This window comes from Variovorax sp. OK212 (genome assembly GCF_900112425.1).
In the GTDB taxonomy this organism is placed as follows: domain Bacteria; phylum Pseudomonadota; class Gammaproteobacteria; order Burkholderiales; family Burkholderiaceae_C; genus Variovorax.
This window is the reverse complement of the sequence record NZ_FOLP01000015.1, coordinates 111,521-169,191: the sequence shown is the minus strand read 5'-3', so window position 1 is coordinate 169,191 and position 57,671 is coordinate 111,521. Positions and strand designations below refer to the sequence as shown.

Annotated in this window: 36 protein-coding genes (2 of these 36 running past the window's edge); 8 read left to right on the top strand and 28 right to left on the bottom strand. The window is 70.9% G+C overall.

Going from position 1 to position 57,671, the window contains the following annotated elements; all coding sequences use genetic code 11:
* Together BM004_RS30655 and BM004_RS30650 are read right to left on the bottom strand one after the other, a co-directional pair.
* Window positions 1-52, bottom strand: partial view of a phosphatase PAP2 family protein gene (locus tag BM004_RS30655; RefSeq protein ID WP_093219010.1) — the beginning only. It extends 566 nt beyond the left edge of the window; the window shows 52 of its 618 coding nt (coding positions 1-52); its start codon is at window positions 50-52; its stop codon lies off the left edge, out of view.
* Window positions 39-746, bottom strand: coding sequence for a phosphatase PAP2 family protein (locus BM004_RS30650; RefSeq protein ID WP_093218992.1), 708 nt, complete (start codon window positions 744-746; stop codon window positions 39-41). The genes BM004_RS30655 and BM004_RS30650 overlap by 14 nt, the downstream gene beginning before the upstream one ends.
* A gap of 142 nt (window positions 747-888) precedes the next feature.
* Here BM004_RS30650 and BM004_RS30645 point away from each other — a divergent pair, with 142 nt between their 5' ends.
* On the top strand, window positions 889-1,563 hold the full coding sequence (locus tag BM004_RS30645) for a response regulator transcription factor (protein WP_093136030.1): 675 nt from the start codon (window positions 889-891) through the stop codon (window positions 1,561-1,563).
* Window positions 1,560-2,915 carry a sensor histidine kinase gene (locus BM004_RS30640; protein WP_093136027.1) on the top strand — a complete coding sequence of 452 codons (1,356 nt, stop codon included), beginning with the start codon at window positions 1,560-1,562 and terminating at the stop codon, window positions 2,913-2,915. The genes BM004_RS30645 and BM004_RS30640 overlap by 4 nt, the downstream gene beginning before the upstream one ends.
* A gap of 3 nt (window positions 2,916-2,918) precedes the next feature.
* On the opposite strand, the gene BM004_RS30635 is transcribed toward BM004_RS30640, so the two are convergent.
* Genes BM004_RS30635 through BM004_RS30620 form a run of 4 tightly spaced genes read right to left on the bottom strand, consistent with a single transcriptional unit; the run spans window position 2,919 to window position 5,764 of the window.
* Window positions 2,919-3,638, bottom strand: a complete 720-nt coding sequence (locus BM004_RS30635; RefSeq protein WP_093218990.1) for a M949_RS01915 family surface polysaccharide biosynthesis protein — start codon at window positions 3,636-3,638, stop codon at window positions 2,919-2,921.
* 10 nt (window positions 3,639-3,648) lie between these two features.
* Window positions 3,649-4,071 (bottom strand): acyl-CoA thioesterase, encoded by a 423-nt coding sequence (locus tag BM004_RS30630; RefSeq protein WP_093218989.1) that lies wholly within the window; start codon window positions 4,069-4,071, stop codon window positions 3,649-3,651.
* On the bottom strand, window positions 4,068-4,961 hold the full coding sequence (locus tag BM004_RS30625; protein ID WP_093218987.1) for a DMT family transporter: 894 nt from the start codon (window positions 4,959-4,961) through the stop codon (window positions 4,068-4,070). The genes BM004_RS30630 and BM004_RS30625 overlap by 4 nt, the downstream gene beginning before the upstream one ends.
* A gap of 20 nt (window positions 4,962-4,981) precedes the next feature.
* A complete protein-coding gene (locus tag BM004_RS30620) occupies window positions 4,982-5,764 on the bottom strand; it encodes an SDR family oxidoreductase (protein WP_093218986.1) in 783 nt (260 codons plus the stop codon).
* 168 nt (window positions 5,765-5,932) lie between these two features.
* Between BM004_RS30620 and BM004_RS30615 the strand changes: the two genes are divergently transcribed.
* The gene (locus tag BM004_RS30615) at window positions 5,933-7,630 is read left to right on the top strand and encodes an electron transfer flavoprotein-ubiquinone oxidoreductase (protein ID WP_093218984.1); all 1,698 of its coding nucleotides are present in this window, start codon (window positions 5,933-5,935) and stop codon (window positions 7,628-7,630) included.
* A gap of 84 nt (window positions 7,631-7,714) precedes the next feature.
* Here BM004_RS30615 and BM004_RS30610 read toward each other — a convergent pair whose 3' ends face one another.
* Window positions 7,715-8,800 carry a hypothetical protein gene (locus BM004_RS30610; RefSeq protein WP_093218983.1) on the bottom strand — a complete coding sequence of 362 codons (1,086 nt, stop codon included), beginning with the start codon at window positions 8,798-8,800 and terminating at the stop codon, window positions 7,715-7,717.
* Between the two features lie 59 nt (window positions 8,801-8,859).
* On the opposite strand from BM004_RS30610, the gene denD reads away from it, so the two are divergent.
* The 4 genes from denD to BM004_RS30590 all read left to right on the top strand — a co-directional run bounded on the left by denD (window position 8,860) and on the right by BM004_RS30590 (window position 12,764).
* Window positions 8,860-9,876, top strand: coding sequence for a D-erythronate dehydrogenase (gene denD / locus BM004_RS30605; protein ID WP_093218981.1), 1,017 nt, complete (start codon window positions 8,860-8,862; stop codon window positions 9,874-9,876).
* A gap of 51 nt (window positions 9,877-9,927) precedes the next feature.
* A complete protein-coding gene (locus BM004_RS30600; protein WP_093136004.1) occupies window positions 9,928-10,896 on the top strand; it encodes a TRAP transporter substrate-binding protein in 969 nt (322 codons plus the stop codon).
* A 99-nt stretch (window positions 10,897-10,995) separates the two neighbouring features.
* A complete protein-coding gene (locus BM004_RS30595; protein WP_093218980.1) occupies window positions 10,996-11,490 on the top strand; it encodes a TRAP transporter small permease in 495 nt (164 codons plus the stop codon).
* Window positions 11,487-12,764: a TRAP transporter large permease gene (locus BM004_RS30590; RefSeq protein WP_093218978.1), complete on the top strand. Its 1,278-nt coding sequence runs from the start codon at window positions 11,487-11,489 to the stop codon at window positions 12,762-12,764. The genes BM004_RS30595 and BM004_RS30590 overlap by 4 nt, the downstream gene beginning before the upstream one ends.
* 27 nt (window positions 12,765-12,791) lie before the next feature.
* Here BM004_RS30590 and BM004_RS30585 read toward each other — a convergent pair whose 3' ends face one another.
* The 3 genes from BM004_RS30585 to BM004_RS30575 are packed head-to-tail and all read right to left on the bottom strand — an operon-like array spanning window position 12,792 to window position 14,344.
* A complete protein-coding gene (locus tag BM004_RS30585; protein ID WP_093218977.1) occupies window positions 12,792-13,439 on the bottom strand; it encodes a prepilin-type N-terminal cleavage/methylation domain-containing protein in 648 nt (215 codons plus the stop codon).
* Window positions 13,440-13,847 carry a type II secretion system minor pseudopilin GspI gene (gene gspI / locus BM004_RS30580; protein ID WP_093218975.1) on the bottom strand — a complete coding sequence of 136 codons (408 nt, stop codon included), beginning with the start codon at window positions 13,845-13,847 and terminating at the stop codon, window positions 13,440-13,442.
* 2 nt (window positions 13,848-13,849) lie between these two features.
* Window positions 13,850-14,344 carry a prepilin-type N-terminal cleavage/methylation domain-containing protein gene (locus BM004_RS30575; RefSeq protein WP_093218973.1) on the bottom strand — a complete coding sequence of 165 codons (495 nt, stop codon included), beginning with the start codon at window positions 14,342-14,344 and terminating at the stop codon, window positions 13,850-13,852.
* Window positions 14,345-14,464: 120 nt separating this feature from the next.
* On the opposite strand from BM004_RS30575, the gene BM004_RS30570 reads away from it, so the two are divergent.
* Window positions 14,465-14,899, top strand: a complete 435-nt coding sequence (locus BM004_RS30570; RefSeq protein WP_093218972.1) for a type II secretion system protein N — start codon at window positions 14,465-14,467, stop codon at window positions 14,897-14,899.
* A 1-nt stretch (window position 14,900) separates the two neighbouring features.
* On the opposite strand, the gene BM004_RS30565 is transcribed toward BM004_RS30570, so the two are convergent.
* The 18 genes from BM004_RS30565 to BM004_RS30480 form a co-directional block, all read right to left on the bottom strand.
* Window positions 14,901-15,563, bottom strand: coding sequence for a transposase (locus BM004_RS30565; protein ID WP_177206652.1), 663 nt, complete (start codon window positions 15,561-15,563; stop codon window positions 14,901-14,903).
* A gap of 79 nt (window positions 15,564-15,642) precedes the next feature.
* Entirely contained in the window at window positions 15,643-16,332 is a 690-nt protein-coding gene (locus BM004_RS30560; protein ID WP_177206651.1) for an RNA polymerase sigma factor, read from the bottom strand.
* A 123-nt stretch (window positions 16,333-16,455) separates the two neighbouring features.
* Window positions 16,456-29,373 (bottom strand): filamentous haemagglutinin family protein, encoded by a 12,918-nt coding sequence (locus BM004_RS30555; RefSeq protein ID WP_093218967.1) that lies wholly within the window; start codon window positions 29,371-29,373, stop codon window positions 16,456-16,458.
* Window positions 29,364-29,729, bottom strand: a complete 366-nt coding sequence (locus BM004_RS30550; protein ID WP_093219009.1) for a FecR/PupR family sigma factor regulator — start codon at window positions 29,727-29,729, stop codon at window positions 29,364-29,366. Before BM004_RS30550 ends, BM004_RS30555 begins: the two co-directional genes overlap by 10 nt.
* A gap of 59 nt (window positions 29,730-29,788) precedes the next feature.
* Complete coding sequence (locus tag BM004_RS30545; protein WP_177206650.1) at window positions 29,789-30,796, bottom strand: FecR family protein; 1,008 nt, start codon at window positions 30,794-30,796, stop codon at window positions 29,789-29,791.
* Between the two features lie 8 nt (window positions 30,797-30,804).
* Window positions 30,805-31,365 (bottom strand): RNA polymerase sigma factor, encoded by a 561-nt coding sequence (locus BM004_RS30540; RefSeq protein WP_093135982.1) that lies wholly within the window; start codon window positions 31,363-31,365, stop codon window positions 30,805-30,807.
* Window positions 31,362-32,177 carry an STN domain-containing protein gene (locus tag BM004_RS30535; protein ID WP_143072565.1) on the bottom strand — a complete coding sequence of 272 codons (816 nt, stop codon included), beginning with the start codon at window positions 32,175-32,177 and terminating at the stop codon, window positions 31,362-31,364. The genes BM004_RS30540 and BM004_RS30535 overlap by 4 nt, the downstream gene beginning before the upstream one ends.
* A 219-nt stretch (window positions 32,178-32,396) precedes the next feature.
* Window positions 32,397-33,701: a substrate-binding domain-containing protein gene (locus tag BM004_RS30530; protein ID WP_093135978.1), complete on the bottom strand. Its 1,305-nt coding sequence runs from the start codon at window positions 33,699-33,701 to the stop codon at window positions 32,397-32,399.
* Window positions 33,702-33,884: 183 nt separating this feature from the next.
* On the bottom strand, window positions 33,885-35,090 hold the full coding sequence (gene gspF, locus BM004_RS30525) for a type II secretion system inner membrane protein GspF (RefSeq protein ID WP_093218963.1): 1,206 nt from the start codon (window positions 35,088-35,090) through the stop codon (window positions 33,885-33,887).
* 21 nt (window positions 35,091-35,111) lie between these two features.
* Window positions 35,112-36,575: a type II secretion system ATPase GspE gene (gspE, locus tag BM004_RS30520; RefSeq protein WP_177206649.1), complete on the bottom strand. Its 1,464-nt coding sequence runs from the start codon at window positions 36,573-36,575 to the stop codon at window positions 35,112-35,114.
* Window positions 36,572-39,163: a type II secretion system secretin GspD gene (gene gspD / locus BM004_RS30515; RefSeq protein ID WP_093218961.1), complete on the bottom strand. Its 2,592-nt coding sequence runs from the start codon at window positions 39,161-39,163 to the stop codon at window positions 36,572-36,574. The genes gspE and gspD overlap by 4 nt, the downstream gene beginning before the upstream one ends.
* Before the next feature lie 23 nt (window positions 39,164-39,186).
* On the bottom strand, window positions 39,187-39,783 hold the full coding sequence (gene gspM, locus BM004_RS30510) for a type II secretion system protein GspM (RefSeq protein ID WP_177206648.1): 597 nt from the start codon (window positions 39,781-39,783) through the stop codon (window positions 39,187-39,189).
* The gene (gene gspL, locus BM004_RS30505) at window positions 39,780-40,973 is read right to left on the bottom strand and encodes a type II secretion system protein GspL (protein ID WP_093218958.1); all 1,194 of its coding nucleotides are present in this window, start codon (window positions 40,971-40,973) and stop codon (window positions 39,780-39,782) included. Before gspL ends, gspM begins: the two co-directional genes overlap by 4 nt.
* Entirely contained in the window at window positions 40,970-42,052 is a 1,083-nt protein-coding gene (gspK, locus tag BM004_RS30500) for a type II secretion system minor pseudopilin GspK (RefSeq protein WP_143072564.1), read from the bottom strand. Before gspK ends, gspL begins: the two co-directional genes overlap by 4 nt.
* A gap of 30 nt (window positions 42,053-42,082) precedes the next feature.
* Complete coding sequence (gspG, locus tag BM004_RS30495; protein WP_093135966.1) at window positions 42,083-42,532, bottom strand: type II secretion system major pseudopilin GspG; 450 nt, start codon at window positions 42,530-42,532, stop codon at window positions 42,083-42,085.
* A gap of 171 nt (window positions 42,533-42,703) precedes the next feature.
* Complete coding sequence (locus BM004_RS30490; protein ID WP_093218954.1) at window positions 42,704-56,356, bottom strand: filamentous haemagglutinin family protein; 13,653 nt, start codon at window positions 56,354-56,356, stop codon at window positions 42,704-42,706.
* Window positions 56,357-56,561: 205 nt separating this feature from the next.
* A complete protein-coding gene (locus BM004_RS30485) occupies window positions 56,562-57,563 on the bottom strand; it encodes a FecR family protein (RefSeq protein ID WP_218152752.1) in 1,002 nt (333 codons plus the stop codon).
* A gap of 7 nt (window positions 57,564-57,570) precedes the next feature.
* Window positions 57,571-57,671 carry the final stretch of an RNA polymerase sigma factor gene (locus BM004_RS30480; protein WP_093218951.1) on the bottom strand. Its footprint extends 448 nt past the window's final position, so only the last 101 of its 549 coding nucleotides appear in the window; its start codon lies beyond the right edge, outside the window; its stop codon occupies window positions 57,571-57,573.

Here is a 57,671-nt window from a genome sequence, read left to right as displayed (position 1 = left end):
CCGTGGGGCCCGCGTTGACCAGCCGGAACAGGGCGAAATCAAGATCCTGCATGCGCGGCAACGGCGGGCTTCACGGCCGCACGCGGGTGGAAGCGCGTCACCACCAGGTCGATGCCGAAACCCACCACCCAGCAGACCCAGGCGGTCCAGAAGGTGTGGCTCATGTAGTGCGCGCCCCGCAGCTGCTGCGACACGCCCAGCGCGAGCCCCGCGGCCACCGCCACGCCCAGCCAGATGGCGGCCACGCGGGGCGACACCCGGCGCAGCACGAAATACCCGCCCATGTAGGCGAAGGCGGCCGAGGCATGGCCGGCCGGGAAGCAGCCGCCGGGGCCGCCGTCGTCGACGCCCCAGGACCAGTGCGACACGTAGCGCGCCGCGCCGCCGAATTCCTGCAGGTCCCAGGGGCAGCTGGTGTGGCTGGCATGCTTGAGCACGCTGACGGCGACCACCGCGGCCAGCACCGTCAGCGCCAGCTGGACGCGCCCGCCCGCGGACAGGCCGCGCAAAAAGCCCACCGGCCAGCGGATGGCGATGAACAGCGCCGTCACCAGCACCCAGCTGAGGTCGCGCGCGCCTTCATGCATGACGTGGACCATGAAAGGGTTCGAACGCAGGGGAAACCCTAGATAAGAGCCCGCCATGCGCGCCAGCGCGAGGTCCCCGCCCGTCGCGTCCCATGCCATCAATGCAGCCAGTGCAAGCAGGGTCAGCACCCCCAGGCGAAAATTCGGGAAACGTGTCATGAACGGAGGCAGGACTGAAAAACAGCCGCGAGCCTACGTTTGCGGAATGAACCCAGCCTGAAGCAACCTGAACCGAATCTGACTTTTCGGGGTGTTGCAATTCCGTCGCGCTAGACTTCTTTTTTTGTTCCAAGGACATGGCGTGCGCATCTTGCTTGTCGAAGATGACAACTCTCTGGCAGATGCCGTCTGCAGCTACCTGATGGCCAAGGCCTTCGTGGTGGACGTGGCGCCCAGCCTGGCCGACGCGCGCGGCGCGCTGCTCGCGGTGCAGTACGCGGCGGTGCTGCTCGACCTGCACCTGGGCGACGGCGACGGCCTGTCGCTGCTGCCGCAGGTGCGCGCCCTGCCCGAGCGCCCCATCGTCATCGTGCTGACCGCGCGCGACCAGGTCACCGACCGCATCCGAGGCCTCGATGCGGGCGCCGACGACTACCTCATCAAGCCCTACGACCCGGCCGAGCTGCTGGCGCGGCTGCGCGCGGTGGAGCGCCGGCGCAGCGCCAACAACTCGCCCGTGCTGAAGCTCGGCACGCTCGAGATCGACCTGGCCCACGACATGGTGCGCAAGGACGGCTCGCCGATCACGCTGACGCAGAAGGAATGGGCGCTGCTGCGCGTGATGGCCACGCGCCCCGAGCGCATCCACACGCGCGAGAACCTGGCGGACGCCCTCTACGGCTTCGGCGACGAGGCCGACAGCAACACGCTGGAGGTGTTCATCAGCCGGCTGCGGCGCAAGCTGGGCCGCAGCCACATCCAGACCCTGCGCGGGCTGGGCTACCGGCTGTCGTTCTCGGCGGACGACGACGAATGACCACGCGCCGCTTCGTGGCCGGGCGCGACTCGCTCGCCGGCCGGCTGACGCGCACGCTGATCGTGTGGGTCGGCGGGGTGTGGCTGCTGTGCGTGTTCGCCGTGGTCTGGTACGTGGACCGCGAGATCAACCACAACTTCGACAACGAACTGGTCGAGGTCTCGCACCGCATGTTCGCCATGGCCGTGCAGGAACTCGAGAAGCTGCAGCACCCCGGCGAAGACCCCCCGCGCCAGCCGCTGATCGCGCCCAAGCAGCTCTTCTCCGAAGACGCGGTGATCTACCAGATCATGGACCTGCACGAGCACGTGCTGCTGCGCTCGGCCGAGGCCCCCGCCGACACCTTCGACGTGCCGCTGGCCGCCGGCTTCGCGAACAACCCGAGCTGGCGCATCTACACCGTGCGCCACCCGACGCTGGGCCTGTTCTTCCAGGTGGCGGACCCGCTGGACGAGCGCCGCCACGCCCTCAACCGCACGCTCTTCGGCCTGATCATTCCGCTGGGCGCGGTGCTGCCGCTGCTCGCGCTGGTGCTGCGCAACGTGGCGCGCACCGAGCTGCGCGTGCTGCAGCAGATGGCCGGCGAGATCGAGAAGCGCAGCGGCGCCGACCTGCGGCCCATTGCCCTGGAGGCCGGCCTGCCGCACGAGCTGCGCTCGGTGGGCGACCACGTCAACCGGCTGCTGGAGCGGCTGTCGCAGTCGCTCGACGTCGAGCGCGCACTGGCCGCGAATGCCGCGCACGAGCTGCGCACGCCGCTGGCCGCGGCGCGGCTGCGGCTGCAGACCGCGCTGGAGCACGACCTGCGGCGCAACGACGTGCAGGCCGCGCTCGACGCGCTGCAGATGCTGAGCCACCGCGCCGAGAAGCTGCTGCAGCTGTCGCGCGCGGAGTCGGGCGCGTCGCTCACGCGCGCGCAGGTCGACCTGGTGCAACTCGCGGGCACGGTGGCGCAGGAGTTCTGGCAGGACGCGCAGATCAACGAGCGGCTCACGCTCAAGGTGCCCGACGTCGACGCGCCGGTCGCGCTCGGCGACGTCGACGCGCTGGCCATCGCGCTGCGCAACCTGGTGGAGAACGCCCTGCGCTACGGCGGCGGGCGCGTGGTGCTCGAGGTGATGTCGCCCTGCACGCTGGCCGTGCGCGACTTCGGCGCCGGCGTGAACCCCGAGCAGCTGCAGACACTGCAGCAGCGCCACGTGCGCCACAGCTCCGACCGCGCCGGCTACGGGCTGGGCCTGTCGATCGTGGGCACCATCGTCGAGAAGCACAACGCCAGGCTGCAGCTGTCGTCGCCGCCGCAGGGCGCGGCGCGCGGCTTCGAGGCGCGCATCGTGCTGCAGCCCGCCTGAGCCTCAGCGCCGGGCGGATTCCTTCTTCGGCACGAAGTCGTCGGAGTTGTCGAAGCCGAATTGCCCGGCCTGGGTCATCGCGATCATCTTCTTCACGAGATGGCGCTGCACCGCCTTCGGCAAGGCGAAGTAGTTGCTGTTGCCGGTGGTCCTGCGCTCGCCGTCGAGATGGCCGGTGATGGCGTGGACCGTCGCCTTGCTGCCCTTGTGGAAGGTGAGGATCTTGATGCGTCCCAGGTAGTCGTCGTTGTCGATGTGCCCGGCGTCTTCCTGGTTGAAGAAGCGGTACACGAGCACGGGGTCGACCAGCCCGTCACCGTCGATGTCCGCGAGCTCGATGAGCTTCGAGCGGAAGTTGACGCCCGCCTCGTCCTTGGCGGCAAAGTCGCGAATCGACCATTGCTTCGCCAGCGCATTGCCGCCCTCGACCTTGTAGAGCGCGGCCTGGATGGTGGACGACAGCAGTTCCTCGGCGAACGGCGCGTCCTGCTTCTCGCCGAGCAGCAGCGCGTAGCTGCCCGAGGTGTCGGTGTAGCAGTAGCGCTTGAACACGGGGAGTTCGAAGCCCGCGGTCTTCACCGCCTCGGCGCTCAGGTACGGCACGTTGGCAGGGCATTCGGTGGCGGCGGGCTTGAGGGGAGCCTGGGTCGGTGCCTTGGTCTGCGCATGGGCCGATGCGGCAAGCAAGGCGAAGGAAACCAGCGCGAGGAGCTTCGGTTTCATCGCGTGTGCCTCACTCGCTCACCAGCGTGCGCAGCCAGTCGGGCAGGGCCAGTGCCTTCTGCTTCGGAAAGTCGACCCAGATGGTGGTGGCGCCGCCGGCGGCGCAGATGACGTCGGGCTCTTCGGCGAGGGCCATGGTGCCCCAGGTCTCGAAGGTGGTGCGGCCGGGGTCGCTCACGTACATCTTCAGCAGCACCTTGCCCGGGTACTCGATCTGCCGGTAGAAATTGCAGAAGGCGTTGACGATCACCATGCCCTCGCCGCCCGGCTCGGGCTCGAAGCCGATGGAATGCATCCAGTCGATGCGCGCCGTCTCCAGGTAGCGAAAGTAGGTGCCGTTGTTCAGGTGGCCCATGGCGTCCATGTCGCCCCAGCGGATGGGAATGGACATTTCGTACACGAGCTTCTTCTTTTCGGGAATTTCGATTCTCATCGGTGCGCCTTGATGGATGCGAGGATGCCCAGCACGAACAGCGCCGCCGCCACCCACTCGGTGGCCTGCGGCCAGCGGCCGTCCCAGACGAAGGAATAGAGCAGCGCGAACAGCGTCTCGCTGACGATCAGCTGGCCGCACAGGCTGGCGGACAGGCGCTGGCTCGCGATGTTCCAGAGGATGGTGGCGAGCCACGACGAGCCGAAGCCGCCGGCCAGCGCGATCCACACGAACAGCATGCCGTCGGGGCGCGACTGCAGCGTGGCCACGTCGCTGCCCGCAACCAGCCACAGCAGCAAGGCGCCCAGGCCGGTCGCCACGCCGAGCCAGTTGGCCCAGTCGGCCGCGTGGAGTTCGGTGTGGCGCTGCAGCCAGGCGGCGTTGAGCAGGCCGTACACGGTCCAGCTCACCATGGCGGCCACGGCCAGCGCGATGCCCCAGCCGAAGCGTGCGCCGCTGCCACCCGCATCGGCCGCGTGCTGCGCGGACCAGGCCCCGTAGACCATGAGCGCGATGCCCGCGCCGGTGAGCAGCAGCCCCGGCAGCAGCGCACGCATCTGCAGGCCCACGGGGCGGCCCAGCAGCATCATCCAGACGGGAATCGTGCCGATGATCAGGCTCGGCACCTCGGTGCCGGCCGCCTGGATGCCGAAGGCCAGCAGCAGGTAGTAGCCGCTGAAGCCCAGCACGCTGAGCCCCAGCGCCGCCAGCGCCTGTTGCCGGCTGGGCCAGCGCACGGCGGCCGGCCGCGCGAACACCGCGAGCCCCGAGACGGCACCGAACACCAGGAAGCGCGCGGCGGTGATGTCCACCATGCCGAAGTGGCCCACCATGCGCGGCGCCACGAAAACCAGCCCCCACAGCGCCCCCGCGCCCAGGCCGGCGGCAATGCCCGCCCAGGCCCTCGGACTCAGAGCGCGAACCCGTCGTCGGCCGCGATGACGGCGCCGTTCACGAAGTGGCTCTGGCCGCTGGCCAGCAGCACGATCAGGCCGTCCAGGTCTTCGGGCTTGCCCACGCGCTTGCGCGGCAGCATGCTGACCAGCTTGGCGCCGCCTTCGGTGCTCCAGTGTTCTTCATTCAGTTCTGTGGTGATGTAGCCCGGGCACAGCGCGTTCACGTTGATGCCGAAGCGGCCCCACTCCAGCGCCATGGCCTTGGTCATCTGCACCACGGCCGCCTTGCTCATGCAATAGGTGCCGATCTGCGGCATGACCTTCAGTGCCGCCGACGAGGCGATGTTGATGATGCGCCCGCCGATGTAGGTGCCCGGCGCCGTGCCCTTGGCGCGCGCCAGCATGCGCTTGGCCACCTCTTGCGCCACGAAGAAGGAGCCTTTGACGTTGGTGTCGAAGATGTAGTCGTAGTCGTCGGGCGTCACGTCCTCCAGGCGCTGCGTGGTGCTCACGCCCGAATTGTTGACCAGCACGTCGATGGGCCCGACCTCGGTCTCGGCGCGCGCCACGGCGGCCTTGATGCTGCCGACATCGGTCACGTCGAGCTCGACCACGTGGGCGTCGCCGCCCTCGCCTTCGATGCGCGCGCGCAGCTCCTTGAGCTTCTCCACGCGGCGGCTGGCCAGCACCACGGCGGCGCCGGCGCGCGCCAGCGTCTTGGCGAATTGGGCGCCGAGCCCGCTGGAGGCGCCGGTGACGAAGGCCACGCGGCCGGAGAGATCGATGCTGTAGGCCATGAACTTGAATCCCGTGGAGTCGCGAAGGTGACGCGAAGGGTGACGCGAAGGTGGTGCGCAAGCCGCGCCCATGGATGACAGGGGCTGGCCCTGGACGCCGCATAAAATGCCCCGCAATCCGGGATGCAATGCCCCGCGCCTCGAAAAATCATTATCGACCCAACCCACATGACGCACGACGAAATCCTCGCCCAGTTCGGCCCTCGGGAAGCCATGGAATACGACGTGGTCGTGGTCGGCGGCGGCCCGGCCGGCCTCTCGACCGCGATCAGGCTCAAGCAGCTCGCTGCGCAGCAGGAGAAGGAAATCTCCGTCGTCGTGCTCGAAAAGGGCTCCGAGCCCGGCGCGCACATCCTCTCGGGCGCCATCATGGACCCGCGCGCCCTGAACGAGCTGCTGCCCGACTGGAAGGAACTCGGCGCCCCGCTGAACCAGCCCGTCACCGACGACGCCATGGTGTTCCTGGGCGAGAAGTCGGGCCTGCGCACCCCCAACGCCTTCCTGCCGGCCTGCTTCCAGAACCACGGCAACTACATCATCAGCCTGGGCGCCTTCACCAAGTGGCTGGCCCAGCAGGCCGAGAACCTCGGCGTGGAAATCTTCCCCGGCTTCCCCGCCGCCGAGGTGCTCTACAACGAAGACGGCTCGCTGCGCGGCGTGGCCACCGGCAACATGGGCGTCGGCAAGGACGGCGAGCCCACCGAGAACTTCCAGCTCGGCATGGAGCTTCTGGGCAAGTACACGGTGTTCGCCGAAGGCGCGCGCGGCCACCTGGGCCGCCAGCTCATCGCGAAGTACAAGCTCGACGCCGGCAAGGACCCGCAGACCTACGGCCTCGGCGTGAAGGAAGTGTGGGAAATCGACCCCCAGCGCCACCAGCCCGGCTTCGTGCTGCACACGGCCGGCTGGCCCATGAACAGCGATACCTACGGCGGCGCCTTCCTGTACCACATGGAGGACAACAAGGTCACCATGGGCTTCATCACGGGCCTGGACTACAGCAACCCGTACCTGAGCCCGTTCGAGGAAATGCAGCGCTGGAAGCTGCACCCCAACATCCGCTGGTACCTCGAAGGCGACGAGGCCAAGGGCATCAAGCCCGCCAAGCGCATCGGCTACGGCGCGCGCGCCATCACGGCGGGCGGCCTGATGTCGCTGCCCAAGACGGTGTTCCCGGGCGGCGCGCTGGTCGGCTGCGAAGCCGGCTACCTCAACGTGAGCCGCATCAAGGGCAGCCACGCCGCCATCAAGACCGGCATGCTGTGCGCCGAGGCCGCTTTCGACGCGGTGCAGGCCGGCCGCCAGCACGACGAACTCACGGCCTACCCGGCCGCGTTCGAGAAGAGCTGGCTGCATGCAGAGCTGAACAAGGCGCGCAACTTCAAGGCCTGGTTCAAGAAGGGCCTGGGCATCGCGACGTTCATGAACGGCGTGGAGCAGTGGCTGCTCAAGGGCCACATCCCATGGACGCTGCGCCGCAACAAGCCCGACCACCTGTACCTGAAGCCGGCGTCGGAGTGCAAGCCCATCGTGTATCCGAAGCCCGACGGCAAGCTCACCTTCGACCGCCTGTCCAGCGTGTTCATCAGCAACACCAACCATGAAGAGCAGCAACCGGCCCACCTGACGCTGAAAGACGCAACGGTGCCGGTGAACGTGAACCTGGCCAAGTTCGCGGGCCCCGAGAGCCGCTACTGCCCGGCCGGCGTGTACGAGTTCGTGGGCACCGACGACGGCAAGCAGCGCCTGCAGATCAACGCGCAGAACTGCGTGCACTGCAAGACCTGCGACATCAAGGACCCGACGCAGAACATCGTGTGGGTCACGCCGGAAGGCGGCGGCGGACCGAACTACGTCGGCATGTAAGGCGCCTGCGCGCCATTTGAAAAAGCCCTCTTCGGAGGGCTTTTTGCTTTCTTGATCTCTTGGCTCAGCGCCCGGCGGCGCGTCTCAGGCCAGGTACGCAGCGACCTCGTCGGGCGCGAGGAAGCGCACCAGCGCCACGTGCGGGTCCTGCTCGGAATGCAGCACGTGGTTGAAGCCGTTCCAGCTGCGGTTCGGCTTGTCCTGCGTTTCCAGCGCGACGAGCACCAGCCGCCCCTGCCTGCGGACGTTCTCGCGCAGCGTGCCTTCGCCCCAGCACCAGGCCATGGTGTCGACCAGCTCGCCCTTCGAGAAGGCCGGCGCCTGCAGCCACAGGTAGGCGGCGGCGTCGCTGTCTTCAGCTTCGCGGCGCGTGCGCGGCGGTTGCCGGATGCCGAGCTGCTGCGCGTGCGTTTCCATCAGGTCCTGCAGCAGCGAGAACGCATGGAAGTTGTTGTTGACGCCGTGGGCGCGAACGATCATCCCCGCCCGCGAGGTCGGCAGCAGCACCACCAGCTCGTCTTCGTAGGACAGCAAGGCCGCGCCGTGCAGGAAGTGCAAGCCCTCGAACGGCAGCGAATCGTTGGCATGCATGGATTCGAGATGCGCCACCAGTTCGCCGTCGGCCAGCAGCGCGCGGTGGTTGCGCACGTCGCGCACCGTCATGGCCATCATCGGCAGCACCAGCAGATCGACCGCCGTTCGAAGCGCGTCGACCTCGAAGCGCGCCGGCGGTGCCAGCGCCTCGCGTGCGGCATTGGCGGCCTGCCAGGCCGCGAGTTCTTCTTCGTCCTGCTGTTCGGCTTCTTCGCCTTCCTCCACCTCCTCCACCTCCTCGATCTCCATCGGCTCCGTCGCGCAGTACGGCGCCAGCGCCGCGAGCAAGCGCCCCATCAGCTGCCGCGCCGCATCGAACATCAGGTGCGGGTCGGCCCCGTTCTCCACCAGCGCGCCGCAGAACAAAGCCAGCAATGCGGCCCGGTGCGGATGCAGGTCGGGCAGCAGCGCGGCGCTCGCGCGCAGCACATCGTCGCTGCCCGGCCCCTGCGCCACGTCGGCGTAGAACGCCAGGACCGCCGGGCGCTGGAAGAAGGCCTGCTGCGAGTCCAGGTCGGCTTCTTGCCGCACGGGGAGCCGCAAGGCGGCGAGGAAATCCGGGGGAAGTTCTTTCATGCGCAAATTGTGCTGCACGGGTGGGCGCTATCCTCGCCGGACAAGGAGACAAGACACCCATGCACATCGTCATCACCGGCGGCGCCGGCTTCCTGGGCGCACGCCTCGCCCGCACCTTGCTCGCGCAAGGCCAGCTGTCGCTCGCGGGCGCGGCGCCGCGGCCCATTTCACGCATCACGCTGGTCGACCGCGCGGCCCCGCCGGCCGACCTGGCGGCCGACGCGCGCATCGCCGCCGTCACCGGCGACCTCAACGACCAACTGGCCGCGCCGCACGCGGCCTTCTGGCGCGAAGCCGACGCCATCTTCCATCTGGCCGCCGCCGTCAGCGGCGAATGCGAGGCCGACTTCGACCTCGGCATGCGCAGCAATTTCGCGGCCACGCACGCGCTGCTCGAACGGGTGCGCGCACTGGGCACGAAGCCGGTGCTGGTGTTCGCCAGCTCGCTGGCGGTGTTCGGCGACTCGCCCGAGCAGCCGCTGCCCGAAGTGATCGTGGACCAGACGCTGCCCACGCCGCAGACCAGCTACGGCATCCAGAAATTCATCGGCGAGCAGCTGGTGGCCGACTTCACGCGCAAGGGCTTCGTGCGCGGGCGCAGCGTGCGGCTCATGACGGTGAGCGTGCGCCCGGGCAAGCCCAACGGCGCGGCCTCGGGTTTCTTCAGCGGCATGGTCCGCGAGCCGCTGGCCGGCCTGCCGGCCGCCTGCCCGGTGCCCGACAGCACGCCTGTCGCCATTGCGTCACCCGCGCGCACGATCGAGGGGATCGTTCGCGCCGCCGAGGCCACCGACGCCGAATGGGGCCCGCGCACCGCGCTCAACCTGCCCTCGCTGGCCACCACCGTGGGCGACATGGCCGCGGCGCTGGAGCGCGTGGCCGGCAAGGCGGCCACCGCCCTGCTCGACCGCGCGCCCGATGCGGCCATCATGCGCATCGTGAAGACCTGGCCCGGCCGCTTCGAGACGGCGCGCGCCAAGGCGCTGGGGCTCACGGCCGATCCGAGCTTCGAGGCCGTAATTCGTGATTACGTCCGTGAAAATCCCGACGCGGTGAAGCTCCCGGGTGTTGCATAGTCGGTTCAAGCGCGCCTGACGCGTTCCTGACATCAACTCCCCGGAGACACCATGAAATTCGGCCCCATCGCCGCCGCTTGCCTTTCGCTCGCCCTGAGTTCGGTCGCCTTCGCGCAGACGACCATGAAGATCAGCATCTCCACGGCACAGAACTCCCACCAGGGCGTGGCGATCGACACCTTCGCCAAGGAAGTCGAGAAGCGCACCGGCGGCCGCTACAAGGTGCAGACCTTCTACAACGGCGCGCTCGGCGGCGAGCGCGAGTCGATCGAGGCGGTGCAGCTGGGCACGCAGGAGCTCGCGTTCTCCTCGACCGGCCCGGTGCCCAACTTCGTGCCCGAGACCAAGATCCTCGACGTGCCCTTCCTGTTCCGCGACAAGGCCCATGCGCGCGCCGTGCTCGACGGCCCGATCGGCCAGGAGATGCTGACCAAGTTCGACGCCAAGGGCTTCAAGGCGCTGGCGTGGGCCGAGAACGGTTTCCGCCACATGACCAACAGCAAGCGCGACGTGAAGGTCCCCGAGGACCTCAAGGGCCTGAAGATGCGCACGATGGAAAACCCGGTGCACATCGCGGCCTACAAGGGCTTCGGCATCATCACCACGCCCATGGCCTTCCCCGAGGTGTTCACCGCGCTGCAGCAAGGCACGGTCGACGGCCAGGAGAACCCGCTGCCGGTCATCATCTCGGCCAAGTTCGACCAGGTGCAAAAGCACCTGTCGCTCACCGGCCACGTCTACTCGCCCTGCATCTTCCTGATGAACAAGGCGAGCTTCGACAAGCTCAGCGCCGCCGACAAGACGGCCTTCCTCGAAGCCGCCAAGGAAGGCACCAAGGCCAACCGCGCGCGTGTCGACGAGGACGACGCCAAAGGCGTGGCCGACCTGCGCGCCAAGGGCGTGACGGTGATCGACAACGTCGACAAGGCCAAGTTCGTCGCTGCGCTCGCCCCGGTCAATGCCCAGTTCGAGAAGGAATTCGGCAAGGCCAACCTCGACAAGATCCGCGACTACAAGTGAGCACCGGCGCGCCATCGGCGCAGCCCTGAAGATCGCGCCCGCCAGGCATGAGGCCCGGCGGGCGTTCCTGTTTTTGAATTTCCGTCAGAGCACTTTCAGATGAAAAGCAAGTTCCTCGGCCTGGAGAGGTGGACCACCCTGGTGTCCATGATCCTGGCCTGTGTGATGCTGGTGATCGCATCCTCCCTCGGCATGTTCCAGATCATCACCCGCTTCGTGCTGGAGCAGCCCGCCGAGTGGAGCGAAATCCTGATCCGCGTGAGCCTGATCTGGATGGTGTTCCTCGGCATCCCCATGGCCTTTCGCCAGGGCGCGATGGTCAGCGTGGACGTGCTGTACCGCTGGAGCTCGCCGCGCATGCGCCGCGTGCTCGACGCGGTGGTGAGCGTGGCCGCGCTCGCGCTGATGCTGGTCGTGCTGCGGTGGGGCTGGGACTACGCGATTCGCGGCAGCGTGCAGAGCATGGCCGGCCTGGAGAGCTTCTCGATGATCTGGGCCTACATGGCCCTGCCCGTGGGCGCGGTGTTCTCGCTCTTCGGCATCGTGGGCAACTACCTCGATCCCAAGCGCCTGGAGCTGGAGACCGCGCAATGACCACCACCATGATCGCAACGATGGTGCTGTGCTTCGCACTGTCGGTTTCCGTGGCCGTGTCGATCGGCCTGGCATCCATCCTGGGCATCCAGGTCACCAATGCCAACATGCTCATCTCCGCCAAGGAGATGTTCAACTCGATCAACAAGTTTCCGCTGGCCGCCATTCCGTTCTTCATCCTGGCCGGCAACCTGATGGAAACCGGCGGCATCTCGCGCCGGCTGGTGGAGTTCGCCAAGAGCATCGTGGGCGGCGTGCAGGGCGGCCTGCCGATGACCTGCGTGCTCACCTGCATGATCTTCGCGGCGGTGTCGGGCTCGTCGGTGGCCACCACCTTCGCCATCGGCGCCATCCTGATCCCGGCGCTCATCAAGCACGGCTACCCCACCTCGTACGCGGCGGCGCTGCAGGCCACCAGCGCGGAGCTGGGCGTGATCATTCCGCCGTCGATCCCGATGATTCTCTACGGCGTGAGCGCCGAGGTGTCCATCGGCGAGCTGTTCATCGCGGGCTTCGGCCCCGGCATCCTGATCAGCCTGGCGCTGATGCTGTTCGTGTGGGTCTACTGCAAGTGGAAGGGCTGGGGCAAGACCGACGGCGAAGGCCGCATGCCCTTCGGCCGCGCGCTGCGGCAGGCCGGCTGGGCGCTGCTGATGCCGGTGATCATCCTGGGCGGCATCTACGGCGGCATCTTCACGCCGACCGAAGCCTCCGCGGTGGCCGTGTTCTATGCGCTGGTGGTGGGCATGGTGATCTACCGCGAGATCAAGCCGCAGGACCTGTTCGCGATCCTGCGCAAGTCGGTGCTGTCGTCGGCGGTGATCATGTTCGTCATCGCCAACGCGGGACTGTTCGCGTTCCTGATCACGCGCGCGGGCGTGCCCGACGCCATCGGCCACTGGCTGCAGGAGGTGCTGAAGTCGCCGGCGATGTTCCTGCTGGGCGTGAACGCGGCGCTGTTCGTGATCGGCATGTTCATCGAGACCAGCGCGGCCATCATCGTGCTCGCGCCGATCCTGGCGCCGGTGGCGGTGCACTTCGGCATCGACCCGGTGCACTTCGGGCTGATCATGGTCGTGAACCTGGCGCTGGGCATGATCACGCCGCCCTTCGGCGTGAACCTGTTCGCGGCCTGCACGGTGGCGCGCATCTCGCTGGACCGCATCGTGAAGCACCTGGTGCCTTTCGTGCTGGTGATCCTGGCGTGCCTGATGGTGATCACCTACGTGCCGTGGGTGTCGCTGGCGCTGCGGGACCTGGTGTACGCCAAGTAGCCGGCCCCGGGGACCGAGGAGCGCGGCTCACTCGAGCACGAAGACCCGCCTGAAGCGCTGCGGGGCGCTGTCCGCGATGCCACGGACCGAGAGCGACAACTCGAGCCCCGTGGCCTGGCCCTGCGCAGGCGCCACCGCCGGAAGATGGCGCCAGCCCTGCCCCTGGCCTTCGCCTGGTTCCCAGGCCCGCAACTCGAACGCGGTCACGTCCTCCAGCACCACGACGCCCGCGCCGGCCGGCGGCACCGGCAACGGAAAGCTCGCCGAGGCCGCGCCGGCCGCGCGGTACAGCGCGCCGCCGCGGTGCCACCATTGCACGCGCTGCCATTGGCCCGGCGCGGCCGGCGCCGCGCGAACGATCTCCAGGAACAGCGGCAGTTCGGTCTGGCGGCGGACCTGCAGCGCGGGCGGCAGCAGTTCGGCCGGCCGCGCGGGCATCTCGGTGGGGGCCCGCCGAGCCACGATCTCGGTGGTGGCCCGCAAGGCCACGTCGCGCTCCAGTTGATCGAGCGCGCGCATCAGCCGCGCGATGCGGTCGGTGCGCTCCTCCAGCATGTGGTTGGCGCGGCTCACGCCGTCCAGGCCGCGCCACGCCATGAGGCTCAGCACCGCCATGAGCCCGATCGCGATCATCACCTCGATCAGCGTGAAGCCCGACGATGTTCGCCGCCGCATCTAGCGGCCCTCCTGCACGCGCGTGTGCAGCGACGCCAGGCGCCGCTCGCTCCCCTTGCCCCCCTCGCCCGCCTCGGCCCCCTCGGCCCCATACACGTCGACCGTGACCGTGCGCAGCCCCTGCGCGGCCACGCCGATCTCGGTGCGGCAGACCAGCGGCATGCCGCCTTGCGGGCAGGCGCTGCGCACCACGCCGGGCGTGGCCGGGGGCGGGCCGATCCGCAGTTCCGCAAGCCGGTTCTCGGCCGAGAGCATGGCCAGCGACTGCTGCTGCAGCAGGCCGAGGTTGGTGATGGTCAGGCTCGACGCGCGCACGATCGCCGCCAGCGCGATGCTCACGATGGCGAGCGCCATCAGCACCTCGATCAGCGTGAACCCCCGGGCACCGCGCAAGGAAGGCCGGCGCATGGCTAGCGAAGCTCGTAGCCGCCCGCGGCGTCGCGCAGCACGCTCACGGTGGCGCCGCCGCGCCTCAGCGTGAGCCGCCATTCCGCGCCGATCGGCTCGGAGGTCAGCAGCACCGGGCGTGCGGGCGTCACCTCGACCGCGCCGCCGGACCAGCGGCGCGGGCGCAGCTCGTCGTCCCGCTCGAAGGTGTCGAGCACGCCCGCGGTCGACACCACCGCAATCGCGCTGCCCGGCACGTCGCTCCAGGTGCCGCGCGCGAACCGGTAGCCGTCCGCGTCGGCCTCCCAGGCGATCACGCGACCGTCCACGCGCACCTCGTTCTGCGCGACCGCCATGCGCCGCACCAGCTCCTGCGCGTCGCGCCGCAGTGCCTGCGCGGGATCGGGCGCGATGCCCAGGCTGATCGCCGCGGTGGCGATGCCCACGATGACCATCACGACCATCAACTCGATCAGCGAGAAGCCGCCTTCGTTCTTCGGCCGTGTCCGTGATGGCATGCGCGCCCTCCTTCGCGGCGATGCTAGGCACTCCGTGTGATGGGCCGATGAACGCACTGACACGAAACGCCAACGCCCCTGTGATAGACACGAAGCCCGCAGACCGCCAAGGACGCCCGCATGACCGCTCCCGTGAAACCCGCCGCCCGATACATCGTTCATGCACTGGGCCTGGCGCTGTGCATCGCGGGCGTGGTGGCGTGGGCGCGCCTGCTGCAGCCGCCCGCGCCGGCGGTGCCTTCCGCGCAGGCGCGCGAGACGCGCGCCGACCCCGCGGCCGAGGCGCTCGGCGCGTGGTTCGGCCCCGGCGAACTGCGGGCGAACGTCGTGGTCAAGGGGCTGATCAAGGGCGAGGCACAGGGCGTCGCCGTGCTCTCGGTCAACGACGCGGCCGCGCGCGCCTACCGGGTCGGCGACACGCTGGCCCGCTCGGTCACGCTGCAAGCCGTCGAGGCCGACGCGGTGCGCATCGACAAGGCCGGCGTGGTCGAGCGCATCGCCGCGCCGGTGCTGCCGCAGCCCGCGACGCCGGGCATCGCAAGGGCCGTGCGCTGAGCTAGCGCATCGCCGCATGCGGCAACGCGGCATGCGGCGGCACCACGCCGGGCACCACCCCGGCCACGGAACCCGGCGCCGCGCAAGCCCACGCCGACAGCGCATGCAGCAGCCCGCGGTTGACGCGGAAATCGCCCTCGCCCGATTCCGGCAGCAGCGAATGCGACAGGCAGCGCGTGATGACGCGCACCGCGCGCGCGTCGCTGCCCACCAGGTCCAGCTCGCGCGTGAATTCGGCGCGCGCCGGCAGCTCGTCGGCGAACTTCTCGAAGCCCACGAACCAGCGGAACAGCATGTTGTAGGCCAGGCTCTCGTGCACCTTCTCGCCGTCTTCCAGCGAGTAGATGATCTGCAGCATCAGGCACTTGAACAAGGTCGATGCGCGCGTGGTGATGCCGTGCTGGCGCTCCAGGTCGGCCAGCAGTTCGCGTTCGTAGCGCAGCGCGTCTTCCACCACGTCGCGCAGCGGCACCAGCGGGTGGCTCTGCGGCACCAGCGCGCGCAGGTTGTCGGCCTGCACCCAGGCCTGGTGGCTCACGATCCAGACCCAGGGCGAGCCGTAGCGGTTGACCGCCACCGGTTCGTCGCGTGCCCGCTCGACGATCTTCGAGAGCTTCGCATCGAGCTCCTGCATGGTGACCCGCAAGGGTGACATCCACTTCATCATCTGACTCCCTCCACTTCCTGGATGACTATGCAACAGGATGCGTGACAGCCGCGCGCGCGCGGGGCTCGGGCTCGCATCAGCGCAGCACGCCCAGCGCCTGCCTGAGCGCGGTGTCCACCTTGCGCAGCGACACGCCGTGGCGCCGGGCCACCTCCTGGCGCGACATCTCGTGCCAGCGCAGCGCGAGCAGCACCGCGCGGTGGCGCCGCGGCAGGCGCTGCATCGCCCGGTCGACCGCGGCCACCTCCGAGCGCGCCTCGGCGATGAGGTCGGGGCCGGGCTGCAGGTCGGCGATGACGTCGACGTCCGCGCGCTCTTCGCTCAGCCCGGACCAGCGCTTGCGCTCGCGCAGGCTGTCCATCGCGAGGTTGCAGGCCACGCGGTAGATGTAGGCCTCGGGGTTGGCCGGCACCTCCCGCGGTTGCCGCTCTCCCAGGCGCAGCCAGGCGTCGTGCAGGCATTCGCTGGCAAGGTCCGCGCAACCGAGCTGGCGTTCGAGCCGCCGGTGCAGCTGCGCGTAGTGCATCGCCAGGTGCGCCTGCAGGTCGGCCTCGGACGGCGCCGGCTTCGTCGTCGTCGTCGTCGTCGTCGTCGTCGTCGTCATCTTCTTCGGTGCGCGCCACTCCTGCTGCGGCAGTTCGATGCATTCGTCGAACAGGCGCCACGCCGGGGACGGCGCGGTGAACCGCGGGGCGAACGGTTGCGGTGCGCCGCGAAGGAACTGACGAGCCTGATGGACCTGGAGGGCGGGGGTGTCGGGGGTCATGGTTGTTTTCGCTGAACGCCCGGCAGGCCCGCCTGCCGGCATCGCCGGCGGCGGACAAGGCCGGGCCTTGGGACAGGGGAAGAACGAACGGATGCGCCCTCCGGCCGGGGCGCCGGGCGCGGGTCAGCGTTGCAGGTTGGCGCGCTCCTCGTCCGTCAGTTGCCGGCTCGCCGACGGCGGCAGGCTGCCGCCACCGCCCAGCACGCGGATCACGCTGCGCGGGTTGTAGCTGGCCGGCGCGGCCGAGGCCTTGCCGTCGTCGGCACCACCGGCACCGGCGCCTCCACTGCCGCCTCCACTGCCACCGGTTGGCTCGTTGCCGAAGCCCAGCACGCGCACCGTGAACACCGAAGGCAGCGCCTGGCGCTGCGCCGCGCGTTCGCGCTGCACCGCGTCCTGCGCCGCGGTGGCGGCCTGCGCGGCGGCGGCACTGGCGTTGGTGAGCGCGCCCACGTTCACCGACGCGATCACCGGCACCCCCGCCGACTGGCCCTTCACCTGGATGTTGGCCGCGTTCACCACCTGCAGCGCCGCCACGTTCACGTTGCCCGACACGCGGATGCCCGCTTCGCCCGCGTCGATGGTGCCCAGCGGCGCGATCAGGTCCACGTCGCCCGGCGGCACCTCGGCAATGGGCGCCAGCGTGGCAATGCCCGCGCCCGAGCTCGGTGCCTGCGGCGAGATCTCGACGTTGCCGACGTTGTCGTACACCAGCTTGGGCGGCGTGAACAGCACGGTCGTCTTCGAGCCGCGGCCGGCATTGATGTCGCCCTTCACCGACCACGCGAAGATGTCGCCGCCGAAGGTGGTCATGATGCGCGACAGGCCCAGCAGCAGGCTGCCTTCGCTGAACAGGCGGATGTCGCCCTGCCCCTGCGTCATCACGCCCGAGGTGGCCGGCGGCACCGCGCCCTGCACGCCCAGGATGATCTTGCCGCCCGGCGCCAGCATCTCGATGTCGCCGCCGAAATCGGTGCGCACACCGGAGCCGCCGAACATCGTGATGTCGCCGCCGCGCGCCACCGGGTGGCCGGCCGCATCCCTGTCGGGGAACAGCGTGGCGATCATCTCGCGGCCTCGCAGGTAAGAACCGGAGCGGCTGCTGTCGGGGTTGGTGTACTCGCGGCCGCCTTCGCGCAGTTCGGCGTAGTACACCTCGCGCAGGAAGATGCGTTGCTGCTCGGGTGCCAGCGCGTCGAAGGTCGCCAGCGCCTGCGCGGTGGTGCCGCTGAAGCCGTAGCGTGCCTTCAGCCACGCGCCGAGTTCCGCCTCGTAGGTCTTCACGGCCTTGCCCGGCTGGCTGGCCAGGGACGCGCCGGCCTCGGCGCGGTTCGCCGGATCGAGGTAGCGCGTGCGGATCGCCGACATGTCCAGGGCCGATGCGCCCACGCCGGCCATCAGCGCAACCGAAGCACCCGGGCGGGTGTCGCCCGCAACGATCGGGCCGATGGAGGTGATGCCGCCGCGGTCTTCCTGCAGCAGGTTGCGGCCCGCCGAGACTTCGAGCGTGCCGGGGCCGGCAATGTCGAAGTTGGCGTAGAGGATGTCGCGGCCGGCGGAGACGACGGAGACATCGGTGGCGTTGCCGTGGACGATCAGGTTGCCGCGCAGCCGGCCACCGAGTTCCTGGGAGCTCACGGTCGAGCCGCCCGGTGCGACGCCGGTGTTGACGATGTCCCGGCCCGCCATCACGCGGACCGGCGCGGCGGCGTTGTACCAGGTGTTCTCGCCGCGTGCGATGACCTCGCCCGTCTTCAACCCGATGATGTCGCCGCCCGCGGCATAGAAGCGCACGGGCGGTGCATCGCCCGCGCGGTCCAGCGGCACCGCCGCCGTGTTCGGGCCGAACGCGAAGAGCGTGGGGATGAGCGTGGGCTGGTCGACGGGCCCGGAGATCGCCGGGCCGTCGCTCGCGACATTGGTCACAAGCACCTTGCCGGCGCCATGGGCCTGGCCGGCGAATGCGGGGTTGAACGGCGTGGGCAACGGCGTGCCCATGCCGGACATGCCGACCGAATACTGGCCCGCGAAGATGGACCCGCCCGCAAGCATCTCCAGCGCACCGGTGGCCGACGGCGCGAGCGTCAGGCCGTAGCTGATCATGTCGGGGTTGCCCACGGCGAGCGGCAACGCCGCGTAGCCGTAGTACAGGCTCCCCGTCAGGGCCGCGGCCCGGAAGATGGAGGGGTAGACGATCCATGCGTCCCTCGAGGTGGTGCGCAACTGGCTGTTGTCGCCGGCCGCCATGGTGGGCGTCAGGTGGCCGCCGGCAGAGGTCAGATTGATGGCGCTGCGGTCGGTCCAGAGGCTGAACCACCCCTGCCCCCCCGAGCCGGGCGCCTGGCCACCGACCGAGAAGGCCGAACTGTTCGGCGTGCCGCTGCGCCCCGGATCGGACGCGCCGCCGAGCACCAGGTCGCCGCGCGTCTGCAGGTAGATCGCCGTGTCGCCCGGCACGAGGTTGATGCCACCCCTGGCGTTGGCATAGCTCGCCGAGAACGGATCGATGCCCCGTGCGTCGACCGGGTCGGAAAACTTGAAGGTGCCCGACAGGTACTGCAGGCCCAGGCTGCCGATGGATGCGGCGCTGACCTCGGTGGCGCCGCGCAGGTTCGCAACGGCGCCGGTAAGGGCGAGCTTCTCCGAACCTGTGCTCAGGTTGCGGTTGGGGTTGAGCGCGCCTGCAACGCGCATGTCGATGTCGCCGCCACCGGTCAGCGTGAGCGTGCCGTCGGCACCGACGCGGCCGGTGCCGGCCACCGCGACCACCAGGCCTTCGCTGCGGTCCGTCGGGTTTGCCCCGCTGCTCTGGCCGCTGCGCAATCCGATCGTTCCCGCCTCGCCGCCCACGCGAATGCGCACGTCGCCGCCGCCCAGCGTTCCGATGCCCGTGAAGCCGGTGAGGTCCGGCGCCTTCCGGTTGCTTCGCTCTGTCGTGGCCGTGTACGCACCGAAATTGATCCACCACGACGTGGGGATCGCCTGGTCGATGGCGGCCGTGCCCGAGCCCTGTCGCCACAGCCAGTTGCCCGGCAACACGCTCGACAGCTCGTTGCCCGCCAGGTCGCCCACCAGGTTGCCGCCGGCCGAGATCAGCACGTTGCCCCCCTGGTCGGGATACCAGGCACGGTAGGTCGCCAGGGCGGCGCCGTAGTCGAGCAGCTCGGACTGCGGGCCGATCGGCGAACCGCTGGCGTCCTTGCCGCGCGGCCGGTTGTACGCCGCGTCGACCGCCGTTGCCGAGCCGGCGGTGTACACGCCGTAGAGCGAATCCATGCGGATGTCGCCGGCGGCGAGCATCTCGAGATCGCCGGTGCCGGTTCGAAGCACGCTGAACGCCGGCGCGGCAAGTTGACTGCCCGTGACGCTGGGCGGGCCGGACGTCTCCACGCAATAGGACGGATCGAAGACGCAAACCCACATTTCGGACGCCGGCACTTCGTCGCCCTCGACATAGTCGCCCATTTCGTTCGCGGTCGGCCCCCAGGTAATGACCGTGTTCCTGCCAATGATGTAGTCCCTGACCGCGTGCGTGTCCCCCAGCCGGATGGCCGCGGTCGAAGCCGGGTTCAGCGCGCGCCGGTCCGCCGAACCCAGATCGGCGCCCGCCACCAGTTGCACGTCCCACGACGTGGCGCCTTCACCGAGCATCGGCGCCACCGCCCAGTTGCGCCCCTGCACGCCGTTCACCGAAGGCCGCAGGTCGATGGGCTGGTCGCCCGGAAGTTCGATCGTGGTCGTCGACGGAATCAGCGATCCGCGCGCGAGAACGGTCTGGCCGGTGGTGGTCATGCCCACCGGCAGCGCCACGCCCTTGGGCCAGGTCAGCGCGCCCACGCCCACCGGCGCGCGCAACGCCGTTCCGGCGCCCAGCCGCATGCCGGCGCCCAGCGCGGTGGCGGTTCGCAGCACCGTGCCGGCCGCATAGGCCACCGACCCGTCGGCGTTGTAGATGTTGGCGGCGACCACCGTGCCCGCCGAGAGATTCAGCGTGCCGGTGAGCACGGCGTCCACCGGCAGCACAGTGCCCGCGGGCAGCGTCATCGCCGCCACGTTCACGCTGTAGTTGAGGGTCGATCCAGCAGCGAAGACCGTTCCGGTGTCGAGCACCACGTTGTCGATCGGCACCACGATGTCGCCGCCGAATGCGGCCCGTCCCCCCTCCGTCAGCACCCAGCCGTTGTCGTCCAGCGTCGCCGGAGGCGGCGCAAAGCCGTCGTTGATGCTGCCGTGGACGTTGAGCCCGCCGGCCGCGCGGATCACCAGCCGGCCCGGTTCGCCGTAGCCGCGCCGCGCCGGATCGCTGCGGTCGGCGCCGGGTCCGTAGCGATGGCCCGAAAGGTCCAGGTCGCCGTCGATGGTGAGGTCGCCATGGGGGTTGTTCACGCGGTCGCTGACGATCTCCACGCCGGGGCGCAGGTGGTAGCCGCCCAGGCCCGCCAGCCGGCTGCTCAGCGCCGTGTTGCCGAGTGCCGCGTTGATGAAGGCCTGGCTGTCGCCGTCGATGCGGTCGAGCATGCCCTGCGTGATGAGCTGCGGCCGGTAGCCCGACACGTCGGGCAGGTCTGCCAGCGGCGCATCGTCGTAGCTGCGGAAGGCATTCACCGCGATGGTCTTCGCGCCCTGGATCGACGGCGTGCCGTTGACGGTGACCGCCACGTCGTCCGTGCCGATGCGCGGCGCATTCAGGTCGAGCGTGCCGCGCGAGCGGCCATCGTTCTGGCCGCGCCCGGCGCCCACGGCCACGCCGGTGCCGGCGCGCAGGTCGATGCGCGCCCCGCCGCCCAGCGTCAGCATGCCTTCGCTGCTGGTGAGGTCCACGACGGCCCGGTTGGGGCTGTCGATGATCTTGCCGTAGCTGTCCACGCGCAGGCCCGTGGCATGCGCGTCGAGCGTGCCGTCGATCGTGAGGTCGCCCTTGGCCGCAAGGCGGATCGTGCCGACCTGGAAGCCGCTGGCGTCGATGCGCCCGTCCACGCGCAGGTTGCCGCCATCGACGGCAATGGACACCTCGCGGGCCTTCACGCCATCGCCCACCACCAGGTCGCCCTGCTTGACCTGGAAGCGGCGCGCACCGAACACGCCGCCTTCGTTCAACCGGCGGTTGAGGTCGGCGAAATCGCCCAGCGTCTGCGCGCGCACGGTGAGCTCGCCCGCGTCGTAGGGCACCACCGTGCCGCCCGCGTCGTAGGTGCCGCTGCTGCTGCCTCGAATGGCGCCCAGCAGTTCGACGCGCCCCGCATCCGCGCCCAGTGCCGCGCCCAGTGCCGTGGCCTCGACCGTGCCGCCGCGATTGAAGCGCGCCGACACATCGATCACCGAGCCCGCGGCCTGCGTGATGCTGCCCGCCGCGCTGGTCAGCACGAAGTCGCCGCCCCAGCTGTACTTGTCGACGTCGAACAGCGACACCTTGCGGCCCGACAGGTCGATGCGCGATGCGGCGCCGAGCACGATGCCGTCGGTTGCCGCGAGCACCAGCCGCCCGGAGGGCAGCACGATGCTGCCCTCCAGGCCGACGCTCTTCCCCCTCAGTTCCAGTGTGGCGCCCAGTGCGTCGCCAGTGGCCGTCGAACCGCCTGCCGGCGCGGCCACGGTGATGGCGCCGCCCGCGGTGATCACGTTCTTCGAGCCCGCCTGCCCCGTCAGCAGCGGCGACGTGATCACGAGGTTGCCGCCTTCGTACGCATACCCTTCGCCCGGCGTGTACGCGCCCTGGCGTTGATACACCGAGAGCGTGCTGCCGCCGTTGGAGGTCACGCGCTCGGAGGCCGTGAGCTTCACCTCGGCAAAGCCCAGCGCGAGCCGCGCATCGGTCTGCGTGCCGTCGGCCTGCGCGTACGGGCCGTGGCCCAGCACGATCGAGCGCGCCGCGATGTCGAGCGTGCCGCCGCCCGGCAGCCCGGCGACCGCGGCGCCGGGCGCGCCTTCGGCACCGGTCCAGACGAACTCGCCGGCGCGGATCGCCACCACGTCGCCCGCCGCGCCGTAGCCGTAGATCGCGGGCGTGCCCAGCACCAGCCGGTCGAGGCTCGACGCATCGAGCTTCACGGCGCCGTAGGTGTTCACTGCATCCCGCGCATTCAGCGTCAGCGTCTCCAGCGCCGGAGCGCCGGTGGCGGTGTTGCCCGCCAGCAGCTGGTCCAGCTTGGCCTGGTTGAGCACCAGCCCGCTCGGCAGCTGCCCGGCGGCCCTTGCGGCGGCAATGCCGGCGTCCTCGCCCAGGTTGACCGCGGCCAGTGCCAGCGAGAGGTTGCGCGTTCCGTAGGAGACGTTGTCGGCCAGAGTCAGCGCGCCCCCGGTCGCGATCGCCAGCGTGCCCCCCGACACCAGCCGGGTCGCTGCGTTGCAGGCCGCGCTCACGCAACTGCCGATATCGATGGCAACCGTTCCGGACCCTTGCCCCACGGCAGGTTGCGCGAGAAGAAGGTTGAACCAGCCGTTGGACAGCGCGACCACCCCGGTGCCGACGAACACATAGCCGTCGTTCGAACCATAGCTCGCCGCCCCCCTGCCGATGGTGCTGAGCGATGCCCCTTCCTCGACGGTGATGCGGCCATCCGCGATGGGAGAAGGCGCGCCCGCGAGGATGAGCTCGCCCGCCGACAGGCTGGCGCCGCTGCGCACGATCAGGCTGCCGGCGCTCACGATCTCGACAATCCGGCCGCGCTGGCCATAGGTGGGGCCCAGCGTGCCGTTGAGCACCAGGCGCGACCCACCCAGCTTGTTCAATTCACTGTCGTGGACCGAGGCCCCCGCCAGCGTCTCGTCGGCCGCCCGCCCCGCGGCGAGAACCTCGCCGAGGTTGCGCACGCTCACCGTCCCCCCGAAGCCCGCGCTGGCGGGCTGCGCACCCAGGCGCAGTTCGCCGTCGAACTTCAGCGCGGTCCGGTCCGCGTCCTCCGCGGACGGCCTGGACAGCATGATGTCCAGCGTCTTCGCGTCCGACGTGAGCGCCGCGCGCAGGAAGCCGCGCCGCGCCGCGTCGGCCAGCACGAAGGCGTTGTAGCCGGTCTCGTTGTAGCTCGAATAGCTGCGCACCTTGTCGCCCGGCGTGATGACGACCTGGTTGGGCAGCGCCTCGCGGATCGACGTGTTGGCAACGCCCAGGTGGCCACCCGCAACATAGGAGCCGTTGCCCACGCTCGTGACACCCGCCAGGCCGATGCGGTCGGCCGCGCCGATCTCCACCCGGAAGGCGCCCGGCAGCAGGCTGTAGCTCGAGGGCATCAGCGTGTAGGTGCCGGCAGGCAGGCCGGGCACGCCCGCGGGCACGGTGATCTGCTGGCCGATGCCCGGCGTGCCGAAGCCCGCGTCGGGCGCCACCGGCGCATGGCTGGCCGCGCTGCCGGGCACGATGGCATACACGGCATTGCCGGCGCGGCTGAAGCCGTTGGCGGGATTCACGTTGGCCAGGGCCGTGGCGAGCACATCGACCGAGCCGCCGCGCCCGCTCACGAAGCCCGCGCCCACCAGCGTGCCGCCGCCCGACAGGTCGAGCACCGAGCCCGATTGCGCGTCCAGGTGGCGCGTGTTCACCTTGACGCCGCTGTCCAGGTCGCCCACGCCCTTGAGCACCACCGGCTGGCCGTTGTACAGGTAGCTCAGGCCATCGACCGTGCCGCCGTAGGGCATGAGCAAGCCTTCGCCGCTCACCGAGGTGATGCTGCCGGGCAGCAGCGTCACGCGGTTCGTCGCAGCCGTGACGGGATCGACTTCCGTACCAAGGGTCAGCCGTCCCAGGGGCGCCCGCACGATGCCGCCTTGCTCGATGGTCTCGGCGCCGAGGTTGATGCTGCCGAAGGCCGAATAGGGCAACGCGACATCGCCTTCGCCGTAGCGGTGGATCGACAGAACGCTGCCCGGAACGTAGCCGCTGCCCCGCTTGTAGCCGGCCGTGATGGTGTTGGCCGTTCCGGTCCCCGGGTAGATCTGCGCGGCGGTCAGGCGGATGTTGCCGGCTGTCAGCACGCCGCCCTTGAGCAGGCGCATGTCGCCCCGGCTCGTCAGGTCGACGGTTTCGAATCCGCGCCGGTCCACCGTGTAACCCTCGATGCCCAGGTTGACCTCCGCGTGGGTGCCGAAGCCGGCGGCGTCGCGGACATCGATCAGGTCCGCCAGCACCGAGAACGTCCCGTCGCCCGGCTGGTTGGACGGGCCGTTGTCCCAATGGGCCATCGCCATGACCTGTGCGTCGCCCGCGGCCCTGCGCGTCGCGCCGGCCAGGCGCACATAGGGCGCGGACAGCGACACCGTCGAGCCGGCCGCCGTGTTTTCGCCGTGCGCGTAGGTGCCTGAATACAGCCGCAGGCTCTGGCCCATGTCGAGCGCGACGTTGCCGTCGAAGCTGAGCGCCCCGTCCACCAGCAGCGAAAGATTGCCGAAGCCGCCGGCCTCGATGCGGTCGACGCCGACGCGCGCGGTGCCCGTGAGCATCCCGCGCCTGGCGTGCGCCACGGTCTGCGCCGCCGCCACCGGGCTGTCGCCCTGCGTCTGCGCCAGCACCAGTTCGCGGTGGCGCAGCACGTCGCCGCGGGTGGTCGCCTTCTCATAGATCGGCGATGCGAGCGCGAGCGCGAGCGTGCCGCCCGCGGCGCCTTCGCCGCCGGCCGCCGCACGCAGCGTGCCGTCCAGGTACAGGCCGTGGTTGGACTTGAGCACGATCGAGCCACCGTTGCTGGCCACCGTGACGGGGGCCGGCGAGCGGCCCGCCGCGTTGCCTGAGGGATCCAGCGTGGCGCGCGTGCCCGAGGCATCGAGCAGCGCCCCCGGACGGATGACGATGAACGCATCGGCGGCTTTTGCCTCGCCCGTCGTGTCCCAGTCGAGCGCGCCGCCGATGCTGATCGTGCCGCCGTCGGCCACCTGGCCGTAGGTCCGCCCGAAGATGTCCCGCGCGGTGGCCGCGCGTGCGGCGACATCCAGCACGGCGCGGTCGCCGATCCAGACGAGGCCCGGCGTTGCGAGCGCCGTGGTCTGGGGCCGGTCGATCGCGATCGTGCCGCCCGGTGCGCTGAGCTTGCCCTCGACCGTGACGTCGCGGCCCAGCAAGGTGATCGCCTGGCCGGGGTCGACATCGATCGCAGTGCCTGGCCGGATGTCGATGGGGCCGGTGGACGTCGACGCGGTGCCCGAGCCCGCCGTCGATTGCAAGGTCAGGCTGGCACCGCCGCGCTGGGTGAGCACGCCCTTGACCGGGTCTTCCGTCCAGACGGGCGGCATCCAGAGCGCGAGGCCGGCCGCGGGGTCGCGGCCGGTCGCGACCGTGTTCGATCCGTCGGTGAACCGGTACACGGGCATCCGGACATCGAGCCGCGCGCCGTCGGCCACGATCACGCCGAGGTGGCCGTTCAGGTCGTAGCGCGCAAAGCCCGACTGCAGCACGGCCGCGTCGATCGCGGTGTTGGGCCGGGTGGCCATGTCCTGCCGGAAGACGGAGCCGGCGGCCACCTGGGTGCCGCTTGCGAGCGTGAAGTCCACCGGTGCGGCCTGGCCGGCGGCGACCGTCAGGACTTGAGGGGTGACGGGAATCCCGTTCGGGAACACGTTCGCCGGCACGCTGTAGCCCAGCGGGAACGCAAAGGTGTTGGTGATTCCGATCAACGTGGAGCCTGCCGGCAAGGTCGGGATGATTGCCCCGGCCGCCGCCCGGCCGATGTCGAAGAACCGAGTCGCGCCGTTGACGATGGCCTGCAAGGTGTAAGCGCCGGTACCGGCCAATGCTTCGGGCGGTTTCCAGTCGGCCGCCAGGACAACGGCGTTTGCCGGAGCGTTGCCGAAGACCGGCGCCGCCCCCACGGCCTCGCCCGGCCGCGCCTGCGTGCGTTCGTAGGTGTAGTCCACCGCCAGGAGATCCCCGGCCCGGACCTGGTAGTCCTGCAGCAGGATCAGGTCGAAGGGCGCGCGCTCGCCCGCATTCAGCATGCCGCCCGTGCCGCGCACCTGGCCGCCGACCACGAGGCCCCCGCCCGATATCAGCTTGAGCGTGCCGCCGCCGTTGACGCCGTCGCCGCGGATGTCGCCGTCGACCGTGAGCAGGCCGTGCGTGGTCGATTGCCCGAGCGTCATGTCCGCGCCCAGCGTCACGTCGCCGCCGCGCCCGCCGCGCGTCTTGCCGTTGACCAGCACCGCGCCGCCCGAAGAAACATCGACCGATGTGCCGGCCGCGAGCGTCACCGCGCCCGCGCTGCGGACGTCGATACGGCCGCCGTCAAGGTACGGCAGGCCCAGGCCGTTGCCCGGATCGAGCTGCAGGTTGGTCCACAGCCCCCGCGCATCGAGCGTCGCGTCCTTGGCGATGACGACTTCGCCGGGCTTCTCGGCGCTCGGCGCCGGAAAGAGCACGGGCGTGAGGCCCGCGCGCATCAGCGGCGCCGCGGCATTGCCCGCAACGATGGCGCCGCCGCGCGCGGTGAGGTCCGCGTTCACGGCAACCTGGGTCGCGAACAGCTCGATGCTGCCGCCCGGCGACACCGCAAGGCCGCCGTCGACCGTCACGCTCTCGTTCGCCAGGGCCGTGATCGCGCCGAGGCCGAAGCCGCTCAGGCGCTTGCTGTTGATGTACAGGACGTCCTTGCGCGCTTGCGGCAGCACGCCGTCCGGCGTCAGCCCCGCGCCAAGATCCGGTTGCGCATCGTCGAACACGATGCGCTCGAACGTGGGTGCGAGCATGCGAAAGGCGCCCACCGGCAGTGGCCCGGCCTGCGGGTTGTAGCCGGTCGTGTAGCTGCCGAGCACCAGTTGCGCGGCCTGCGCCGCCGCGTTGTGCGACTGGGCATAGCCGTCGAGCGCGGCGTCGCCCTTCACTGTCTGGCGCGGCCCCTGGTACGCGGTGGCGGTGATGTCGCCTTCCAGCACCGCGGCGCCGGTCGACACCACCAGCCGGCCCGCGTCGCGGCCCACGGTGTAGCCGTTTTCGAGCCGGCTCTGCGCTCCGATCAGCGGGTTGTAGAAGTAGCCCGTGGTCTTGTCGCCCCAGCGCTTGTGCGCGTCCTCGAAGCCTTTGTAGAGGCCGGTGTATTCGACGTTGGCCGGTGCGTTCGACACCTCGTAGAGCCGCCCGTCCTTGCCCTTGAGCCAGCTCTGGCGGATGGCGCCGGTCTGCACGTCGAGCGTGCCGCCCGAGAGATTGATGTTCGAGCCCGCCTGCGTCACCAGCTCGCCGCCGCCGAAGACGACGCTGCCGCCCTGCGCGGCCCATTCCCCGATGCCGTGACCCTGCAGCCCGAGGTAGCCGCCGACTTCGAGCAGGCCGCCCGGCGTATACCAGCGCTCCTTGTCGTAGCCGCCCACGCCGGCGGCCACGCGCACCAGCTTGCGCCGGTCGATCCATACGTTGGCGTTGTTCAGCACCGAGGTGTCGCGGTTCAGCGGTGCGTCGCGCTGCTCGTTGCCCTGGATGTTGATCTGCACGTTGTTCGAGGCCATCGCGATCCGAACGCCCACCGCGCCCGACACGTCGAGCCGCGCGCCGTCGGCCACGGTGCTGCGCCCGGCGAGCTTGCCCGCGCTCACGGCCAGTTGCCCGCCGGTCGCCAGCGTGGTGGAGCCGCCTTCGAACAGCACGTTGCCGCCCGAGACGATCTCGATGCGCGAAAGATCCTGCCGGTCGTTCAGCAGCGAGAGGTTGTCGAACACGCCGGTCGCCGCGCGCAGGCTGTTCTGCCTGCCCGATTCGGCGATGGCGGCGTCGCGCTGGCTGTCCAGCGCGGTGCGCCCGCCTCTGTCGTCGAGCAGCACCGCGTTCAACGCGCGCTGCGTGACCGTGACGCTGCCGAGCTTGTCGCTCGCCGAGTTCAGCAGGTGGATGGTGCCGCGCGTGTCCACCGTGGTGGTGGCCAGCGCCACGCCGTCCTGCACCACCTTGCGCCCGGCCAGCGTGATGTCGCCCTCGGGCGCCTGAAGCAGGCCGGTGTTGAGCACGTGCCCCGCCGTGCTGCCGGCGACGAACTGGGGGGACACCTCGTTGCCGCGCGTGGTCGAGGCCTGGTTGGCCGCCGTGCCCTGGCCGGGGCGCACGATGAAGAAGTCGCCCGCGGCCATCTGCACCTGCCCGCGCGGCGCGGTGACGGTGCCCGCGTTGCTCACCTCCTGGCCCATCAGCAGCACGTAGCCGCCGCCCTGCTTGACGGAGGCGGGCGTGCGGGTCGTGAGCTGCGCGCCCGCCTCCACCCGCACGGCGCCGGCCGCGTCGGTGAAGCTCGGCGCATGGCTGTCGCCGGTCTTCGCGCTGTGGATGCCGCGCGCCTTGAACTGCTCGTCGCCGATGCGCGCGGCGGCCGCCACCAGGTTGCGCGTGTCGGTCTGGCTGCTGCCGCTGAAGACGATGCCGTTGCGGTTGGCGATGAGCACCGTGCCGTCGGCCTTGATCTGTCCCTGGATCTGCGAAGGCCGCGCCTGCGGATCGTTCACGCGGTTGAGCGCCGCCCAGTCGGCCTGCTGCCTGAATTCGACCGTGGTGTTGCGACCGACGTTGAAGGTCTCCCAGTTCAGGATGGCCTTGTCGCCGGTCTGCTGGATCGCCACGTTCGTGCGCCCGTCGGCCTGCTGCGACTGCACCGGTGCGTTGGCATTGGCCCAGCCGGCCGTGAGGCTGTGGGTGTCGATCTTCAAGCCGCCGTCTGCCAGGCCGTCGGGCACGGAAGACGGGTTCTTCAGCGCGGCCTCGCGCGCCGCCGCCTGTACGGCCTGCTGCGCGGCAATGGCCTGCGCGGCCAGGGCCAGGTTGCCGATCGAACGCTGCAGCTGCTCGTTCGCCTGCTGTTGCTGCTGCGCCGGGTTCGTGAGGCTCGACGCCGGCATGCCGTTCGGCAGCCGGCCGGTTTGCACGGCACCAGCTTGCGCAGCCCCTTTGCTGGCGAACCATGCGGGGCTGAAGGCTTGCGCCGCCTGGGCCGTGTGCGCGGGCGCCAGGGCGCCGAGCGCGGCGAGCGCCACGGCCACCGCGCGCGAAAGCGGCGTCAATCGGAGATCGCCGCCGGCAGCGGACTCGCGGGGTTCCAGCGTGGAACGGCGCGAACGGGTGGTGTACGGGTTCAAGACCATGAGTGCCTGCGGCGGAGTTGCGAGGAGGACGAGATGTCCGGCGCGGCACCTGTTGCGGCGCTGCGATCGAAGAACCGGATGTCGCCGGCGGCGCTGGCGATCGATGGGCGGCTGGCCGCGCCGCGGCGTCGCTTGCGCTGCAACGGCGCGCGTGCGGCCGGCAACAGCAGCCCCCACAACGCCAGGGCCTCGCGCCAGGCCCGCGCATGCGATGCGCTGCGCGCGCACCAGCCCTGGAGCGCGAGAACATCGGTCTCGCTCGCGCGAAGGCGGTTCAGGCGCACGATCCAGTCCAGCGCCTCGCCCAGGCAGGCGTCGTCGCTGCGCGCGGTGCGCGGCCGGTCGTCATGAGGCATCGGTTCCATACCTCCATGACGAGCCTGCGCGGCCCAACCCGTAAATTATTCGAACGGCGTCAGCTCAGCACCACGATGCCGCCCGGCAGGCTGCGCAGCCGTGCGCCGTACAGCTCGCGAATCATCACGGGCGCGTTGTCGATGCTGCGCAGGTTCAGCTGCATCCGCACCAGCGTGCGGCCCAGCGTGTCGTTGCGCAGCAAGACCTTGCCGGGCCGGTAGCGGTTGATCTCGTCGATCACCTCCGACAGCGGCATGCGGTCGAACGACAGCACGCCCGTTCGCCACGTGCTCACGCTGGCCTCGTCCGCCCGCACCACCTCGCGCAGGCCTTGCTGGTCATAGGTCACCTGCCGCCCTGCTTCGAGCGAACGCTGTTCGCCGTTCGCCGACACCGTCACACGGCCGTCCAGGCAGGTCACGCAGACCTGCGCGCCGGTGTGGCGGATGTTGAAGCGCGCGGCACGGGCCAGCAGGCGGCCGCCGCCGGACTCGACGAGGAAGTCGCTCGCACCGTTCGCCGCGACCTCGGCCTCGCCCGTCACCAGCGCAATGCCGTGCGGGTTCGCGCCCGCGCCGATGCGGTTGATGAGCGTCTGCGTGTTCATGCGCACGCTGACGCCCTGCGCGAGCGCCAGCTGCCGCTGCTCCCCGGTGGCGGTGCGGTAGTCCGCCGTCAGCTCGCCGACCGAAGGCCACAGCCCCAGCGGCGGATCGACGGCGACCACGCCCGCAACCACCGAGGCCGCGACCGCACCGCCAAGAAAGGCCCGGCGCCCCGGGGAGTGCAAGGCCGCCGAGAGGCCCGACCAGGTACCGGACAAGGCGCGGAACCAGGGGAATGCGCGGGCGCGCGATGCCTGGCGCACGGCTTCCTCGGCGAGCAGCGGATCGAGGGCGGACCACGTCCGCATGACCTCGCGCCAGGCCTGCGCATGCGCCGTGCTGTGGGTCGCCCATTGGCGAAACGCATCCGCGTCGGCGCGGGTGGCCTGGCCCGAGTGCAGGCGCACCCACCAGGCTTGGGCCTGGCGTTGAAGCACGGACTCGGGTTTGGAGGAAGACATGACGCTCATCAGTATTTTCTGGCACCGGCGAAGTGGCCGCGCTGCGCGGCCTCCACGTCGGGCAAATGCTTCTTGCAGTATTCGAGCGCGGCGCGCAGCTCTTTCTCGACCGTGCTCAGCGACACCCCGAGCCGTTGCGCGATCTCGTCGTTGAGCTGGCCCTCGACGCGCGCGGCCACCAGGATCGCCCGGCGCCGCTCGGGCATGCGCCCGAGCACGAGGCTCAGCGCCTGCACATCGCTGCGCGCGCTGGCAATGCGCTCGGGGTCGCTCGCTTCGTCCACGATGTGCAGCAGGTCGTCGATCTCGCCGCGCACCAGCAGCACGTTGTCCTGCCGGTAGCGGTCGGTGGCGATGTTCGCGGCCATGCGCAGCAGGTAGGCGTCGGCGTTGTTCACCGTGCCGCCGTCGTTCGCCGTGGAACTCATCGCGGAAAGCCGCAGCCAGGTTTCCTGCATGGCATCGGCCGCGTCGTCGCGCGAGCCGACGATGCGCTCGAGCTTGCCGCGCAACTCGACATAGCGCGCGACCATGCGCGCGCGCAACGTGGACGACATGCCTTCGCTCATGGCATGCGCCCGTTCGCGTCGGCGCCCGCCCGCGCACAGTCGGACCATGCGCCCGGCCCTTCCGGCAGCAGCAGGACGACCATCGGCTGCGGCAGCGACGGCGGCGGCGGGCTGCCGACGGACAGGCCCCGCAACCGGATCTGTATGGCCGCGTCGCGGTCGGACACGCCGGTCGTGCTCAACAGGCGAAGGCGGTCCACCACGCCGCGCGTGTCCACGTGCAGCTGCAGCGCCAGGCGGTAGCTGCCCGGACGCGTCTGCGTCGAGGCGCACAAGGTGCCGTTCAAGGCCCGCTGGACCAGGGCGGCATAGGACTGATGCAAGACTTCCCCTTCTTTGAACCCCGACTCCTCCATGCCCTCGGCGTCGGGCGGCAGCGGCAACGAGGCCGTGCCGCCGGCCGTGCGCGATGCGCGGATCACCACCGATGTCGCGCTCGCATGGCGCGCCTCCAACCCCGTGCCGGCCAGCATGGCCTCCAGTGCCTCCATGGCACTGAACGTGCCGCGCACCGCTGCCGACAGCCGTTGTGCGTGAGCGCCGTCGATCAGGATGTCCAGCCCCGTCGCCTTGCTGTAGGCGGCGATGGCATCGCCCAGGCGCTGCGCGGCAATGTCGAATTCGATGCCCGCCGCGGACGTCGCCACCGCGACCGGCGCCGGCCGTTGCGCCAGCGCGGCGAACGGGATGGCACCGCCGCCAAGGCACCATGCCAGTGCCAGGACACCGACCGATGCCGTCTTCGCTCTCATACCGGGTGGGCGCACATGCTCCTGGGTTGCGGCGTTCGCCGCCCGGCAGGCGGGGTACATCGGCAAATCCGGCCCACGTTAGCTCTGGGCGGTGACGCTTGCATGACATCGGAAAACCGGCGGCGGCCGTCGCATTCCGGCCGTCGATCGCGTGCGCATGGGAAAGCCCCGAGGTCCGGAATGCGCCGGGGCGCAGCCAGTGGTCTCGGGGCTTTTCCACGACCGCCAGCACCTTGCTGTCGCGGTCGCGGTCGCGCAAGGACATGCGCCAGGACGCGATCAGTTGCTCACCGGACGGCCGATGCCGTTGCAGACGTTGGTGTTGCCGATGCCCAGGGCGGCGGTCGTGCTCAGGAACGTGGTCTGGATGGCGGACTTCCAGTTGGCGTTGGAGCCAGCGACGCCGGTGCCGTCAGGCAGCGCAACGAAGCCGTGCGAGGCGACGAGCGGGCTCGGCACATAAAGGCGGGCCAGGAAGTTGCGGACCTTGGTGGTGATCGCCGGGTCCTTGTAGCACTGGTTCACCAGCAGGTTGGTGGTGCCGAAGATCGGGTAGCTGGCACCGGTGCCGGAGACCGGCGGCTTCACATAGGCCGGAACCCAGGCGAGCGGGTCGGTCGACGCGCCGCCCAGGGGCAGCGTCTGGCTGGCAAGCGCCGTCTTGATCGAGGAGGCAACCGGCGCGAAGCCGTTCACCGTCGCGACGAGCGTGGCGTTGGTCGGGTTGAAAGCCACATCCGGGCTCAGGTAGCCGATGCGGCCGGCCGTGGTGAACGAGGTCGCCATGACGCCATTGCCGTCGACGAACGTCCAGATGGCGTCGGCGGCAGGGTCGGCCGGAGCGGTCGACAGGCGGGGCTGCGGCGTGCCGGCCGGCAGGGCGCCGGCAACCACGGTGCGGAAGTTGTTGGAGAAGACGAAGCCGCTGGTCGGGCAAGCGGCCATCAGGTAGCGGGCCAGCAGCTCGGTGGTGCCGCTGGTTTCGTTGCGGTAGACCACCTGGATCGGCGTGGTGTCGGTGGTGCCGAGCAGTTCACCCCAGGTGCGGCCGCCGCTGGTCTTCGAGAAGACCGCGCACATCTTGGCGTCCGGCAGGTTCAGGCTGGAGATGGCGCTGGTGGTGGAGCTCTTGTAGGGGATCAGCACAGCGGCGCCCACGGCCGGGATCTGGATCAGCGGGCCCCAGGCGGCGGCACCCGTCACCGGAACGCCGGGCGACGATTCGATGTGAGCGAGCTTGTAGGCGTCGCGTTCGGCGGCGGTCAGCACGGAGTCGCTGCCGGCGAAATGCACCGACTGGGTCGTCGCCCAGATCGGACGGGCTGCCAGGCTTTCATTGCGGAACTCGCTGCCCACGGTGGCTTGCGCGTTGTTCTGCAGGAAGGCCTTCTTGCCGGCGCCGCTGCCGGTGCCGGTGTAGGTGTAGTTCGTGGAGCCCACGCCGCTGGGCAGCAGGTCCTTGTACAGCGGTTCGGGCAGCGTCGCGCCACCGCCGACGGCGATCTGGGCGGAGGCGGCACCGGCGGCCATCAGGCACGCCATCATCATGGTCGACAGGGCGACCGTCTTGAAATTTGAACGCATGAAAACTCCTTGGAATGGACCAAAAGAAATCAGCTGCCAAGGACCGGCGCGGTGTGTGTTTTCGCCGGTCCCTTCGCTTCCCGTGTCGCCCCTCTGGCGACGCCTTTGATCTTCTTTTCCACAGGTGACAACAGGCGGAAACGAACTCGGGAACACGGAGAGAAATGCTCCCGAACAAAACGCTCAGCGCACCATCTGGTTGATCTCCATGATGGGCATCAGCACGGCCAGCACGATGGCCATCACCACACCGCCCATCGCAAGGATCATCAAGGGTTCCAGCAGCGTGGTGAGGCGCATCGCGCGGCGCTCGAGGTCACGCGAAAGGTTCAGTGCGGCACGCTCGAACATTGCCGCGAGCGCACCCGTCTTCTCGCCGCTGGCCACCAGGTGCACGAGGTTCGACGGAAAGATTCTTTGCGCCTTCAGCGCCGCCGCGAGCGGCGTGCCCTCCTTCACGCGGCCGGTGGCCTCGAGCACGCAGCGCTTGATCCATTCGTTCACCAGCGTCTGGCGCGCGGCCTCCAGCGCGCGCAGCAGCGGCACACCCGCGTCCATCAGGATCGCCAGCGTGGACGCGAAGCGCGCGGTGTCCACGCCGAGCGCGAAGCGCCCCGCCAGCGGCAGGCGCAGCACCAGCGCATGCCAGCGCAGCTTGCGGCCCGCGTCGCGCAGCGATGCGCGCGCCAGCGTCCCCGCGCCGGCGACCAGGCCCGCGGTGAGCCAGCCCCATTCGCGCACGAAGGCGCTCGCGGCCAGCATCGCGCGCGTGATGGCCGGCAGCTCCTGGCGCGCCTGCGCGAACGCGCCCACCACCTGCGGCACCACGTAGCCCAGCAGGAACACCACGATGCACAGCGACACGAAGCCCACGATGGCCGGATAGATGAAGGCGGTGAGCACCTTGCCGCGCAGGTTGTCGCGGTTCTCCAGGTAGTCGGCCAGCCGCTCCATCACGCGGGCGAGATCGCCCGAATCTTCACCCGCGCTCACCAGCGCGCGGTAGATCTGCGGAAAGTCGCGCGGGCGTTCGCCCAATGCATCGGCCAGCCGCATGCCCGCGCGCACGCTGTCGCACACCGCGCTCAGCGCATCGGCCACGTGCTTGCGCTCGGCCTGCTCGATGGTGGCGACCAGCGCGGCCTCCAGCGTGAGCCGCGCGCCCAGCAGGCTCGCAAGTTCGCGCGTGGCCCAGCACAGGTCGGCCGCGCCCAGGCGCGGGTTCAGCCAGGCCAGCGCGCCGCCGTCGCCGGCCTGTTCTCGCACCTCCAGCGGCACCAGGCCGCGCTCGCGCAACTGCGCGCGCACCGAACGCGCGGACTCGCCTTCGGCGGTGCCGCGTTGCAGTTCGCCGCCGGTCGTCGCGGCCTCGTATGCGAAGCGTGGCATCTGGAAGCGCTCCGGTCGGGCTCAGGCGTCGCGCGTCACGCGCAGGATTTCTTCGGCCGTGGTCACGCCTTCGCGCACCCAGCGCTGGCCGTCCTCGCGCATGGAGCGCATGCCGCGCCTGGCGGCCGCGGCGCGCATGGCCTGCTCGTCGCCGCCCTCGTGGATGAGCCGGCGCACATCGTCGTGCACCACGAACAGCTCGTGGATGCCGGTGCGCCCCTTGAAGCCCGAATGGCCGCAGGCCGCGCAGCCCACGGCCACGTAGGTCACGCCGCCCTCGGGCGTCTCGCGCGGCGCCTTGCAGGCCGGGCACAGGCAGCGCACCAGCCGCTGCGCCAGCACGCCCAGCAGCGACGACGACAGCAGGAAGGGCTCGATGCCCATGTCGGTCATGCGCGTGACGGCCGACACCGCGTCGTTGGTGTGCAGCGAGGCCAGCACGCCGTGGCCGGTGAGCGAGGATTGCACCGCGATCTGCGCGGTCTCCAGGTCGCGGATCTCGCCGATCATGATGTTGTCGGGGTCCTGCCGCAGCGCCGCGCGCAGGGCCGCGCCGAAGGTCATGCCGATCTTGCCGTGCACCGGGATCTGGCCGATGCCGGGCAGGTCGTACTCCACCGGGTCTTCCACCGTGAGGATGTTGCTGGTGCTCATGTCGAGCTGGCTCAATGCGGCGTACAGCGTGGTGGTCTTGCCGCTGCCCGTGGGGCCGGTGACCAGCACGATGCCGTGCGGCTGGCGCACCAGGCGCGTGAGTTCGGCCAGCGTGTCGCTGGCCATGCCCAGGCGCTCGAGCCGCAGGCGGCCCGCGTCTTTCTCCAGCAGGCGCAGCACCGCGCGCTCGCCGTGCGCGGTCGGCACGGTGGACACGCGCACGTCGATCGGCCGGCCGCCCACGCGCAAGGTGATGCGCCCGTCCTGCGGCAGGCGCTTTTCCGCGATGTCGAGCTGCGACATGATCTTGATGCGCGAGATCAGCGCCGCATGCAGCGCGCGGCGCGGCGCCACCACGTCGCGCAGCGTGCCGTCCACGCGGTAGCGCACCACCGAATGCGTCTCGAAGGACTCGAGGTGGATGTCGCTCGCGCCGTCGCGCGCGGCCTGCGCCAGCAGCGCGTTGATCATGCGGATGACGGGCGCGTCGTCCTGCGCGTCGAGCAGGTCGGTGACGGCGGGCATGTCCTGCATCAGGCGGTCGAGGTCGACCTGCTGCTCCACCGCGCCGACCACCGAGGCCGCGTCGCCCGTCTCGGCATAGCTGGCGCCGAGCAGCGCGTCCATCTCCTGCGACGAGACCTGCTTCAGCGGCAGCGCGCCCAGCCGCAGGCGCGCCTCGGCAATGGCCCAGCCCGGCGTGCGTTCGCACACGACGAGGCACGGCACTTCACCCTCATTTCCTTCATTGCCTTCGCTGCGCAACACAACGCGGTGCGTGCGCGCCCAGGCGTGCGGCAGCGCGGCGGCGTACGGTGCCACGCCGTTCACGGCGTCACCACCAGCTCGGGCCGGTAGCCGAGTTCGCGCAGCACCGCGATGGCGTTGTCCACCGCCTGCGGGTCGCGCGGAATGTCCGCGCGCACCAGGTTGCCCTCGCCGCCCGGCCCGCCGACGATGTACGCGCCGATGCCGCTGATGCGCACCCGCTTCACGATGCGCACCGCGTCCTGCTCGGCCTGCACGTCGGCGATCTGCACCACCGAGACCTTGTCGTTCATGCCGTCATACAGCGCGGCGGGGTCGGAGTCGACCGTCACGCCCTTGGGCAGCTGCGAGCGCAGCACCGGCGGCGGCGGTGCGGCCGGCATCGGCGCTTGCCGCACTTCGCTGGCCGACGCGGTGGGCGGCGGCGCCTGCTCGCGCGTGCGCTCCCAGTTCTGCGCTCGCAGGTCCACTTCCGCCGCGCCGCCCTGCCGGCCGGCAACGGAGGCGGTCGGCACATCGGCTGGCGGCAACGCAGGCGCGCCCGTGTCGGGCAGCAGGCCATGCGGCACCGGCCGCGCGCGGCCCTGCTGCATGCGCATGAAGTTGTAGCGGTCCAGCGTGAGGCCGCGCCCCGCGTTGGCGTCGCGGATCACGTAGGGCCGCAGGAACACCATCAGGTTGGTCTTCACGCGCTGGCGCTTGTCGTAGCGAAACAGGTTGCCCACCACCGGCAGCGACCCCAGGCCCGGCACGGCCTCGGTGCCGTTGGCCACGCTGTCTTCCATCAGGCCGCCGAGCACCATGATCTGCCCGTCGTCCACCAGGATGCTGGTGTCCAGCGCGCGCTTGTTGGTCACGATGCCGGCCGCGCCCGAGGTCTGCTCGTCGATGCTCGACACCTCCTGGTAGATGTCGAGCTTGACCGTGCCGCCCTCGGAGATCTGCGGGCGGATGTTGAGCTTCAGCCCGATGTCCTCGCGCTGGATGGTCTGGAACGGGTTGGTGCTGCTGTTGCCGTTGGTGACGTACTGGCCGCTCACGAAGGGCACGGTCTTGCCCACCATGATCGAGGCGGCCTCGTTGTCCAGCGTGAGGATGTTGGGCGTCGACAGGATGTTGGCGCCGTCTTTCGCCTGCAGCGCGCGCGCCAGCAGCTTGAGGTTGAGGATCTCGCCCACGCCCGGCAGGTTGACCGTGCCGTCGACGATGCCGATGTTCAGCCCGCGCGGCATCGCCTCGAGGGTGTTGCGCGCGTTCGCATTGAGCGAGGCGGCGCCGAAGTTGGTGCCGCCGCGCACGCCGCGCCCGTTGCCGCCGCCGGCCATCCACTGGATGCCCAGCTCCGATGCGTCGCGCTCGGTCACCTCGACGATCAGGCTCTCCACCAGCACCTGCGCGCGCCGCTGGTCGAGCGTGTCGATCACGCGGCGCAGGCTGCGGTACATGGGCTCGGGCGCCGCGATGATCAGCGTGTTGGTGGTGGCGTCGGCCTGCACCGTCACGCCGCCGGCCGAGAAGGCCGCGGCGTTGCCCGTGCCGCCCGCCGATGCGCCGTTGCCGCCCGCGCGCAACGCACCGCCGCGCAGGCTGCTGCCCGAGCTGGCGCCGCCGCTGGTGCTGGTCGTCGCGCCGGTGCCGCCGGCGCCGCCGTTCGCACCACCGCCTGCGTTCGTGCCCCCTGCACCGCCTGCGCCGCCGAGCATCCCGCCCGCACCCAGCGCCGCACGCACCGAGCTGCCGCCCGCGCCCGAAGCGTCCGGCGACTCGCCCGTCAGCAGCCCGCGCAGCACGCCCGCCAGATGCACCGCCTGCGCATTGCGCAGGTACACCACGTGCAGGTTGCCGGGGTCGCTCTGCGCGTTCTCCAGCTTGGCCACCAGCTCGCGCGCGAGCGCGGTGCGCCCCGGGCTGCTGGAGCGGATCACGATGCTGTTGGAGCGCGGATCGGCCAGCACCACGATGTCGCGGCGGCCCTTGTCGCCCGTGCCCTCGAGCAGCTCGTTGGCCAGCCCGGCGATGTCCACGGCCACGCCGTTGCGCAGCTTGACGACTTCCGCGTCGAGCGAGGTCGGCGTGTCGATGCTCTCGACGATGCGCGCCAGCCGCTCGAGGTTGTCGACGTAGTCGGTCACCACCAGCGTGTTGTTGGCCGGGTAGGCGGCGATGCTGTTCTCGGCCGCGATCAGCGGCTTGAGCACCGGCACCATCGCCTCGGCGTTCTCGTAGTTCAGGCGGAAGGTGCGCGTGGCCAGGCCCCCGCCGGCGCTGCGCGCGTTGACCGCGCCGCCCTGCTGCCGCGCGTCGGCCACGGGCACCACGCGGCTCACCTCGCCCACGTCGACGATCGCGAAGCCGCGCATGCGCAGCGCCGTCGCGAGCATGCCGTAGGCCGTGGCGGCGGACACCTCGCCTTCGGAGACCAGCGTGACCTGGCCCTTCACGCGCGGGTCGAACAGGAAATTGCGGCCCAGGAAGCGGGCCAGCGCGGAGACCACCGAGGTGATGTCGGCATCGACGAAGTTGAGCACCACCCGCTCGTCCCTGCCGCTGCGGGCGGCCTGTGCAGGCGTGGCGGGCGTTGCAGGTGCAGCGGCCGCCAGCCCCGTCAGCCCCGTCAGCGCGACGCTGCACGCCAGGGTCCATCGGCGCATCGCTGCGCCCTGTCGATCTCGTCTCACGGGCCATCCTTGTAGAGAGGGGTGGACTGCAGGTCCACGACGCCGCGCACGCGGCCTGGCGCTTGCGCGCCGCTTGTTTCGGGGGCGTCCGCGCGGTCGATCGCGATGCCCGTCACCTCGAGGTCGGCGCGCGCGGCAACGTCCAGCAGCCACGGAAAGACCCGCGTGGCCGGCACCGGCTCGCTGAACTCGATGCGCCACGCCTTCGCGGGCGGCGGCTTGCCCGCGCCCGGCGGCGCGTCGGCCACCAGCGTGTCGATGCGGTAGAGGCCTTGCAGCCCCGCGCGGTCCAGGCCCGCCTGCGGCGCTTCGCTGGCACTGGCAGTCGCGGGCGCCCGCGCGGCGGGCACGTCCGACAGCAGCCGGTCGAGTTCGGCCGACTGCGCGCGCAACCGGGGCAGCTCGCGCTGCCAGCGCGTCACGCTGTCCAGTGCCGGCCTCGCGAACACCAGCCACGACAGCAGCAAGGCCATGGCGACGACGGCGGCGCCCACGGCCAGCCGGTCGCGCGCGGGCAGCGCCTGCCAACGCGCGGTGGCGTCGTGCAGACCCTTCCACCGCTTGCGCACGAAGTGAAGGCGGCCGGCGCTCACGGCGTGCCCTTCACGTCGTCGGCCTTGCGGACCTTCGCGGCGTCCACGGCATCTGCGGCATTCACGGCCGCGATGCTCACGCGCAGGCCCTGCGCATCGGCCTGCACGGCAAGGCCTTGCTCGGCCGCCCGTGCCTGCAGCGCGCGCCGCTCGTCGGCCGCCGGTGCGCCGCCGTCGCGCCAGCGAATGTGCAGTTCACCGGCCGTGTAGCGCAGCCCCTGCACCTGGCCAGCCGGCACCTGCACCTGCACCTGTGCCTGCGCCTGCGCCTGCGCGAGGAGGTTCGCGCCGGCCCGCAGCAGCCCCGCGGCGGCGGGCACGGCACCGGCCGCGAGCGCCTCTTTCTGCTGCTTCGCCTGCCGCACCGGATCGACGACCACCGGCACCTCGGGAAAGGCCGCCTTCACGCGCGCCGCCATCTGCCGCTTCAGCGCCTGGCCCTGCGTGGCGAGTTGCTTCGCATGGAGATTCAGTCCGGCGAGCCCCACGGCCATGGCCAGCGCGCCCCAGCCGAGCAGCGCGCCGACCGGCACGGTGCTGTGTGCACCGGAGAGCACACCTCCCGCTTCGCTCGTGGGCAGCGACCAGCTCCAGCCTTCGCCGCACCAGCGCTCGGCGGCACCGTCTTCGATCAACCGCAGCGCCGCGGGCGGCGCTGCGCCCTCGGGCAGCCATTGAACGAAGCCATGGTCCTTGCCGGTGCGGACCACGAGCCATTGGTCGATGCGGCACGCCGCCGCGCCTTCGGGCACACACGGCAGGAAGGCGGCGGGCAGGTGCAGCGCGCGCACCGGCAGGCCGTGCGCGCGCAGCAGCGCCTGCCAGCCGCTCACCGCGTCGCGCGCGGCCCACGCGGCGGGCACGGTGCCGTCTTCGGCACGCGGCCCGAAGGCGGTCACGAGCCGGTCCAGCGGCTGCAGCGCGCACGGCTCGATGGCGCCCTGCACGGCCGCGCGCAGGCGCCGCCCCGCCAGCGGCGGCAGCGTGAACGCGGCCATGGGCACGTCGCCCGGATGCAGGCAGGCCTCCAGCCGCTTCGCGCGAAACTTGCGCGCCACGTCGCCCAGCGCCAGCATGCCGCCGTCGCCCCATGTGCCGTCGGGCAGGCGCCAGCCGCAGCGCAGCGCGACGTGCGCGTCCGCACGGCCGGGCCAGGGCGGCAGCTGCAGCCGCAGCAGGCCGGCCTTCAAACCCCCTCCCGCAGCCACACCACGCGCGGCAGCGAGCCCTTGTCGTCATGCAGCAAGGCGCGTTGCACGAAGCGCGTGCGCGCGGTGTCCAGCACGCTCGACACGCGAAACCAGTTGCTGGTGACGCCCATGCGCACTTCGGCGGTGTCCAGGCCCGGCATGCGCAGGCGGTTGGCGAAGTCGCCGCGGTTGACGAACCACTGGCCGCGGTCGCGCGCCGCGAGCAAGGCGCGGGCGTTGTCCAGCGACAGCCCTGCCACGCCGGAGGCGACGACCTCGGCGCTCGCCGTGTTCGCATTGATCCAGGTGCGCTCGGGCAGCACGGTCACGAAGGGGGCGAGCCGCGCGAGCTGGGCGGCATCGACACCGGGCACGGCCAGCAGGTCTTCGAGCGCGCGCAGCCGCGGCGCCTGCGCGGTGCGCGGCAGTTCGGCGGGCAGGCCCATGCTTTCGGCGAGCCTGGCGGCGCGTTCGCGCACCGTGCCGGGCAGCGCGTCGGTGGCCACGACGGGCGCGGCGGGCGCGGTAGGTGCGCTGGCCTCGCTTTGCGCATCGCCCAGGCTCAGCACCACGCGCCGCACGACCGCGCGCGCCGCCGGCTGCGGCACGCCGGCCAGCGCGCACAGCCGCATGAACACCTCGACCTCGGCCGGGTCGAGGTAGCCGCGGTCCGCCAGGTTGCGCAGGTTGAACCTGGCCTGCTCGTCCGCGATCTCGCTGACCAGCCGCCCGCCTTCCACCGCGACCTGCCCGCTGGCCGCGCGCGTGAACGGCTGGTGCCAGGCGCCGTCCAGCCGCGTGGTGGGCTCGCGCACGGCCTCGGCGCGCAGCGTGCGCTGCGCCTGGCCGAGTTCGCCGCGCAGCAGCCAGCGCGCCTGCGCGCGCGCCTGGTCGCCCTGCGTGGTCCGGATGAAGGCCGACTGCCGGCCCAGCAGGCTGGCCGCGAGGATGGCGATCACCGCGACGATGAGCAGCGCGCTCACCACCGCCATGCCCTGCTGGCGCGCGCACGCATGCACGTGCCCGTGCCCGTGCGCATGCGCGTGCCCGTGCGCATGCCCGTGCACAAGCGCTGGCACCCCCCTGGCCGGTGTGGTGTGCACGCTCCGCTACCAGGATCCGACGTCGGCATTGGCCTGCTCGCCGCCGGGCTCGCCGTCGGCGCCCAGCGAGAACACGTCGATCTCGCCGTGCGTGCCGGGGTTCAGGTACTGGTAGGCGTTGCCCCAGGGGTCCGAAGGCAGGCGTTCCAGGTAGGTGCGCCAGTTGGCGGGAACCTTGCCCGCCGTAGGCTTGGCCACCAGCGACTGCAGGCCTTGCGTCGAGCTCGGGTAGGCGCCGTTGTCCAGCCGGTAGAGCTTCAGCGCCTGCATGATCGCGGCCACGTCCTGGCGCGCCGCGGTGGCGCGCGCCTGGTCGGGCCGGTCCATCAGGCTGGGCACGATGAGCGCCGCCAGCACGCCGATGATGACCAGCACCACCATCAGCTCGATGAGGGTGAAGCCGCGCGGGCGCACGGGGTGCCGGCGTGCGCGGCAACGGGCTGAACGTGCGGCCATTTCTCCACTCCCCAGAACAGAAGACACAAAGGACATCGAAGGCGGGTCAGTCCGGCGATCGTGGCAGCGGCGCGTGTCAGTCCGATTGAAAATCCTCGGGAGTTCTCGCGCTGCGTCACGAACCGGCGGGCGTCATGCAAGCGTCATGCGCCGCGCCGGTTCGTCCTTCGTTCACTCGGCGAGCAGGCGCTGCTCCTGTGCCGTGAGCCTGGCCTTCTGCGCGCTGGCGAGCTGCCCGCGCCCGAGCACCTGCACCGGGCTGTTCGCGTCGTAGCCGCTGCGCATCTCCGGGCTGCGCGGCCCGGGGGCGCTGCCGCCGTTGTCGCCACCGCCCGCGCCTTCGTTGCCGAAGCCCAGCACACGCACGCTGAACACCGACGGCAGCGCCTGGCGCTGCGCCGCGCGGTCGCGCTGCAGCACGTCCTGCGCGGCCGCCGCCGCCTGCGACGCCGCCGCGCTCGCGTTGGTCAGCGCCCCCACGTTCACCGCCGCGATCACCGGGATGCCCACCGACTGCCCCTTCACCTGGATGTTCTCCGCATTCACCACGCGCAGCGCCGCAAGGTTCACGTTGCCCGACACCCGGATCCCCGCCTCCCCCGCGTCGATCGTGCCCAGCGGCGCGATCAGGTCCACGTCGCCCGGCGGGATCTCCGGGATCGGGTTCAGCGTCGCGATGCCCGCGCCGGTGTTCGGCGTGTTGGGTGACAGGCTCACCAGGCCGATGCCGTCGTACACACGGCGCTGCGGCGTGTAGACCACGGTCGACTTGGAGCCGCGCCCGGCGTTGATGTCGCCCTGCGCCGACCATGCGAGCACGTTGCCGCCAAAGGTCGTGAAGATGCGGCTCTGCCCCAGCAGGATGCTGCCGTTCGAGAAGATCTCGATCTCGCCCGCGCCCTGCGTCAGCACGCCCGAGCCTTCGCCCGGCACGAAGCCGCCGTCCACCCCGACCAGCGTGCGGCCGCCGGGCACCATGAGGCGGATGTCGCCGCCGAAGTCGGTGTGCACGCCGGCATCCTGCACTTCGTAATGCGCGGTCTTGTAGGTCTCGCGGCCGGCAGCGATCCATTCCTCCTTGGTGAGGTACTTCACGCCCGCGCGGGGGCGCGTCGTGACCTGCACGATCCCCGTGCCCTTGGTGTCGTCGTAGTACAGCGCGCTGCTGAACATCGTCAGGTCGCCCTGGTAGTCGATCGCGTTGCCCTGCGCATCCTTCGAGGGGAACAGCGTGGCGATGGCTTCGCGCCCGCGCAGGTAGCTGCCTTCGCGCGGGCCGCCCACGGCGTTGTACTCGCGGCCCGCGGCCTTGAGTTCGGCGTAGTACACCGGGCGCAGGAACGCGCGCTGCTGCTCCGCCGGCAGCGCCGCGAAGAAGGTGCGCGCGTCCATCGACGCCGCATCGAAGCGCAGGCCCAGGCCGTTGCGCTGGCCGTCGCCGAAGCGCCCCTCGAGCCAGTTGACCAGGTGCAGCTGGCTGCTCAGGCCGTACTCGCGCGCCAGGTCGCGGCTCGGTGCACCGCCAACACCGCCGCCGGCGGACTGCTGGTGCGCGCGGTCGAGCTCGGCCTGCTTGCTCGTCAGGTAGGCCGGCGCGCCGGCCTCGTCGCCGCCGTAGCCGAACTGGCCGCTGAGCCACAGCGCCAGCGTGAGCCGGTCGCCGTAGGTCGTCACGGCCTTGCCGGGCTGCTCGGCCAGCGCCTGCCCGCCGGCCGCGAGGTTGGCGGGGTCGAGGTAGCGCGCAGCAAAGGCCGCGAAGTCGGGGCCGTTGCGCCCCACGCCCGCGGCCACCGCGATGCCCGCACCGCTGCTGCGGTCGCCCGGCGTGATGTTGGCGACCGGGCCGATGCTCTTGAGCTCGGCCCTGTCGGCCATGTACACGTCGCGCCCCGCCGTCACTTCGAGCACGCCGGGGCCGGCCACGTAGAAGGTGCTGTAGCGCACGTCGCGCCCGGCCTGGACCACCGACACATCGTCGGGGTTGTTGTGCACGATCAGATTGCCGCGCGCGCCGCCGCCCGAAAGCGGAACGGGCTTCAGCGGCGCGCTGGGGTTGCCGTTGTAGGCCTGCGTGCCCCAGCCGGTCCCTTCGATCGGCACGGGTTCGGACTTGCCGAGGCCGGTGCCCGAATTGACGATGTCGCGCCCCGCGCGGATCGCCACCGGCCCGCCACCCTCGTACCAGGTGGGCAGGTTGCCGATGGCGCCCGTGCCACGGGTGATGATGGCGCCCGTGCGCACGCCGATCACGTCGCCTTCGCTCGCATAGAAGCGCGCCGGCTGCTGGCCCACCACCGCGTAGCCCGAGGCGGTTGGCGGCGTGAAGCTGAACAGCGGATAGAGCTGGGCGCCCTCTCGCAGGGTCAGGTTCTCCAGGAAGACGGTGGGGGCCAGCGCGTCGGGGTTGATGTTGCTGAGCTTCTGCGTGCCGTACCACGTCGGTGCCATGGAGCCGCTGAAGCCCGCGTTGAACGGATTCGGCAGTGCCGTGGGGTCCGCGCCCGACTGCGTCACGCCGTACCCGCCGGCATAGATCGAGTCGGCCGCCAGCAGCTCCAGCTGGCCCACGCCGGCCTTGGCGTATTGCGGGCCCACGGGCGAAGGCGCCAGCATGACGCCCACGGGCGACTGCACCGGCTTGTTGCTGCTGTCAAGCTGACCCGTGGCGGAGTTGCCGTAGTAGATGCTGCCGCTGGCGGCCACCGCGCGAAGCACCGAAGGCATCAGAAAGCGGCCGTCGCTGGCCTGGATGTTGGCGTGCGAGAGGTCTCCGGTCGTGCTGTTGGAAGGCGTCAGGTTGCCACCGGCGCTGAACAGGTCGATGGCGCTGCCCGGGGTCCACAGGGAGAACCAGCTGTAGCCGTCGGCCGGCATCGGCACGCCGTTGGCAGTGAACGGCACGCCGTTGTTCGGCTGGGCCACGCGGCCCGCGTCGGCCACGCCGCCGAGCACGAGGTCGCCGCGGGTGTCGATGCGCACGCCCGAGTCGCCAGGCACCAGCACCGGACCGCCGCCCGCGGTGGACGAGGTGGCCGTGTAGACCTGGTAAGCGCGCGATTCCTCGGGGTCGGCGCGGTTGAAGCGCAGCTCGATCCCGCCCACAGCACCGGCCTGGATGCGCAGCGCGCCGCGCAGGTTGACGAAGGTGCTGTTCAGGTCGGAGCGGTTGCCGCTGTAGACCGTCCGCGGCGTGATCTCATCCGTGCTCGGGTAAGACCGCAGCTCGGGCACCGGGTTGAGCCCGCCGCCGATGCGCAGGTCCAGATCGCCGCCGCCCGTCAGCGTGAGCTGCCGGCCGTCGGCCGACACGCGCCCGGTGCTGCCCACTACCAGGTTGAGACCGGTGCTGTGCGCGGCGTTGACGGCGAAGCGGTCCGCGCGCTTCGTCAGCATCCCGGCATCGCCGCCGGCCTCGAGCACGAGGTTGCCGCCCCCCAGCGTGCCGATGCCGATGAAGCCGACCATGAGCGGCGCGGTGCCGAACGTGGCGTAGGAGTCGGTCGCACCGGGCACGTAGCTGCCGAAATTGATCCACCAGGCCGTGGGCACGCCTTCGCTGGCCGCCACGGCACTGCCTGTGCCCTGGCGCCACAGCCAGTTGCCCACGTCGACGCTGGCGCCCGTCGAGCGCAGGGAGCCGATCGCGTCCGGGCGCGTCGACACGTTCGCGCCGACCAGGTCGCCACGGACATCGCCTTGCGCGCGCAGCAACACATTGCCGCCGTGCTCGGGGTACCAGGCGCGGTACAGGCTCTTGCCGCCGCCGTCGACGAAGGGTTCGAACTCCGTACCGGTGCCGCCGAGCACCATGCCGTCGACCTTCGCACGTGGCTGGTTGTAGGCCGCCGCGACACCCGCCGACTGCGTGCCCGCGGTGTACACGCCGTAGAGCGAGTTCATCGTGAAGTTGCCGCCGGCGAGCAGGTCGAGGTCGCCGGTGCCGGTGCGCAGCACGCTGAAGAGCTGCTGCGTGGCCGGCACCGGCCGGGTCTTCGGTGCGGAGCCCAGAGGGGCCCAGGTCACGAGGTCGCCCACGCCCCAGTTGTTGATGTCCTGCACCGCTTCCTCCCCGCCCCACTCGTCGAGGTCGATGAGCTTGCCTGGTGCATAGCCGATCTGGATCAGCGAATCGCCCATCCAGTAGTACTGGCCCGCCACGCCGGGCGTGGGCAGCTGCAACATGAGTTCTCCGCCCATGCCGTAGTGCGTGTCGGCCAGCAGCAGCTGGCCGTTGGCGTCGCGCGGGCGCAGCGCGCGGGTGTCGGCGGCGCGGATGTCGGCACCGGCCACCAGGCGCATCGACCACGAGCCGGAGCCCGGCGCCAGCATCGGCGCAAGCGCGAAGTTGCGGCCCTGGTTGCCGTCGGCGTCGGCCGGGCGCAGGTTGACGGAGGTCACGCCGTCGGGCAGCACGACCATGGTTTCAGCCGGCACCACTGCGCCCTTGCGCAGCATGAGCGAGCCGGCCAGCTGCACGCCGTTGACCGGATAGTTCAGGCCGCCCGTGTCGTTGATGATGCCCGGGGGGAATGGCAGCGGCACGCCGGCGGGCCAGGTCATGGCTGCGACGCGCGTGTCGCCGGGCAGGCGGTTGCCGGCGTCGAGCTTCGTGCCCGCTGGCAGCGTGACGGCCTGCGCCAGCACCGCGCCCGCCGCATGCAGCACATGGCCCGAGGCATCGCGCACCGCGCCGCCGAGCACCGTGCCCGCGGGCAGCACCAGGTTGGCCGAGAGCGTGGCGGTGGTGGCCAGCACGGTGCCGGCCTTCAGGTTCATGGGCTGCATCGGCAGGTCGAAGTTGAGCGTGCGACCGGGCTGGAAGAACGTGCCCTCGGCCAGCTCGACGAGGCCGCCGCGCGGCACGACGACGTCGCCGCCCCACGGCACGCGGCCCTTGACCAGTACCCAACCCTGGTCGCTCGGCGTGGCGGGCAGCACCGAGGTGTCGAAGCCGTCGGTGATGCTGCCGTACACGTTGAGGTTGCCGCCGGCGCGCAGCACCAGCGCGCCCGGTTCGCCCGAGCCGTACACACCGGTCTGCTGCGTGCGCGGGTTGACGCTCGCATAGCGGTAGCCCGACAGGTCGATGTCGCCGTCGACGTGCAGGTCGCCGTCGGGCGTGGCGCTGACGATGGACACGCCGGGGCGCAGGTGGAAGGCGTCGCCATAGGCGCGCAGGCCGGCCAGCCGGGTGTTCATCAGGTTGCCGTTGGCCAGCACATTGCCCATGAAGGCCAGGCTGTCGGCGTGCTTGCGGTCCAGGTAGGCCTGGTTCACCACCTGGTAGGGGCGGCCGTCGGCCGCGAGGTCGGTGCCGGCGTCCGCGTCGTTGTAGGTCCAGAAGCCGTTCACGGTGATGGCGCGCGCGCCGTCGATCTGCACCTTGCCGCTCGCGTCGATGGCGATGTCGTTGCCGCGCTCGCCGCCCACGCGCTGCGCGCTGAGCTCGACGGTGCCGAGCGCCTGTGCGGTGCCGCCGGTGCCGGCGCGCACGTCCATGCGCGCGCCGTCCTGCAGCACCAGCCGGCCCTGGCCGGCGTCGATCTCGATCACGGCGCGGTTGGGCGCCTCGATGACCTGGCCGTAGCTGTCCACGCGCAGCACGCGGCTGTGCGCGTCGAGCAGGGCCGCGCCGCCGAGGGTCACGCCGTCGCGCGCGGCCAGGCGGATGCTGCCGGCCTGATCGCCGCTGGCATCCACCGTGCCGTTCACGGCCAGCCGGCCGCCGTCCACCGACACATTGATTTCACGCGCCTTGAGTTCGTCGCCCAGCACCAGGTCGCCCTGCTTGAGCTGGAAGCTGCGGCTGCCGAACACCCCGCCCTCGCCCAGGCGGCGGTTCAGGCCCGTGAAGTCTTCGATGTGCTGGCTGCGGATGTCGGCGCCGCCGGCCGCATAGGGCACCAGCGTGCCGCCCGCGTCGTACTGGCCGCTGCTGGCGCCCGCAATGGCGCCGCGCAGGTCGACCGTGCCGGCGCCCTCGCCGAGCGCCAGCACCGTGAGCTTGCCGGCGCGGTTGTGGTCGGCCGACATGTCGATGCGCGAGCCCGCCGACTGGCGCACGTCGCCGGCGCGGCTCTCGAGCACCACGTCGCCGCCCCAGCTGTACTTGGCGACGTCGAAGAAGCCGATCTTGCGACCCGCAAGGTCGAGCTGCGCGCCGTCGGCCAGTTGCAGGTCGCGCGCCGCCGAGGCCGTGAGCTTGCCGCTGGGCAGCGCGATGCGGGTGTCGAGCGTGAGGTTGCCGCCCGCGTCCAGCCCGATCTCGGCGCCGAGCGCGTCGGTCAGCGCCTTGCCCGAGAGCGCCGGCGCGGCCATGCCGGCGGGTGCGCTCACCGCGATGTCGCCGCCCGCCTTGATCTTGTTGACCGAGCCGGCCTGGCCGGTGAACAACGGTGTCTGGATGCGCAGGTTGCCGCCGCTGAAGGCAAAGCCCTTCAGCGCGTCGTCCCACGCGCCTTGCGACTGGTAGACCGACAGCGAGCCGGTGTGATTGGCCGTGACGCGTTCGCGCGCGTTGAGCACCACCTCGCCGAAGCCCAGGACGAGCCGGTCCACGCTGTGGACGGTGTCGGGCCGGCTGTTGGGGCCGTAGCCGAACTCGATCTGGTCGGCATCGATCTGCAGCCGGCCGCTGCCGGTGCCCGCGCCGCCCGCGGCGACCAGGCCCGGCGCCGTGGTGGCGCCGTTCCACACCAGGATGCCGGTGCGGATGCGCGCCAGCGTGTCGGCGTTGCCCGCGCCGTAGATGGCGGGCGTGCCGAGCACCAGCCGCTCCAGCGACGAGCGGCCGGTGAGCGGGTCGATGGTCGACAGCTCGATCGAGTCGTGGAAATTGACCGCGTCGCGCGCGGTCAGCACCAGGTTCTCGAGCGCCGGTGCGCCGCTGGCGGTGTCGCCGCGCAGCAGGCGCTCGAGAATGCCCTGGTTCAGCGTGAGACCCGGCGCCAGCGCATGGCGGGCGGCCGCGGCGGCCAGCGCGGCCTCGCTGCCGACGTTGATGCCGCCGACCGACAGCACCAGGTTGCGCGTGCCGTAGCGGGCTGCGTCGCGCAGCTCGAAGCTCTGGTCGGTGGACGCCGCGATGGTGCCTTCGGAATAGAGCCGGGTCACGCCCTGGCACAGCGACCCGGTCGCGCAGGCGCCGATGTCGATGCGGCCCGCACCCCGGGTTTCGTCGGCGCTGAAGGCCGGCGCCAGCAGGTCGAGCCAGCCGTTGGAGACCGCCAGCACGCTGTATGTGCCCGGTGCGAAGACAAAGCCGTCGCGCGAGTCCCAGGCTGCCTTGCCGCGGCCCAGCGTGTTGATGCCCGCGCCCTGCTCGACAACGATGCCGCCGGCTTTCACATTCGTGACGAGGTAGACCTCGCCGGCCTTCAGCACCGCGCCTTCGCGCAGCACGATGTTCCCGGCCCCGCTCAGGAAGTTCGCAATGTTAGCGCCCTGCGAACTGCCCAGGTAGTCCACGTAGAGCACGCTCGGCATGCCGCCGATCGCCAGGCGCGGCGCGGCGATGGCATTGAGGGCACTGGCGGCCACCGACACGCCTGTGAAGCCCGGCGTGCGCACGGCGCCGTCGGCCAGCACTTCGATGTTCGGGCTGTAGTTGCCGTCCACCAGCGCGGTGCCGCCGTAGCTGCCGGCCGCGGCCGTGTAGTCGGCGACGCCCGCGAAGCGCAATGCGGGTGCGTCCGCGTTCGCCGCGAGCGCGCCCGGGCGGCCGGGCTGCGCGAAATTGAAGCGCAGCATCTTGGCGTCGCGCTCCAGCAGCGGACGCGGCACGCCGTAGCGCTCGGCCTGTGCGATCGCGAAGTCGGCGTAGCTGGTCTCGTTGTATTGCGAGTAGCTGCGCAGCGTGTCGGCCGGGGTCAGGAACACCTGCGTCGGCAGTGCGTCGCGGATGCCGGTGTTGGTCACGCTGAACTGCGCCGCCGCGGCGTAGGAGCCGTTGCGCATGGGCACCGTGACGCCCGAGGGCGGCAGGTTGGGTGCCAGCCCGTTGAGCTCGACGCGGAAGGCGCCGGGCAGCAGCGCGAAGGTCGAGGGCAGCAGCGTGTAGGTGCCGGGCGGCAGCCCGGGCACGCCCGCGCCGATGGTGATCTGGCGGCCCAGTGCCGGGTCGCCGGCGCCGTGCTCGTTGACCAGCGGCGCATGGCCGGCCTGCGCGCCGGGCACGATGGCATACACCGGGTTGGTGGCCAGCCCGGGCAGCGTGAAGCTGCCGCGCGCGGTGGTCTGCACCAGCGGGTTCAGGCGCGCATCGGTCGAGCCACCGCGGCCCGGAAGGAAGGCGGTGCCCGTGAGCTCGCCGCCGCCCGAGAGGTCGAGCACCGCGCCTTCGCGCACGTTCACCACGTGGGCCGACAGCGTGACCGCAGGGCCGTTGCCCGCGCCCTTCCACACCACGTCCTTGCCGTCGTACAGGTAGCTCAAGCCGTCGAGCGTGCCGCCGTACGGCATGGCAAGCCCCTTGGCGCTGACCGAGGTGACGCCGCCGGGCAGCAGGTTGACCTCGCCCGTGGGCCCGCTCCCAGCGACAGCGCCCAGCTCGATCTCGCCCAGCGGGGCGCGTACCACGCCGCCCTGGTTCACCACGGCCGAGGAAAAGCTCAGCCGGCCGAATGCCGAATAGGGCTGCGCCGGCAGCGGTGCCGAGGGATCAATGCGCTCGATGTTCAGGCTGCGCGCCGGGTCGAACTCGCGAAGCAGCGTGCCGTACTTGTCGAAGCTGCCTCGTTCGCCCACCACGAAGACACCGCTGTCGTTCATCGCGGGGTAGATCTGCGAGGCCGCGAGGGTCAGGCTGCCGGGGGTGTAGAACTGCGCCGCCTGCGACAGCCGCAGGTCGCCGTCCGAGCGCATCACGATCTGCCTGAAAGCCAGGCGCTCGACCGTCAACGGATCGCCCGCGTTCTGCACGATGGCCCCGCGCGCGCCGGTATTTACTTGGCCGGCGATGTCGATCAGTTGCGCATCGAGCTGCAGGCGCGCGCCCTCGGCCACGAGCGGCAAGCCGAGCATGCCGCCGCCGCTGCCACTGTTCTTCGAACCCCGCACCGGGTTCGGCATGATGTAGTTTTCGTCCTGGCCGCGCGTGCTGCCCGCCAGCCGGATGTAGGGGGCCGCGAGCCTGACCTGCGACGTGGGCGCCGCGTTGGCCGGATTGGCCGCCAGGCCGAACGCGCTGGCGGTCAGGCGCAGGCTCTGGCCCATGCGCAGGTCGATGTCGCCGTCGAAGCTCACGAGGCCGTTGGCCAGCAGCGAGAGGTTGCCGAAGCCGCCGGCCGCGATGCGGTCCACGCCCACGCGCGCAGTGCCGTAGGCCAGGGCCGCCTCGCGGTCGCCGACCTTCAGGCCGGCCGAGAGGCCGCTGTCGCCCTGCACCTGCGCCAGCACCAGTTCGCGCGCCACGCGCACTGCGTCGTCGACGTTGATGCCCTTCAGGCTCAATTTGTCGACCGGGCCGTAGTTCGGCGTTTCCAGCGTCAGTGCCAGCGTGCCGCCGGCCGCACCCGCGCCGCCCGCCGCCGCCCGCATGTCGCCGTCAAGGAACAGGCCGCGGTACGAAGCCAGCGAGATCAGGCCGCCGTCGCCCGCCACGTCGAGCGTGCCGCGTCCCGGCAGGTCGAGCCGCGCGGCACTGCCCGATGCATCGAGCCGCGCGCCCGGCCGGATGACCACGAAGGCATCGGCCGCGTCGACCTGGCCCGCGTCGGCCTTGTAGGCCGCGCCGATCTCGATGCGCCCGCCGCTGCCCACGTCGCCGTACACCCGGCCCTTCGAATCCGTTGCCGTGTCGGCGCGGCCGGCGGCGTCGAGCACCGCGCCGCTGCCGATCCAGATGGAGGTGGCATTGGCCGAACCCGCGGGATGGCCCACGTCATTGCCGGTGCCGAACGCGCCGGGCAGCACGCCGATGCGCCCGCCCCACGCGTTGAGCGTGCCGTCGATGGTGATCTGGCCATTGCCCGTGAGGGTGAGCGAACGCCCCGGGTCGACGGAGAGCGTCGCGCCCTGGCCGACGACCAGCGGCGCCTGGCTGTAGACCGAGCCCGCGCTGAGCGACAGGTCGGCACCGGCGCGCTGCGTGAGCACACCCTTGAGCGGGTCTTCCTGCCACACCGGCGGCAGCCAGCGCTGCAGCACGGCCGACGGATCGGCGCCGGTGGCCGTGGCGCGGGCAGCGGCCGGGTCGGCCCGCAGCAGCGGCATGGCGACATCGACCTTCGCGCCGGCGGCCACCTGCATACCCTGCTGCGCACTGATCGCATAGCGCGAGAAGCCGCTGCGGAACACGCTGTCGTCGAGCACCAGCAAGGGCTTGACCGCCACGTCGATCGGCAGGCGGTTGCCGGCCAACAGCAGCGTGCCCTCGCCCAGCACCAGGTCGCGCACAAAGGGCGTGCCCGCAGCCACCGTGGCGTTGTAGTCGGACACCGGCATGCCGTTGGGGAATGCGGCGGCGGGCACCACATAGCCCGGCGCCATCTTGCCGCTGATCTCCACCAGCTCGGTGCCGGCCGGGATGGTGTTGCCGCTGGCGTAGATGCTCCCGCTCTTGCTGGAGACGAAGACGTATTCCCATGCGACGGTCGCCTGCGGCACCACCCAGGCGGCCGGCAGCTTGTAGGGCCTGCTGACCGTGAACACCGGCATGATCTTCAACGCCTCGCCCGCCGGTACGACGTTCGAGACATACGTGAAGTCCTGCGGCAGTACCGTGCCCGCGGGAATGGTGAAGGCCTCGGCCAGCGTCAGGTGCACCGGCACCGATTCACCCGCTGCCAGCCGACCCGGGTTGGCGAGCAAGCCGCCGCCGATGGCAACGCCGATGCCCGTGTCGATGGTCAGCGTGCCACCGCCCTTCACGCCGTGGCCGCGCAGCTCGCCCTCGAGCAGCAAAGTGCCCGCGCCACCGCCGGTGTTGCCGTTCTGGTTCGATCGGAGCGTGATGTTGCCGCCGCGCCCACCCTGCAGCGAGCCGTCGGCCATCATGGCCGCGCCCGACGAGGTGTCGATCACCGTGCCGGCGTGCAGGCGCACGTCGCCCGTGCTGGCGATGGTGACGCTGCCGCCGTTCATGTACGGCAGGCCGCCGATGTCGGCGGGGTTGTTGCGCAGGTTGGTCCAGAGGCCGTGCGTGTCGAGCGCCACGCCGCCGGCCACGTCCACGCGCCGCGTGTAGCCTTCGAGCAGCGAGTTGCCGATCGGCTGCTCGGCCCAGTTCACGATGCTGCCGGGCAACAGCCGGTTGACCGTGTCGCCCAGCGCGATGCTGCCGCCGCGCGCGCCGAGGTTGGCCTTGACGTCCACCTGCGTCGCATGCAGCGCAATGCTGCCGCCGTTGGCCAGGACCACGTCGGCGTCGACCGTGATGCCGCCCTGCGCATAGGCCTTGAAGCCACCGAGTTGCTGGCGATTGAGCCAGCCGGCGTCGATCTGCAGCTTGCCCTTCAGCGCGTCGGGCAATGCGTCTTCGAGCTTGAGGTCTTGCGCGATGCGTTGCACCGTGCCGATGTCGATGCGCTCGACCAGCGCCGTGGGGTTGTCGCGCAGCATGCCGGTGTCGATGCTGAACATCGGCTGCAGCTGGCCGATGAGCAGCTGGCCGCTGCGCGGCGCGGCGGTCTGCGCTTGCCGGTAGCTGTCGAACGCCGCGTCGGGCGCGTTGCGCTGGCGGTCGCCCTGGAATACGGTGGCCTCGATGTCGCCTTCGAGCACGGCAGACTTGGTGCCGACGATCACGCGGCCGGCGTCGCGGCCCACCGTGTAGCCGCTTTCCAGGCGCTCGCGCGCACCGATCAAAGGGTTGTAGAAATAGTCGGTGGTGTTCTTGCCCCAGCGCTGGTGCTCGCTCTCGAAGCCCTTGTAGACGCCGGTGTACAGCATGTCGCCCGGCGCGCTGGAGAGGTTGTAGAGCCGGCCGTCGTTGCCCTTGAGCCAGCTCTGCTTGAGCATGCCGGTCTGCACGTCGAGGGTGCCGCCCGACACGTTGATGGCCGAGCCCGCCTGCGTCACCACTTCTCCGCCGCCGAAGGCCACGGTACCGCCCGAGGCGGCCCATTCGCCGATGCCGTGGCCGCCGGTGTTCAGGTAGCCGCTGACTTCGAGCAGGCCGCCGCCGGTGTACCAGCGGTCGGTGGTGTAGCCGTTGGTGCCGGCCGCCACGCGCACCAGGGTGCGGCGGTCGATCCAGAGGTTGGCGTTGTTGAGGTTCTTGCTGTCGCGGTTGCCCGGCGCGTCGCGCTGCTCGTTGCCCTGGACATTGATCTCGACGTTGTTCGACGCCATGGCCACGCTCACGCCGACCGCGCCCGCCACGTCGATGGCCGCGCGATCGGCCACCTGGATGCGGCGCACCGCGTTCACGTTGACCTGGCCGCCGGTGGCCAGCGTCATCGAGTCGGACAGGAACTCGACGTTGCCGCTCGATGCGATCTGCACCAGCGACTGGTCGCGCCGGTTGTAGGCGCCGTCGGAGAGGCTGGCCGAGTCCTTGATGAGCGCGTCGCGCTGCACGTCGAGCGCGGTGGCGCTGCTGTTGTCCAGCAGCACGGCGCTGACGCTGCCCGGGGCCAGCGTGACGCGCGCATCGGCGTCGCCGGTGGCGCTCAGGTGCACGGTGCCGCGCGTGTTGACGCTGGTGCTCGACAGCAGCACGCCCGATTGCTCGACCGTGTGGCCGGCCAGCGTGATGTCGCCGGTGAGCGCCTGGATCAGGCCCGCGTTGGACACGCGCCCGGCTGTGCTGTCGGCCACGCGCGCCACCGTGACCTCGTTGCCGCGCGTGCTCGATTGCTGGTTGCTGTCGGTGCCCACGCCCTTGCGGATGACGAAGCTGTCGCCCGCGGCGAGCATGGTCTGCCCGCTCGGCGTGACGATGGTGCCGCGGTTGTGCGTCTCGCGCCCGGCCAGCAGCACGTAGCCGCCGCCCTCGGTCACGGTCTGCGGCGCGCGCGTGGCAATGCGTGCACCGGCCTCGACGACCACGTCGCCGGTGGCCTTGCCGTTCGACGAGGTCGAGGGCGTCACGTTCAGGTCGTTGGCCAGCGTGGGCACGAAGCCGGTGCCCAGCGCCTGGCTGTAGATGCCGCGCTTGAACTGCGCATCGGTCATGCCCACGGCGGAGGCCAGCAGGTTGCGGGTGTCGACCTGGCTGCTGCCGCTGAACACGATGCCGTTGCGGTTGACGATCATCACCGTGCCGTCGGCCTGGATCTGCCCCCGGATCTGAGAGGGCCGCGCGTTCGGGTCGTTCACCCGGTTGAGCACGGCCCAGCTCGGCTGCTGGTCGAACTTCACGGTGGTGTTCTTGCCGACGTTGAAAGTCTCCCAGTTCAGCACGGCCTTGTCGCCGGTCTGCTGGATCGCCACGTTCGTGCGCCCGTCGGCCTGCTGCGACTGCACCGGTACGTTGGCGTTGGCCCAGCCGGCCGTGAGGCTGTTGGTGTCGATCCGCAGGCCGCCTTCGGCCAGGCCGTCGGGCACGGAAGACGGGTTCTTCAGCGCGGCCTCGCGCGCCGCCGCCTGTGCGGCCTGCTGCGCCGCGATGGCCTGCGCGGCCAGGGTCAGGTTGCCGATCGAACGCTGCAGCTGCTCGTTCGCGCGCTGCTGCTGCGCCTGCGGGTTCGTCAGCAGCGAGGCCGGCGTGCCGTTGGGCAGGTAGCCGGTGGCGGCGGCCGTGCCCTGCGCCATGTTCTTCTGCGCCATCCATGCGGCGCTGAAGGCGCGCTGCGCCTGTGCGTGGCCGGCCAGGCCCGCGGTGGCCAATGCGATGACGACCGCATGCGCGACCGGCGCGTGGCGGAATGTCTTGTTGCTCATGTCGTACCTCGGAGGAAAACCCGTTCGCGTGATTGCTTCACACGGCACCCTGGCGCCGTGCCCTGCTTAAGAGACCGGGCTCGCCGGATGCGACCGACACGGCGTTTGCAAAAGACGGGATAAATTTCCGGGGTGGCATGCGCGGCGATGTTTTTCACAGCCATGTCATGCAACGCATGCAGGTGCGCGACAGCGCTGCCGACCGCTAGCCGAGCAGCACGATGCCCGCCGGCAGCGCCGTCACCTTGGCGCCGTAGCTCGCGGCAATCAGCGTCTCGACGCGCGCGAGCTGCTCGAGCCGCAACCGCGCCTGCACCCGGCGGCGGCCCAGCTCGGCATTGGTCACGATCAGGCGGCCCGGGCGGTAGCGGTTGATCTCGTCGACCACCGTGGCGAGCGGGGTGTCGTTGAACACCAGCACGCGCTCGCGCCACGCCGTGACGGCCGCCAGGTCGGGCGCGCGCGTCACGCCGGCGCCCTGGCGGCCGTAGTTCAGCTGCTGCGCCTCGTGCGCCACCAGCAGCTGGTCGCCGTAGCGCAACTCGAGCGACCCGGCCATGCAGGTCACGCACACCTCGGGCCCGGTGGCGCGCACGTTGAAGCGGCTGCCCACGGCGGCCACCAGCTGGCCGCCGCCCGCGCTCAGCCTGAAGGGCGCGGCGCGCGCGGGCGCCAGCAGCACCTGCGCCTCGCCGTCGACCAGCTCGACCGCGGCGGGCTCGCCCTCGGCGCTGGGCCGCAGGTTGAAGCTGGTCTGCGTGTTCATCTCGACCACCACCGAGTCGGCCAGCACCACCTGGCGCTGCTCGCCGGTGCCGGTGCTGTAGTCGGCCGTCATGTCCGACAGCGCGGGCCACAGCCGCGCCGGCGGGCGCACCACCACGAAGGCGGCCACGCCCGCGGCCAGCGCGGCGCCCAGGAACTCGCGCCGGCCCGGCCGCGGCCAGGCGATGGCACCGGCCGCGCGCGGCGGTTCGCCAGCGGCAGCGCGCATGCGCTGCGCCACGGCCTGCGCGGCGGGCCGGGCCGCGTCCCACAGCCGGGTGGCCTCGGTCATCGCCTGCGCATGCAGCGGGCTCTGGCCGCACCAGCGCTTGAAGTCCTGCGCGTCCACCGTGGTGGCGCGGCCCGAGGTGAGGCGCACGAGCCAGTCCCGCGCCTGGTCTTGCAGGGCGTTGCGGTCGTCGGGCGGTGTGGTCGAGGCCATCATGCTTTTACTCAGACTGTTTTCCGGCGCCGGGACCGAACCTCTGGATCACATCTCGGCCCAGCCGGCCCGCGCAATGCACCAGCGCGGCCTTCACTTCGCGCTCGA

Excerpts from the sequence above, each read along its gene's own strand:
- BM004_RS30650 (WP_093218992.1), bottom strand. The coding sequence starts at position 746 with ATGACACGTTTCCCGAATTTTCGCCTGGGGGTGCTGACCCTGCTTGCA.
- BM004_RS30640 (WP_093136027.1), top strand. The coding sequence starts at position 1,560 with ATGACCACGCGCCGCTTCGTGGCCGGGCGCGACTCGCTCGCCGGCCGG.
- BM004_RS30635 (WP_093218990.1), bottom strand. The coding sequence starts at position 3,638 with ATGAAACCGAAGCTCCTCGCGCTGGTTTCCTTCGCCTTGCTTGCCGCA.
- BM004_RS30630 (WP_093218989.1), bottom strand. The coding sequence starts at position 4,071 with ATGAGAATCGAAATTCCCGAAAAGAAGAAGCTCGTGTACGAAATGTCC.
- BM004_RS30620 (WP_093218986.1), bottom strand. The coding sequence starts at position 5,764 with ATGGCCTACAGCATCGATCTCTCCGGCCGCGTGGCCTTCGTCACCGGC.
- BM004_RS30615 (WP_093218984.1), top strand. The coding sequence starts at position 5,933 with ATGACGCACGACGAAATCCTCGCCCAGTTCGGCCCTCGGGAAGCCATG.
- BM004_RS30610 (WP_093218983.1), bottom strand. The coding sequence starts at position 8,800 with ATGAAAGAACTTCCCCCGGATTTCCTCGCCGCCTTGCGGCTCCCCGTG.
- denD (WP_093218981.1), top strand. The coding sequence starts at position 8,860 with ATGCACATCGTCATCACCGGCGGCGCCGGCTTCCTGGGCGCACGCCTC.
- BM004_RS30600 (WP_093136004.1), top strand. The coding sequence starts at position 9,928 with ATGAAATTCGGCCCCATCGCCGCCGCTTGCCTTTCGCTCGCCCTGAGT.
- BM004_RS30595 (WP_093218980.1), top strand. The coding sequence starts at position 10,996 with ATGAAAAGCAAGTTCCTCGGCCTGGAGAGGTGGACCACCCTGGTGTCC.
- BM004_RS30590 (WP_093218978.1), top strand. The coding sequence starts at position 11,487 with ATGACCACCACCATGATCGCAACGATGGTGCTGTGCTTCGCACTGTCG.
- BM004_RS30585 (WP_093218977.1), bottom strand. The coding sequence starts at position 13,439 with ATGCGGCGGCGAACATCGTCGGGCTTCACGCTGATCGAGGTGATGATC.
- gspI (WP_093218975.1), bottom strand. The coding sequence starts at position 13,847 with ATGCGCCGGCCTTCCTTGCGCGGTGCCCGGGGGTTCACGCTGATCGAG.
- BM004_RS30575 (WP_093218973.1), bottom strand. The coding sequence starts at position 14,344 with ATGCCATCACGGACACGGCCGAAGAACGAAGGCGGCTTCTCGCTGATC.
- BM004_RS30570 (WP_093218972.1), top strand. The coding sequence starts at position 14,465 with ATGACCGCTCCCGTGAAACCCGCCGCCCGATACATCGTTCATGCACTG.
- BM004_RS30565 (WP_177206652.1), bottom strand. The coding sequence starts at position 15,563 with ATGAAGTGGATGTCACCCTTGCGGGTCACCATGCAGGAGCTCGATGCG.
- BM004_RS30560 (WP_177206651.1), bottom strand. The coding sequence starts at position 16,332 with ATGACCCCCGACACCCCCGCCCTCCAGGTCCATCAGGCTCGTCAGTTC.
- BM004_RS30555 (WP_093218967.1), bottom strand. The coding sequence starts at position 29,373 with ATGGTCTTGAACCCGTACACCACCCGTTCGCGCCGTTCCACGCTGGAA.
- BM004_RS30550 (WP_093219009.1), bottom strand. The coding sequence starts at position 29,729 with ATGCCTCATGACGACCGGCCGCGCACCGCGCGCAGCGACGACGCCTGC.
- BM004_RS30545 (WP_177206650.1), bottom strand. The coding sequence starts at position 30,796 with ATGTCTTCCTCCAAACCCGAGTCCGTGCTTCAACGCCAGGCCCAAGCC.
- BM004_RS30540 (WP_093135982.1), bottom strand. The coding sequence starts at position 31,365 with ATGAGCGAAGGCATGTCGTCCACGTTGCGCGCGCGCATGGTCGCGCGC.
- BM004_RS30535 (WP_143072565.1), bottom strand. The coding sequence starts at position 32,177 with ATGTACCCCGCCTGCCGGGCGGCGAACGCCGCAACCCAGGAGCATGTG.
- BM004_RS30530 (WP_093135978.1), bottom strand. The coding sequence starts at position 33,701 with ATGCGTTCAAATTTCAAGACGGTCGCCCTGTCGACCATGATGATGGCG.
- gspF (WP_093218963.1), bottom strand. The coding sequence starts at position 35,090 with ATGCCACGCTTCGCATACGAGGCCGCGACGACCGGCGGCGAACTGCAA.
- gspD (WP_093218961.1), bottom strand. The coding sequence starts at position 39,163 with ATGCGCCGATGGACCCTGGCGTGCAGCGTCGCGCTGACGGGGCTGACG.
- gspG (WP_093135966.1), bottom strand. The coding sequence starts at position 42,532 with ATGGCCGCACGTTCAGCCCGTTGCCGCGCACGCCGGCACCCCGTGCGC.
- BM004_RS30490 (WP_093218954.1), bottom strand. The coding sequence starts at position 56,356 with ATGAGCAACAAGACATTCCGCCACGCGCCGGTCGCGCATGCGGTCGTC.
- BM004_RS30485 (WP_218152752.1), bottom strand. The coding sequence starts at position 57,563 with ATGGCCTCGACCACACCGCCCGACGACCGCAACGCCCTGCAAGACCAG.